We start from the raw sequence: 54,179 nt of genomic DNA on the forward strand, positions 1-54,179 counted from the left end.
CCACCCCGGAGCTGCCGGAGGTCCTGCACCTGATCGAGAGCGGCCACTTCAGCAACGGTGACAAGGAGCTGTTCCGTCCCCTGCTGGAGAACCTCACCGGCCGCGACCCCTTCTTCGTGCTGGCCGACTTTGCTGCCTACCTGAAGGCCCAGCAGGACGTGAGCGACGCCTGGAGCGACCGCCCCCGCTGGAACCGGATGTCGCTGCTGAACACCGCCCGCAGCGGCCTGTTCTCCTCCGATCGCTCGATCCGGGAGTACTGCGAACGGATCTGGCAGGCGGAGGAGTTCCCCGTGACCATCACCTGCGAGATCGATGAAGCTCCGGCCAAGGGCCGCCGCCTGCCGGCGGCGCCGTGAGGGTGGCCTGAGGCGGACCGGGGGGCTTCAGCCGCCCCGGTGATCGGGCAGGTCGGGTGTTTGGTGCAGCAGGCGGTTGAGGCGCAGCCGGTCGGCGTTGAGGGGATCGGGGGCGAGCTCACCGGCCACCTCCCGGAAGGTCTGCTCGACGGGCTCAGGCACCCGCACATCGAAGATGCGCTCCATCAGGGCCTCGATGGAGAAGAGGTGGGCGTTGATGTTCTCCAGGTCGGCCATGGCCTGCTGAATCGCCTCCTGCTCCGCGGGCACCTCGGCACCGGCCTCGGCTGGGGCGGCGTCCGGGGCTGCGGGGGTGGGGGGGGCGTCACCGTCGCCGTGCTGCTTCTGGAGCTCCTCCAGCACCCGGCCGGCAAGGGTGCGGAACGACTGCAGCGCCGCCCAGTTCAGCTCCTGCTGCTGACGCAGGCTGGGATTTTCTCGGATCAGCCGGTCGTGTTCCCGATAGAACCGCTGGCAATCAGGACATTGGCAGGGCTCTTCTGGCACCGCGTCCCTTCTTTCATTCAATGGTCATCATGGCACCGACCGGGAGCAGCGGAGCAAAGAGCGGCGCAGGAGCGCAACCGCTCAGGCGGCCATCGGGTCCTGATCGGGCTGGTCGCCGTCCTCCTGGAGCAGCGGCAGGGGAATCTCGATCGAGCTGACCACCTGGATCACATCGCGCAGGCGCATCGAATCGGCGAACCAGCCCATGGCCTGCTCCACATCGCCGCGACGCTCGGCATCGCCGGCCTGCTCCTCGTGGGCATCGGCCAGGAGGGCCAGCCAGCAGAGGCAGCGGGCCTGCACCACCGAAAGATCAAGGTCATCGGGGTGGCTGTGGGCGATGGATTCGCTCTCCTGCTGCACCAGCAACCGCAGGCGCAGGTCGTGAAGCTGGGTCATCCACTGCTGACGACTGGGGCCACGCTAGCGGGAGCGTTCATTTTGGGAAGCCCACCAGCGGTAGCGCTCGTTACGGGGACAGCGAAGCGTCAGTTGCCGGCGTAGGCGATGCCCGCCTCCACCTCGGCGATGGCCTGATTCACCAGGGTGATCGCCCGATCGCGGTGGCCACCTTTATTAGGAGCCGCCATCTGCAGGGACGACCGGGCGCTGAACAGCGCATTGAGGGCGTTCTGCATGTTGGGCTGCTGGGCGACGGCGACACCCGAGGCGACGACCGCACCGGCAAGGAAGGCGACGGGGGTGGCCAGCCAGGGGGAGAGCAGGGGACGGGGGGCCATGACCTTAAGAGTTTCTCAAGGAAATCTAGGCGGGCCCTGGCCCGCCGTACGGCTTCCTGGCCGGGGAACGGGGCTGGCGGGACTCGAACCCACGACCTACGGTTTAGGAAACCGTCGCTCTATCCGGCTGAGCTACAGCCCCATAAAGCCAATTATGTCGTGTGCCGGGAGCCGGCATGGCAAGCCGTGGCGCCCCGTGCCCATTGCCAGAGCGGAAGGCAGGACCGCCGGCCCAAGCCAACACCCAGCCTCCATCCGGGAACGCCTGGCCCGTTGGCATCGAAGGATCCTCCAAGGCTGTCGGCTATGGCAGCGACACCATCAAAAGTTCCGTCATCGTCTTCCCTACCGGCTTCGCCTGCACTGCCGGCGGCATCAATCGGTTCGACGGATATCCGCACTCCTTGATCCCTGCGGTACAGCCCACCTCGGCTGACTTGATCTCGAGGCTGTTCGTCGACAACCTGCCCAACAACTTCACCCCAGGCTTCAGTGACACCGTCACCCAGCAGTTCGCGGATGAGTCCGTCCCCGACCCTTTGGCCGTCTTGGGCGCTGCCGCCGCCTTCGGTATCTCCCTCAAGTTGTGTTGCCGCCCCAGAAAGGAGGCCGCCCAGCCTTTCTCTGTCATCGGCCTTGTCTGCCTCGGCTTGGGTCTGGTCACGCTGGTGTTCAGTTGCCTACCGGTGCGCCTGATGGAACCGGCCTGGCAGCTGCAGCTCTCCGGCGGATTGACGGCGGCGGGCTTCTCAATCCTCATCGGGACGCTTCTGATCTGCACGGCCGGCGCCTTGCCCACCTCTCCCAAGCCCATTCACGCCAACGTCAAGATGTTGTGTGAAAGCTGCACCTGAGCGGCGTTTCCCTACCTGGTGCTGATACTGGTTCAGCTCGAAGCGGGAATGTAGGTGCTGCAGCAGGAATCGAGCGAGGAGGGCCTGACCCTGGCCGCCTGGAAGACGTTCAAGAGGCAGCTGGAGGCCAGCAGCAACGAGCAGGAGCAGCGCGACTTGCTCGGCAATCTCAACCAGCCCAACAACCTCACCCCCAAGCTCGACCAGCCCTTCCCCGCGTTCATGGAACGCTTCGTTGCCGCGACGGATTCCCGCTTCAATGCCCCCGCCCACGAGACGGACCAGACCAGCTCCGGGCGCCTGCAGAGCTGGATCAGCGAAGGGGCGACCGACAATGTCAAGTCGCTGCTGTTCGCCGCAGGATTCGCGGCCTTCGCCTGGGGGCGTGAGGGTGGGCCCAGACTGCTCGATCGGGCGCTCGTGCTGTTCGGCAACATGCCCCGCCGCCGCGGTCGCCTGCCGTGAGGGCCAGGGGGCAGCTGCCTACAGTGACCCAAGAAAGCAGGCGAGGTGATCGCGATCGGTGCGGTGCGGCCTTCGGGCCGGCGCCGCGGCCGGTTGAGGAAAGTCCGGGCTCCCCAATGGCCAGGCCTGCTGGGTAACGCCCAGTGCGGGTGACCGTGAGGACAGTGCCACAGAAACACACCGCCGATGGCCCGGGCTTGCCCGGCGCACAGGCAAGGGTGCAAAGGTGCGGTAAGAGCGCACCAGCGGCATCGAGAGGTGCCGGCTCGGTAAACCCCGGCTGGGAGCAAGGCCCAGGGACAGCGGTTGGCCATCTTCCCCGTCCCGATTCCCATGCGCCGCTCGAGGCCGCCGGTGACGGCGGTCCCAGACAGATGATCACCCCCCCAACCGGCGGTCCGCCGCCGGCTGGGGAGAACAGAACCCGGCTTACGTCCTGCTTTCCCCTCTTGCCCCGCGATGACTCCCCAGCGCCGCCAGCAACTCCTGGCCTTTCTGGAGAGCCTCGGCTTCGGCGCCGCCGATGGCCTGATCCCGTCGGACCCGGCCGCCGCGGAGGTGGCCCTCGAGACCCTGGATGAGGCCCTCACCCACAGCTCCACCGGCCTGCCCCGCCACCACGACCGGCTGGAGTTCCTCGGCGACGCGGTGCTGCGGCTGGCGGCCGCCGAGTTCCTGCATCGGGAGCACCCGGCCCTGGGTGTGGGCGACACCTCCGCTTTGCGGGCCCAGCTGGTGTCCGACCGCTGGCTGAGCGAGCTGGCCCGCAGCATCGCCCTGGAGCCCGTGCTGCTCATGGGGCCGATGGCCGCTGGCGACCGGGCCGGCCGCTCCACCGTGCTGGCCGAATGCGCCGAGGCCCTGGTGGGCGCCATCTACACGGTGGGGGGCGGTCCCCAGGGTGGACTGGTGGCCGTACAGCGCTGGCTCGCCCCCCACTGGCGGGGCAGCGCCGCCGAGCTGCTGGCCGACCCGGCACGTCACAACTGGAAGTCGGTGCTGCAGGAGTGGAGCCAGGGCCAGGGGAAAGGCCTGCCCCTCTACCACTGCCTGGAGCGCACCCGGGTGCATGGGGACCCGGAACGCTTCGAATGCCGGGTGGAGGTGGCCGATCTCAGCGGGGAGGGCCGGGGACGCTCCCGCCGGGAGGCGGAGCAGCAGGCGGCCCGGGCGGCGCTGGCGGCCCTCGCCCTCAGGCCTGCTCCAGGGTGTTGAGGGGCACGGTCACCAGCTTGTCCCAGTTGCCGCCCTCGAACAGCACGGCGGCCATCGCCCCGCTGATGCGCTGCACGAAGCCCTGGTAGCCGTTGTAGATGGAGCGGGGATCGCGCACCACCACGGTGGAACCGGGCAGGATCGGGCTGCTGGCCATGGCGGATGCCCCTGGGGGGACCATCAAGTGGGGTCATTATCGATGCCCGGGCGCCCCGGTGGAGCCCCTGACGGGTGCCCGCGGGCACCGCACCGGGCCGTGACGCGATGATGCCCGGCGACGGAAGCGATCAGGCCGTGGCCGACACCAGCGACGAGGGGCCAGGGGCCGACCCGGGCGAGCTCATGGCCGTGGGGAAGGTGGTGGCGGCCCAGGGCATGGGCGGCGACGTGCGCCTGCTGCCCCTGAGCGACTTCCCCGAAAGGTTCACCCGGCCCGGTCCCCGCTGGCTGCAGGCCCCCGGGGGCGCCCCCCGGCCGGTGCGGCTGCTGGCCGGCAGGCCCGTGCCGGGCAAAACCCTGTTCGTGCTGCGCCTCGAGGGGATCGGCGATCGCAACGCCGCCGAAGCCCTGGTGGGGCAGCACCTGCTGGTGTCGGCCGCCGACCGGCCCACCCTGGGGCCGGGGGAATTCCACCTCCTCGATCTGGTGGGACTCCAGGTGCGGTTGCTCAAGGATCCCCAGGCGACGATCGGCACCGTGACCGACCTGATCCACGGGGGCAACGACCTGCTGGAGGTGGAGCTCAGCGACGGCGGCCGGCGGCTGCTGATCCCCTTCGTGGAGGCGATCGTGCCGGAGGTGAACCTGGCGGAGGGCTGGATCGGCCTGACGCCGCCGCCCGGACTTCTGGACCTCTGAAACCGTCCGGGGTGCACCCCGAAGCTGACGGCCGGGGCCGGCTCCGGTTGAATAGGCCCGTCTGATGGTCCTGCGGGACAGCTGCCGCCGCGATGGCTACCCCCTCCCTGGTCCCGGTGATTCTCTGCGGCGGCACCGGCACCCGCCTCTGGCCCCTGTCCCGGGCCAGCTATCCGAAGCAGTACTGGCCCCTGGCCGGCAACAGCGAGGACACCCTCCTGCAGCAGACCCACCAGCGCCTCCAGGGGCTGCCGGACCTGGCGCCGCCGTTGCTGATCTGCAACGAGGACCATCGCTTCATCGTGGCCGAGCAGATGCGCCAGATCGGCGTGGAGCCGGCGGCGATCCTGCTGGAGCCGGTGGGGCGCAACACTGCCCCGGCGGTGGCGGTGGCGGCCCTGCAGGCCACCGCCCGGGGTGAGGACCCCCTGCTGCTGATCCTGGCGGCCGATCACGTCATCCGCCGGGCCGCGGACTTCCGCGCCACCGTGGCCGCCGGCATGGCCGCCGCCACCGCCGGCCAGCTGGTCAGCTTCGGCATCATGCCCACCAGCCCGGAGACGGGCTACGGCTACATCGAGGCCGCCGAACCCCTGGCCGCCACACCCGTACCGATCGCCCGCTTCGTGGAGAAGCCCGACCGGGCCACCGCCGAGGCCTTCCTGGCCACCGGCCGCTTCACCTGGAACAGCGGCATGTTCCTGTTCCGCGCCACCGCCATCCTGGCGGAGCTGGATCGCTTCGTGCCCGAGGTGGTGAGCGCCTGCCGCACCGCCCTGGAGCATGACAGCGCCGACCTGGAGTTCCTGCGGCTGGAGCGGGAGGCCTTCGCCAACGGCCCCAGCATCGCCATCGACGTGGCGGTGATGGAGCGGACCGACCGGGGCGTGGTGCTGCCCCTCGATGCCGAGTGGAGCGACGTGGGCAGCTGGGGGGCCCTGTGGGAGACCTCGGAGCAGGACCCGGAAGGGAACGTGCTGCGGGGTCGGGTGATCAGCGAGGGCAGCCGCAACTGCTACCTGCGCAGCGAGCACCGCCTGGTGGTGGGGCTGGGGGTCGAGGATCTGGTGGTGGTGGAGACCGACGACGTGGTGCTCGTGGCCCACCGCGACCGGGCCCAGGAGGTGAAAGGCATCGTCGGCCGGCTGGAGCGGGACGGGGCTCCGGAAAGCCGGGCCCACCGCCGCATCTACCGCCCCTGGGGCCACTACGACGGGGTGGTGGAAGGGGAGCGCTGGCAGGTCAAGAAGATCTCGGTGAAGCCCGGCGCCAGCCTGTCCCTGCAGATGCACCACCACCGGGCCGAGCACTGGGTGGTGGTGCGGGGCACCGCCGTGGTGGAGAAGGACGGAGTGGAGGAGCTGGTGGGCGAGAACCAGAGCACCTACATCCCCCTCGGCGCCCGGCACCGCCTCACCAACCCCGGCAAGATCCCCATGGAGCTGATCGAGGTGCAGAGCGGCCCCTATCTCGGGGAAGACGACATCGTGCGTTTCGACGACCGTTACGGTCGCAGCGACGCCCCTCTGCCCTGCCCTTGAGGACGGTGTCCAGGCACTTCTGGGGGGCGAACGGGCCCCTGGGACCGCTGAGACGCGCCCTGTCGGCCGCCATCACCCGCCACCTGGCCCGCCGTCTGCTGCGGACCATGGAGCGCGCGACCCCATCCCCCTTCGCCACGGCCCCACCGGACGGGTACCGCCGCGGCATCGACCACTACAGCCGCCAGGATCTGATCGCGGCCCTGCAGAACGTCCTGGCCTCGTACCGGAGGGCCTGCGGCCGGTACCCCGATCTCGCGAGGCCCCGCTTCTATTCCGAGAAGGTGAACCACGCCAAGTTCTTCGCCCCCATCAAGGTGCCCGAGAGCGGCAACAAGCTGCTCACGGGCAACTTCCTGCCCCCGGCCCTGGCGGGCCAGGTGGGCGTGCCGGAGGTGGTCTGGCACCACGACCAGCCCGTGCTGCCCGCCAATGATCGTCTGGCGCCGGGTGCGTACTACCTCAAGGCCAGCCACGGCTCGGACATGGTCCAGCAGATCCGCTACCCGCTGGAGGCCGGGCAGCGTGAGGCCCTTGAGGCGACCTGCCGGCAGTGGCTGAACCGCCGCTTCGGCCTCGAGCAGGGGGAGTGGTGGTACAACTGCTTCCCCCGGCGCCTCCTGATCGAGCGATCGATCACGTCCACCACCCCCTCGCTCTCCCTGCTCTGCTACGTGCTCGGGGGTGAGGTGGCTCTGATCACGGTCTTCGCCAAGGCGCTGCAGCGGGGACAACCCAACCGCCGGCTGCTGCTGGACGGCCACTTCGTTCCCCTCGCCGAGCAGGACCCAGAGGAACGGCGGCTGAAGGACTTCCAGCTCAGCGAACCGCTGCAGCAGCGCTGCCTGGAGGTGGCCCGCACCGTGGCCGGCCCGTTCCGCTCGGTCCGCGTCGACCTGATGGTGGGGGACGACGGGCGGATCTACCTGAACGAGATCACCTTCTCTCCCAACGCCGGCGATCCCTTCGTCAGCAGGGACCTGGACCTGCGACTCGGCCAGCTCTGGCCGGAGACCGGCCTGTGGCGCTGAGGGCGCCGGCCTGCGGCGGGCGAGCCCGCGGAGCGGGCAACGCCGCCTTCGGCCGGCGCCCTCAGCGCGGCAGGGGCTCGTGGAGGGGGGGGTGGAACAGGCCTCATCCAAGCTTGCGGCAGAGGGCTCTCGCCCCGCTCCCCAGGGAGGGTGTGGCGCTGCGGTGAACCGGAGGCGGCGTTGCCGGCCCAGGCCGGCTCGCCGACCGAAGGTTTTCCGCAGCGCCACACCCTCACTCGACAGTGACGCTCTTGGCGAGGTTCCTCGGCTGATCGACGTCCAGGCCCCGGTGGGCGGCGATGTGATAGCTGAGCAGCTGCATCGGGATCACCGTCAGCAGGGGGCTGAGCAGCTCGTCCACCTCCGGCAGGGGCAGCAGCACATCGAACAGTTCGGTGTCCGGGCAGGCGGGTGCCACGCCGATCAACTGGGCGTCGCGGGCCTTGGCCTCCTGGGCGTTGGAGAGCACCTTCTCGAAGACGGTGCCCGGCACGGCGATCGACACCACCGGAACGCGGGAGTCGAGCAGGGCGATCGGGCCGTGCTTCATCTCCCCTGCCGGGTAGCCCTCGGCGTGGATGTAGCTGATCTCCTTGAGCTTCAGGGCCCCCTCCATGGCGATCGGGTAGTTGATGCCCCGCCCCAGGAAGATCACGTCCTGGGTGTCGGCGAACAGGTGGGCCAGCTCGGCGCAGCAGCGGTCATGGTCGTCGACCAGCCGCTGCAGCACGGCGGGCAGGGCACGCAGCTGCTCCGCCAGCTCCCGCAGCTGGGCGGGGGTGCGGCCGCCGCCGAGGGGATGGGCCGTGCCGCCACGACGTTCGGCGAAGGCCAGGGCCAGACCGTAGAAGGCCAGCAGCTGGCCGAGGAAGGTCTTGGTGGCGGCCACCCCCACCTCGATGCCGGCGCCGATGTCGAGCAGGTGGGGCACCAGGCGGCCCAGGGAGCTCTCCGGGCGGTTGGTGATGCCCAGCAGCCGGGGGGCGTAGGCCGGATCGGCGATCAGGAAGCGCCGGTCCTGCTCCATCGCCAGGGCGGCGAGGGTGTCGGCCGTCTCGCCGGACTGGGTGACGCCGATGGTGAGCGTGTGGGGCTCCAGCGGCGGCGGGGCATAGCGGAACTCACTGGCGTAGAACACCGACGTGGGCAGCCCCGCCAGCTGCTCCAGCAGATGGGCCCCCACCTGGGCCGCATGGCGGCTGGTGCCGCAGGCGAGGATCTGGATCCGCTCCACCCCCTCGTAGACGGACTCGTCGAGGGGCAGGGCCACCAGGGCCCCCTCCGGCAGATGGCGGGCCACCCACAGGGCCACCGTTTCGGGTTGCTCGTGGATCTCCTTGTGCATGAAGTGGCGGAAGCTGCGCTTGTCCGCCACGTGCTCGGTGCCCACCAGCAGCGTCGGGTTGCGCTGCACCCGGGCTCCCTGCCCGTCGTAGAGCTCGATCCCCAGCGGCGTGAGCAGGGCCACCTCGCCGTCCTCCATGGGCAGGATCGTGCGGGTGAAGCCGGCCAGGGCGGGAGTGTCGCTGGCGCAGAGGAACTCCCCCTCCCCCAGGCCGATCAGCAGCGGCGCCTGGCGCCGGGCCACCACCACGGCCCCGGGCACCGCCGCCCAGACCACCGCCAGGGCATAGGCCCCGTGCAGCAGGGGCAGCACGTGCTGCAGGGCCTCCAGCAGCAGCGCCGGTGAGGCACCGGCCCCCTCGGCCTGCCGCTGCCGCAGCCGGCGGGCGATCAGGTGGGGGATCACCTCGGTGTCGGTGTCGGAGCGGAATTCCACCCCCTCGGCCTGCAGCTCCTCCCGGAGACTGCGGTGGTTCTCGATGATGCCGTTCTGGACCACGGCCAGCTGGCCGCAGCCATCGAGGTGCGGATGGGCGTTGCGCTCCTCCGGCTTGCCGTGGGTGGCCCAGCGGGTGTGGCCGATGCCGCACTGGCCCGGGGCGCCCCGCTCCTCGAAGCGGGCCGTCAGGTTGACCAGCTTGCCCTCGGCCTTGAGGCAGTGCAGGCCGGCCCCGTCAACGGTGGCGATGCCGGCGGAGTCGTAGCCGCGGTACTCCAGCTGGCGCAGGCCCTCCAGCAGCTGGGGGGCCGCCTCCCGCGAGCCGATCAGGGCAACGATGCCGCACATAGAGAGTTAGGCCAAAAAAAAGCCCGGCGCAGGCGCCGGGCATGAGCTTATGGGAGGGATGCGACAGCGCCGGGCTCAGTAGGCCAGGCCCATGGAGCGGCTGGTCTCGTCGCCGAGGTAGACGCGGATGCTCAGGAAGTCGGTGGGGCAGGCGGTTTCGCAGCGCTTGCAGCCGACGCAGTCTTCGGTGCGGGGCGAGGAAGCGATCTGGCCGGCCTTGCAGCCGTCCCAGGGAACCATCTCGAGAACGTCGAGGGGGCAGGCACGGACGCACTGGGTGCAACCGATGCAGGTGTCGTAGATCTTGACGGCGTGGGACATGCCAGGGCCGGGAACGAACGGCGAGGTGCCCAAAGTACCCACACCGTTCCGGCGCAGGGCGACAGCGGCCGCCGGCCGTCACCCTTGTTCATACGCGGAAAGGGCCCGAACGGGGCGACCCGTAGGATGCTGCCTCCCTCACAGCAGCCATGTCCCAGGAAGCGATCTTCGAGAAAGTCCGGTCGATCGTTGCCGAACAGCTCAGCGTGGAGGCTGACGAGGTCAAGCCGGAATCCAATTTCCAGAACGACCTGGGAGCCGATTCCCTCGACACCGTCGAGCTGGTGATGGCCCTGGAGGAAGCCTTCGACATCGAGATCCCCGACGAGTCGGCTGAAGGGATCACCACGGTGGGTGACGCCGTCAAATACATCCAAGAGAAGCAGGCCTGAGGCGTCCATGGTGGAGGGTCTCCGCCGCGTCGTCGTCACCGGCCTGGGCGCGGTCACACCGATCGGCAACAACGTCGCGGATTACTGGGAGGGGCTGATCAGCGGCCGCAATGGGGTGGCGCCGATCACCCTGTTCGATGCCTCCCGCCATGCCTGCCGTTTCGCCGCCGAAGTCAAGGACTTCGACACGGCCGGCTGGCTGGAGCCGAAGGAGTCGAAGCGCTGGGATCGCTTCTGCCAGTTCGGGGTGGTTGCGGCCAAGCAGGCGGTGGCCGATGCCGGCCTGACCATCGACGACGGCAACGCCCAGCGCATCGGGGTCGCCATCGGCTCCGGCGTGGGGGGGCTGCTGATGATGGAAACCCAGGCCCACGTGCTGGCCGACCGCGGTCCCGACCGGGTCAGCCCGTTCTGCGTGCCGATGATGATTCCCAATATGGCCACCGGGCTGGCGGCCATCGCCATCGGCGCCCGGGGGCCCAGCAGCGCCGTGGCCACGGCCTGCGCCGCCGGCTCCAACGCCATCGGCGATGCCTTCCGTCTGATCCAGCTGGGCCTGGCGGACGCCATGGTCTGCGGCGGCGCCGAGTCGGCGATCACCCCCCTGGGGGTTGCCGGCTTCGCCAGCGCCCGGGCCCTGTCGTTCCGCAACGATGATCCGGCCACGGCGAGCCGCCCCTTCGACGCCGAGCGCAACGGCTTCGTGATCGGCGAGGGGGCCGGCGTGCTGGTGCTCGAGAGCCTCGAGCACGCCACGGCCCGGGGAGCCCGGGTGCTGGGAGAGATCGTCGGCTACGGCATGACCTGCGACGCGTACCACTACACCCTCCCGTCTCCCGGCGGCGTGGGGGCGGCGGAGGCTATCCGCCTGGCCCTGGCCGATGCCCGGCTGGAGCCGGAGGCGGTGGATTACGTCAATGCCCACGGCACCAGCACCCAGGCCAACGACAGCAACGAGACCGCCGCCATCAAGTCGGCGCTCGGGGCCCACGCCATGACCATCCCGGTCAGTTCCACCAAGTCGATGACCGGCCACCTGCTGGGCGGCAGCGGCGGCATCGAGGCCATCGCCGCGGTGCTGGCGGTGGCCCACAACCTGGTACCGCCTACGATCAACTACAGCACGCCCGATCCCGCCTGCGATCTGGATGTGGTGCCCAACCAGGCCCGGGAACACAACGTCAACGTCGTGCTTTCCAACTCCTTCGGATTCGGCGGCCACAACGTCTGCCTCGCCTTCCGCCGGATGACCTGACCACCCGGCGCGCCAGAGCGCACCGGGCCACCCATCCCAGGAACACCTCTCCTCCTCCCCGTACTCCCCCGTCAAGCCATGGTCGCCGCCCCCACCACCCAGGTCGATAGCCACGTAGAGACGCTCTGCATCAACAGCATCCGCTTCCTGGCGGTCGACGCGATCAACAAGTCCAACTCGGGGCACCCCGGCCTGCCGATGGGCTGCGCACCGATGGCCTTCTCCCTCTGGGACAAGGTGCTGCGCCACAACCCCAAGAATCCGCAGTGGTTCAACCGCGACCGCTTCGTGCTCTCGGCCGGCCACGGCTGCATGCTGCTGTACGCGCTGCTGCACCTCACCGGCTACGACAGCGTGACCCTGGAGGACATCAAGCAGTTCCGCCAGTGGGGCTCCCGCACCCCCGGCCACCCGGAAACCTTCGAGACCCCCGGCGTTGAGGTGACCACCGGGCCCCTGGGGCAGGGCATCTCCAACGCCGTGGGCCTGGCGATCGCCGAAGCCCACCTGGCGGCCAAGTTCAACAAGCCCGACGCCACCATCGTCGACCACTACACCTACGTGCTGATGGGTGACGGCTGCAACCAGGAGGGCGTCTCCAGCGAGGCTGCCTCCCTGGCCGGCCACCTGGGTCTGGGCAAGCTGATCGCCCTCTACGACGACAACCACATCACCATCGACGGCAACACCGGCGTGTCCTTCACCGAGGACGTGCTAAAGCGCTACGAGGCCTACGGCTGGCATGTGCAGCACGTCGAGGACGGCAACACCGACGTGGCGGCCATCACCCGGGCAATCGAGGCGGCCAAGGCGGTCACCGACCGTCCCAGCCTGATCAAGGTCACCACCACCATCGGCTACGGCTCCCCCAACAAGGCCAACACCGCCGGCGTGCACGGGGCCGCCCTCGGGGCCGAGGAGGCCGAGCTCACCCGCCAGCAGCTGGAGTGGAGCTATGGCGCCTTCGAGGTGCCCGAGCCCGCCTATGTGCACTGGCGCCAGGCCATCCAGCGCGGTGCCGCCGCCGAAGCCTCCTGGAACGAGAGCCTGGCCGCCTACCGCAGCCGCTACCCCGCCGAGGCGGCCGAATTCGAGCGGATGCTGCGCGGTGAGCTGCCCGAGGGCTGGGATGCGTCCCTGCCGGTGTTCACCCCCGAGGACAAGGGCCTGGCCACCCGCCAGCACTCCTACAACGCCCTCAACGCCTTCGGCCCCAGCCTGCCCGAGCTGATCGGCGGCTCCGCCGACCTCACCCACTCCAACCTCACCGACATCAAGGGCGAGGCCAGCTTCCAGAAGGGCCATGAAGCCAGCCGCTACCTCCACTTCGGGGTGCGGGAGCACGCCATGGCGGCGGTGCTCAACGGCATCGCCTACCACAACAGCGGCCTGATCCCCTACGGCGGCACCTTCCTGGTGTTCGCCGGCTACATGATCGGCGCCATGCGCCTATCGGCCCTCTCCCAGCTGGGCGTGATCTACGTGCTCACCCACGATTCGATCGGCCTCGGCGAAGACGGCCCCACCCACCAGCCGGTGGAGACCCTCGCCAACCTGCGCGCCATCCCCAACCTGCTGGTGATTCGCCCTGGCGACGGCAACGAGACGGTGGGGGCCTACAAGGTCGCCGTCACCAACCGCAAGCGCCCCACGGTGCTGGCCCTGAGCCGTCAGGCCATGGTCAACCAGGCCAACTCCGCCGCCGACAAGGTGGCCAAGGGGGGCTACATCCTCAACGACTGCAGCGGCACCCCGGACCTGATCCTGATCGGCACCGGCACCGAGCTCGACCTCTGCGTCAAGGCCGCCGCCCTGCTCACCGCCGAAGGCAAGGCGGTGCGGGTGGTGTCGATGCCCTGTGTGGAGCTGTTCGAGGAGCAGGACGCCGCCTACCGCGAGTCGGTGCTGCCCGCCGCCGTGCGCAAGCGGGTGGTGGTGGAGGCCTCCAGCTCCTTCGGCTGGCACAAGTACACCGGCTTCGACGGCGCCAGCGTCTCGATCGACAGCTTCGGTGCCTCCGCCCCCGGCGGCGTCTGCCTGGAGAAGTTCGGCTTCACCGTCGACAACGTGGTGGCCACCGCCAAGGCCCTGGGCTGAGCCCGGCGGGCGGAGGCCAGTTCGAGGCTGACCCCGATCCGCTGATCTCCCACGGTTGCCGGGCCTGCGGGCCCGGCTTTTTCGTGGCAAAGAACCCGTCGCCGCGGCGCCGCCGCCGACCCCCCTCAGGCGGCCCGGCTGGGCACGTTGTGGCGACTGCGCTCCACCACCAGGGGCAGGCGCAGGGTGCGCTGGTTGATGAAGCCGATGTATTCGCCCAGGATGCCGAGGGCGAACATCATGGCGCCGGCGAAGAACAGCGCCGAGACCGACAGCATGGCCACACCGAACTGGAAGCTGTTCCAGAAGATCAGCTTGCTGACCATCACCACGAACGACAGCAGGATGGAAAGCGCCCCGAGGGACAGGCCGGCTGTGGTGATCAGCCGCATCGGCTTGCGGGAGGAGGTGACGATCCCGAGAACGCCGAAATCCACCAGGAACGACAGCGACGCGGAGCTGCTGCCGCCCTTGCGGTCGGCACTCACATAGGGAATGGTGGACCATTTGAAGCCGATGGCGCACACCAGGCCCTTGATGAAGGGATAGGAGTCGATCGACTGGCGCAGGGCCACGATCACGGAGCGGTCGTAGATGCCGAAACCGGTGGTATCGCGCACCATCGGATAATCGGAAAGCCAGGAGAGAGTGGCGTAGTAGATCTTCTTGCAGAGGAAGAGGATCGGGCTCTCATGGCTGGAGCGGCGCACGGCGAAGATCACCTGGTCGTCGCCTTTCTTCCAGCCGTTGATCAGCTCCGCCACCAGCTCGGGGGGATCCTGCAGATCCGACATCAGAAACACATTGGCGTCGGCATCGGGTGCCAGCAGGGCATTGGCCGAGGAGCGCACGAAGCCGAAGTTCGAGACATTGCGGATCAGGCCAACGCGGGAATCCCTTGCCGCCAGGCCCTCGATCAGCTGCACCGTGGGGTCGGTGGAGCAGTTATCGGCAAAAACGATCGAGAAAACGTCGTCGGGAAACTGCTCAAGAACCTTGGCGAGCCTCACATAGAGCGCTTCGATATTGGAGGACTCGTTGTAACAGGGAATGCAGATGGCGATATGATGCGGCGATCTCGTCATGGGCTAATGTTGTCAAAAAGCATGCTGCAGGCAGTGTATCTTTTGGCTGCCGTTCTTGCGGCATGCCTGGGCCAATTCATCTTGCGGATCCGTCCGCCGGCTGAAGGTGTCCGCACCGGCGCGCTCTACCTGGCGGCCTCGCTTGTTTGCTATGGCGCCTCCTTCGGAATCACCGCCCTGGTGCTGCCCTCCGCCGACCGAAAACTGGCGGTGCTGATGCTGAGCCTGCAGTATCCGCTGCTGTATGTGCTGTTCTCACTCAAGGATGCCGCCGCCCTGCCGCCGGCCAGCGTGATGGCGATCACCCTGGGCTACGCCATCGTCGCCGTCGGCATGTTCGGCCGTTAGGGACTTGCCGGCTTCAGAAACCCTGGGCTTCAGGAAGGCACGCTGCAGAGTCGTGCCATCTGCCGCTCACCCAGCTGGAAACTCCACATCGGTCCGCCATAGATGTGGGTGAGCTTCGGGTGGGGCCATCGGCACTGCTCGCGGAGCTGCTCGGCATAGTCGAGCGTCCGCATCTCTCCGGAGGGGGTCATCACCTCAATGGGCCTCGGGACGACGTTGTTGTGATAGAAGACCAGCGTCAGCACCAGCCAGACCGCCATGGCACGGCAGGCGGTGCTGCGGCGGCTGCGGCGCTCCCGCACCAGCAGCACAAAGGCGATCAGCAGCACCGACAGGAACAGGACGGTGTTCCAGTAGAAGAAGCGCCCGCCGGCATCCTCGATCACCATCTGCTCCGGATCCACCCCGCGGCGGGTGGCCACCAGCAGGCTGGAAAGGGAGAGCACCATGGTGGAGGCGATGGCCAGCAGCAGCAGGGCGGGCTGGCGCATGTGCCCGGTCACCACCCGCAGGGCCAGCAGCACCAGGGCCAGGGCCACCAGCACGGCCAGCAGCTGCAGGGGATCGGGCAGTCCCCGCAGAAGCCACCAGGGCTTGTAGCCCCCCAGCAGCGGGGCGATCAGGTGGACGGTGAACCAGTCGAGCAGCAGGGCGGGCCGCGCCAGCAGGGTCCTGAGGGCCTCGGCCGTCGACAGGGGGTAAGTGGTCTGCAGCTGGGAGAAGTAGAGCTGCAGGGAGGAGAGCAGCACCGGCAGGCTCAGCCACAGGGGCCGCAGCGGCAAGCGGCGGCGCCGCAGGCCATCGAAGATCAGCAGCGGAATCGTGTAGATGGCCATGAACGGGCCGGTGAAGGCCGCCACCAGCCCGTAGAGAAACAGCAGACCCCGCAGGGCCGCGGGCCAGGGGGGCTCCGGTCGGCCGCTGCCCTGCCGGGCCACCGCGCCGTAGGCGATCAGGATGAAGCCGAGCGGGAAAAAGATGTAGGCATTGGGCAGGTTGAGATAGGTCTCGCCGGCATAGGGGTGATAGACGTAGGGGATGTAGGCCACCCGCATCAGCGGGCCGAACACCCCGGCGCCGATGAGGCCCTCGACGCTGATCAGGGGCAGCAGCCACGACACCCAGGCCACCAGCAGAAAGAAGCCGGGATAGGCCAGCGGCGAGAGGTGGTTCACGGCCGTCAGGGCGCTGATCCGCTGCAGGAAATGGCTGTAGCCGGCATACAGCTGCACCAGCGATCCGGCGCCCTGGTCGATGGCCTGCTGCAGGAAGATCGCGCCATCCTCCGCGTAGAGGGTGGGCGCCAGGGAGACCGAGGGACGCCGCAGGTGGTACCCGAGGGCACAGAGGCCGATCAGGGCGGCGGAAACGAGAAAGCCGTGCAGCCGGGGGGGCAGCCGCTGTTCCGCGGACTGGCGGAAGCGCTGGATTGTGGGGAAAACGTTCGCCATGGGTGCGCGCAACGGCTCCGCTCAGGCCGCCATCAGGTGGGTGTCGGTCCAGGCGAGCATGCGGCTGACGCCGTCGCGGCAGGAGATGGCCGGCGACCAGCCCAGGAGGCGCTGGGCCTTGCCGATGTCGGCGATGAAGCAGTCCTGGTCGCTGGCGCGGCGGGGGGTGGGCGTGTACACCAGCGGCGGAATGGCCTGCAGCTCGGCGAGCAGGGCGAACAGCTCCAGCAGGCTGAGGGAGTTGGCGGCGCCGCCGCCGATGTTGAAGATCTCGCCGGTCATCCGCTCCCGGTGCGCGTAGGCGGCCCGGTAGAGGCAGATCAGGTCGTCGGCGTGGAGCACATCGCGCACCTGTTTGCCGGTGCCGGCGATGGTGAAGGGCTCGGGGGCCACACCGGCCTGGTGGGCGCGCTTCTGCTCGATCGCCTTCTGGCAGAACCAGCCCACCCAGCCCTGGTCGAAGGAGGCGAACTGGCGGCCGCCGAAGATCGAGGAGTGGCGGAACACCACCGTTTTCAGGCCGTAGACGCGGGCCCAGTCGCGGACGTACTGATCCGCCGCCCCCTTGGAGCAGCCGTAGGGGGTGGAGAAATCCAGCCCCAGGGACTCATCGAGGCCGTCGGGATGGTCGGGCAGGCGGTAGCGGGTGGGGGTCTCCTCGTAGCGCAGCCCCTCCAGATCGCCGTAGACCTTGTTGGTGCTGCTGTAGGCGATCAGGGCCTCGGGGGAGAGGGCCCGGGCGGCCTCGAGCACGGCGAAGGTGCCGAGCACGTTGGTCTGCAGGTCGCGGGCGGGATCGGTCAGGGAGGTGGTCATCGCCACCTGGCCGCCCACGTGGCAGATGTAATCGAAGGGGGCGTGGCGGCGGAACACGGCCAGCACGGCCTCGGCCTCGGCCAGGTCGGCCTGGATGAAGTGGAAGCGCCCCGGAGCGGCCTGCTGCTCCAGCCAGGCCAGGTTGGCCGCCGAACCACGCCGGAACAGGGCATCCACCACGATCACCTCGGCCCCTTCCTGCAGGTAGGAGGCGGCGAGGTTCGAACCCAGAAAGCCGCAACCGCCGGTGATCAGGACCTTCATCGACATCAGGGCAGAGGGGGCGCGGGGAGCCTCAAACCAGCCAGGTCCGGAACGTATCGCTCGATCTGATCGGGGCGGTCGGGAAGCACACCGGGGCGCAATCTACCGGTCGCCCCCAGGCGCTCCCATTCCGCTTCGGCGAAGGCCAGCAGGCTGGTGGCGGCCCCCGATCCGATGTTGACCACTAGGGGCACGCCGGCGGCCACATCGGGCCGCGCGCAGGCCGCCAGCAGGTGGGCGGCCACCTCGGCGACGGGGATGAAATCGCTGATCTGGCGGCCGGAGGTCATGGGGAAGTCGTCGCCGGAGCGGGCCGCACGGCGCAGGGACGGCCAGACATTGCCCTCGAACTGGCCCTCGCCGAACGCCGAGAAGATGCGGCCGTAGAACAGCTCCAGCCCCCGGGCGATGGCGAAGGCCCGCAGCAGCTGGAAGGCCGCCGCCTTGCTGGCGCCGTAGGGGCTCAGGGGCTCCAGGGGGGCGTCGGGGGGGATGGCCTCGTAGCGGCGGGCGGCGTTGCCGTACTCGTGGCTGCTGCCGGCCACGACGCAGCGGCGCACCCCAGCCTCCGCCGCCCGCTCCAGCAGCCGCAGGCTGCCGGCCACGTTGGCCTGCACCAGTTCGTCCCAGCTGGCGGGCTTGGGGCTCACCCCGGCCGAGGCCAGGTGCAGCACCGCCTCCACGCCCTCCAGCGCCGAGGCCTCCAGGCTGGCCAGATCCCCCTGGCACCATTCAGGCTCGCCGGGCAGGGGGATCACCGGGGCGGAGGCGGGGCTGCGGCGCAGGGCCCGCACCTGGTGGCCCGCCGCCAGGGCCGCCGCCAACACGTGGGAGCCGATGAAGCCGGTGCCGCCGGTGAGGAACAGCCTCATCGGCTGCGGCAGAAGTCGAGGATCACCTGGATCTCCCTGGCCAGCATCGGGGCCGTGAGGCCCGGGTAGGTGCCGAGGAACAGGGTGTCGACCATGATCGCGTCGGCGCCGGCCAGGTCGCCCACCACCCGCAGGGCGTCGGGGCGGTCGGCGCGCAGCTGCACGAAGGCCGGCTGACGCACCAGGTTGCCGCCGAACAGCATGCGGTTGCCGATGCGGTGGGCATCGAGCTCCCGGGCCAGGTCGGTGCGGCGGAAGGGGGCGTCGGGTTTGACGGAGATCTTGAAGCCGAACCAGGAGCAGTCGGTGCGGCAGCCGCTGGCGTCCCAGGAGAAGCCGGCCTGCGGATCCCAGCCGGTGGCGTGGGTGGGCAGGGAGAACTCCAGCACGGGCTCGGTGGCCACCAGGCCTTCGCGCAGGGTCTGCCAGTTGCGCTTGCGGGCCTCGATGAACTCGGGCAGGCGGCGCAGCTGCACCCGGCCGATGGCGGCCTGGGGATCGAGCGGTTTGAGGTTGAAGCCGAGATGGCTGTAGATGTACTTGTGGTCGTAGCCGGCGGGCAGCTCGCCCAGCTGCCAGTCGAAGCGCTTGCCGCAGGTGTCGTCCTTGCCGGAGGGGCACCAGCAGTCGCGGCCCCAGTCGCGGAAGCTCTCGGCCACCACCTTGAGCTTCTGGTCGCGGACGATGTTGACGGCGCCGCCCTCGCCCATGGTGAGGTGGTGGGGCGGGTAGAAGCTCTGGGTGCTGATGTCGCCCCAGGTGCCGGTCCAGCGGATGACACGGTCGGGGCCCTCATCGAGGCCGGGGCTGTTGTCGCTGAAGCCGAGGGATTCGGCCAGCTCCCGGGGCATGGAATAGGAGCACCCCAAGGCGTCGCAGTTGTCCTCCACCAGGTAGAGGTCGTGGGCGCGGCAGAAGCGCAGCACGGCCGCCAGGTCGAAGGGGTTGCCCAGGGCGTGGGCCATCATCACGGCCTTGGTGACGCCGGGGGTGAAGGCGGCTTCCAGCTGGTCGCAGCGGGCGTTGCCGGTGATCGGATCGGCGTCGATGAACACCGGCACGGCGCCCACCTGCAGGATCGGCGCCACGGTGGTGGGGAAGCCGGCGGCCACGGTGATCACCTCATCGCCGGGGCGCAGGCGCCGCTCGGCCGGCAGGCGGTGGGAGGTGAGGGCCGAGATGGCCACCAGATTCGCTGAGGAGCCGGAATTGACCAGCAGGCTGTGGCGCACCCCCAGGAAGGCCGCCAGCTCGCTCTCCATGGCGGCGCCTTCGGTGCCGAGGGTGAGCCAGAAGTCGAGGGTGGTGCCCACGGCCGCTTCCACCTCGTCTTCGGTGAAGACACGGCCGGCATAGGGGATCGTCTGGCCCTCGGCGTGGGGGGTGCGGTCGGGGTCGTCGCCGGGGCGATAGGCGGCGTGGGCCCGACGGGCGTAGTCGCGGGTGAGCCGGAGGATCTCCTGCTTGAGCTGGTCGAGGTCGGCGGTCATGGGGTGGATCGGCCCGGCGGGAGAGGAGCGAGATAGGCGATGAGGTCGTCGAGGCAGCAGGCCAGCGGGTCGTCGCCAGCCTCGATCACGCGGCGATACCACTGAAGCGTGCGGGCGGTGGTGGTCGCGAAGTCCCAGCGGGGCGACCAGCCGAGGCGGTGGTGGGCCTTGTCGACCACAAGATTCAACAGACCGGCCTCGTGGGGGGCGCTGGGATCGGAGGCATCGATCCAGGTGCCGGGCCAGTGGGCCAGGGCCTGCTCCACCAGCTCCCGCACGGGCCGGTTGGCCTCCAGCTGGGGTCCGAAATTGAAGGCTTCGGCCATCGCCAGGCCATCGGATGGTTCGGCGAGGGCCTCGGCCAGGGCCAGGTAGCCGCCGAGGGGTTCGAGCACGTGCTGCCAGGGGCGGGTGGCGCCGGGGTTGCGCAGGGTGATGGGCTCACCGGCGCGCAGGGAGCGGACGGTGTCGGGAATGATGCGGTCGGCGGCCCAGTCGCCCCCGCCGATGACGTTGCCGGCCCGGGCACTGGCCAGGCGCAGGTGGGGCGACTGGTGGGGCAGGCTGCCGCAGTAGCTGGCGCGCCAGGAGCTGATCGCCAGCTCGGCGGCGGCCTTGCTGCTGCTGTAGGGGTCGTGGCCGCCGAGGGGGTCGTTCTCCCGGTAGCCGTAGAGCCATTCGTTGTTGCGGTACACCTTGTCAGTGGTGATCAGGACCGCGGCGCAGGGATGGGCCAGGGGCCGCAGGGCCTCGATCAGGTGGATGGTGCCCAGCACGTTGGTTTCCCAGGTGAGCACCGGCTCGGCGTAGCTGCGCCGCACCAGGGGCTGGGCCGCAAGGTGCAGCACCACCTCGGGCTGGACGGCCGCCACCAGCTCGCGCAGGGCCACCGGATCACGCAAGTCGCCGATGTGGTGATCAAGGCGGGAGGCGAGGCCCAGCTGGTCGAACAGGGAGGGGTCGGTGTCCGGCGCCAGGGCGAAACCGGTGACCTGGGCGCCGAGTTCGCAGAGCCAGAGGGCCAGCCAGCTGCCCTTGAAGCCGGTGTGACCGGTGAGGAGCACCCGTTTGCCCTGCCAGAAGGCGGAATCGGGCCGCTGCCAGGCCCGCCGGGGGGAGGCGCTGGCCATGGTCAGCTCCAGACCTTCCAGGGGGCGCGGCCCTGCTGCCAGAGGTCCTCCAGGCGCTGGCGGTCGCGCAGGGTGTCCATGGGCTGCCAGAACCCGCGGTGCTTGAAGGAGCTGAGCTGGCCCTGGGTGGCCAGGGCCTTGAGGGGCGCTTGCTCCCAGACGCACTGGTCGCCGTCGACCAGGTCGATCACGGCGGGCTCGAGCACGAAGAAGCCGCCGTTGATCCAGGCGTTGTCACCGTCGGGCTTCTCCTCGAAATCAGCCACCGCATCCCCTTCCAGGTGCAGGGCGCCGTAGCGACCGGGGGGCTGGACGGCGGTGAGGGTGGCCTGCAGACCCTCGCGGCGGTGGTGGGCGATCAGGGCGGTGATGTCCACATCGGCGACGCCGTCGCCGTAGGTGAAGCAGAAGGACTCGTCGTCGGGGAGGTAGCTGCGCACCCGGGCCAGCCGGCCGCCGGTGAGGGTGGCGTCGCCGGTGTCGACCAGGGTGACCTTCCAGGGTTCGGCCTTCTGGCGGTGCACTTCCATATGGTTCAGATCCATATGGAAGGTGACATCACTGGTGTGCAGGAAATAGTTGGCGAAGTATTCCTTGATCACATAACCCTTGTAGCCACAACAGATGATGAAATCGTTGATGCCGTGGTGGCTGTAGATCTTGAGGATGTGCCACAGGATCGGCTTGCCGCCGATCTCCACCATCGGCTTGGGCCGCAGGTGGGTCTCCTCGGCGAGTCGGGTACCCAGTCCACCGGCCAGGATGACGGCTTTCATCGCGTCAGGACCTCAGGGGTGAGGTGTTGACCAGGGCCCCAGATCATCCGTACCGACGCACAAGCCAAAGTAACTTAGCAAGCCACGCCAACTGCACCCCATCGCCAGGCCACGCTCCTCAGGGCCCCTCCTGGGTCATGCCGCAAAGCGTGCGACGCCGACGAAGTCGCCTAAGCAACTCGGTGGCAGTGGCAAAGGATCCGAGAAGCCTGTTACCTGGATGCACCAATCAGCCGATCGGAAGCGGCTATCCCGAGGCCGATAGGATTCGATCAAAGGCGCGCAGGAAACAGCTCAAAGGGCATGATCACCAACATCCAGGCCCTGAGGGCTTTCGCTTCTGTTGCTGTGATGCTTTATCACATGAACTATCCGTTCCTACCTGGGCTGCAGACGGACTTTCAGGGTGTGGCGATCTTCTTTGTGATCAGTGGCTTCATCATGACCCACATCACTCATCAGGACAAACGGGAGACAACACCAGCAGCGTTCATGCTTCACCGGCTGATTCGAATTGTTCCGCTCTACTGGTTCTCGGTTCTTGTGTTCCTTTGGTTGTCCAATCTCGGCGCCCTGAATCTGGCTGGCACTCTGCCCAGAATCGGCAAGCTGGCGATGGAAGCTCCTCTAAGCCTGCTGGATTGGTTTGGATCCACATTCCATCTGTTCGCCTGGGCCTCCCCAGCTGATGTGATCCGAACGTTGCTTTTCATTCCATACAGAAACCTCAACGGCCACCTCCAGCCCCTGCTGGGAGTGGGTTGGACGCTCAACATCGAAATGTACTTCTATGCTCTCTTTGCCTTGATGCTGCTGTTCGGCTCAAGGAGAGCACCGACCTTCACTGGCATCGCCATCGTGGTTGTGTGGCTGGTGGGGAAAGGAGCAGGAGAAGCCGGAGCTGACTGGCTGCAGCTTTACTCTTCTGACTACGTCCTCTGTTTCACGGGCGGCATCACCATCTATTACCTCTGGAGACGGTGCCAGCAGGCCGCGGCTAACCAGCAGAATCGCCGGCAATTCATGGTTCTGGCTTCGGTACTGACACTGATTTACGTCGTCAGTAATCTCAATCCTTTCCAATGGACGGCCCATCATTCCCCGGCGTCCTTGATCACGTCCGTTCCGCTGGTCTTCGCCTCCCTGATCGCCCACTCCCTGGGCCTCAGGCTCACAAGCCCATGGGTGCTGCTGCTGGGTGCCGCCTCTTACTCTCTCTACCTCGTGCACACGGTGGTTCTGGAAGTTCTCAGAACCCCGGCACAGGAATTCTTCCCGTTCCTACGGTATGACCGCACCCTTTCCGGTGTGGTGATCGCCGCCATGGCCTGCCTGGTCGTCGCCATAATCATTCACCTCACGGTGGAGATGCCGTCACTGCGATGGCTGAGGGGGAAGGTCTTCCCCAGGCCGGCAACATCATGATCCAGCCTTCTGGCAAGACCGGGCTTAGGGAAAAGGTAGGGCTGCCGCGGGCTCAAGCAGGCAGGCGAACCACGACAGTTTCCTAAGCCCCCAGGCAACGCCACAGGCCACTGGGCAGCATGAAAGCCCTTTCCCCCACAGGCCTGTGGCCGCCCGAAGCAAGAAGCTGACGCTGGCTGAGGTCAGGGGCTTGATCCAGGCGCTCCTGGCAAAGCCGGACCTGGGCGAGGCCGACCTGCTGACCTTCGCGCAGACGATCAACGGGACAGCGTTCAAGGATCCGCCGCCGCCGAAGCCCAAGCCGCCCACCGCCACCGAGATCAAGGGCAAGGTGCTGGCCCACTTCAGGTGCAAAACCGTCACCCAGCTGCGGAAGGACAAGAACTTCCAGCTCTCGATGACGGGCGAAGAGGTGGCGCTGAAGACCAAGGACGACTGGCTGGTGCTCTATCGGCGCTTCATCGGCATTCCGGCCAACGAGCGGAACCTGGAGGACGGACCCACCGTGATCAACGGCATCGATGTGCTGCAGCACTTCCGACCCTGGGTGGTGTTCGGCCTCGACCCGAAGACCGCCACAGCCGATGAGGTGCGCGAAGCGTTCCGGCGCCTGATCCAGGTGCACCACCCCGACCACGGCGGCGATCCGCGCGTGGCGGAACGCCTTCAGGCGATGAAGGACTCCATCCTCCCCCTCATGCCTCCAAGCCATGCGTGATCTACTGACGGCCAAGGAAACGGCCGGGATTCTCCGGAAACGCGTCAATAGCCTCTACAAGATCGTAGAGGCGTTTGACGCCAACGCTGATGACGAATGGGAGTTGGTAGAGGGCGAGCATTTCGAGTACGCCGGCCCCCCTGTGCCTGGAGACAACGGCCGGCGGCCCCGACGTTTCAGTGAGGAGGGCGTGGAGGCTCTGGCCCGCTACATCGAGGCCACAGAGAAAACGGGCGTCCTCGGCTGGTTCCGCAAGCGGTTGTTTAAGGAGACACAGAAGCGAAAGCTACTACTGGTATCGCGACGGATCACCCAGGAGTTCATCGAAGCCGGCGGCACCCTGGAGATCCGGGGCGATCTGGCCTTCGTGAGCCGCAAAACCACCGTGGGCATCCTGCAGACCAACTACAAAGGGCTATACAACTCCTGGGAGCGGCTGCGCACCGCTGGCACCGAAGACGGAGAGGAAGCCCTGGAGATCGGGAAAGACTTCATGCAAAGTGACGAGCGCCAGGTGCTGATCAGTCAGCGGGGCATCGCCCGTGTGGCCCGCGACATGCGCGCCAACAGCCGCATCACCAAAACACGCCAGGCCTGGATTGAAGCGGTGGGGGAGGTGGTGGAAACCTGCTTCAAGTCCGAGATCCGCCACCTTACCGACGGTGTGGACCGAGCGAAGAAGCGAGCCAAAGCGGCAGCGAGCCATCGTTGCGAGATTACAGGGGAATCCTCAAAGGCCTACCGGAAGATCGACCTCGATGGGCACCATCTGTTCGACCGCCACAGCCGACCTGATCTGGCGGACTTGCCAGAGAACATTCTCGTGTTGGTTCCCGAACTACACCGCGAGTTCCATATCTGGAAAAGTGGCCCCTGCACCCCCAAGGATGTGCTGGTGTTCATTGAAACCGTCCGGGCAGATCTGTTCGATCCAGTGAACTCACGCCACATGAAGCGGCTCAGGACGCTGACCCACCGACTGCAGCGGTTCCAAAGCGACCAAGAAGTACAAAAGGTTCGGTATCACCGGCAGTGAGGTTCAGGGCGAGAAGCTTCCCTTCCGATCACTTCGGAGGATGGCTGTTCTTCTGCTTGCCTCGCACATAAACCGCTTTGTTTCTTCGCTCTGTCTCGAACAAGTCAATCGCCTCAAACAAGCCACTGAGCTTGGCATAACCGTAGTTGCGAGGGTCAAATGAGGTCTGATTCGCAATGTGTCCCCCAACTGGAGACAGATTCGACCAGCCATCGTCATCCGCGGCACTGGATACTGCGCTCCGCAACAAATTAATGAGCTTGGTATCTTGCTTCAGCTCCTTCCCAGTCTTCTTGATACCCGCCGAGGGTGCGGAAGTCTCGGCAGAGTCCATTGCCTGATCAATCGTCTCCAGGTACAAGAAGGTCGAGCAGGCATATACAAATGGCAAAGGGGTCTTCTTTTCACCAAAGCCATACACCTTCAACCCGCTGGTCAGGATCCGCATCACCAAGGGAGTGAAGTCGCTGTCGCTCGAAACAATCGCAAAGGCGTCCAGCTTCTGCGTGTACAACAAGTCCATGGCATCGATGATCATGGCTGCATCAGTGGCATTTTTCCCTTTGGTAAGGTCAAATTGCTGAACTGGGCAAATCGCATACTCCTGCAGACACTCCTCCCAAGACCTCAACGTTGGGCTCTTCCAGTTGCCATAGGCCCTGCGTATATTTGCGATGCCATACTTTGCGATTTCAGAGACAATCGCTCCGATCTTGACTGCCGGAGCGTTGTCAGCATCAATCAGCAGCGCGATTTTTGATTCTGTTAGTTGCATCTGTTTGGTTGACTTGAGAGTAACTCAGTGCGTATACTCTATCAATAGCGCCTTTTCCTTGCATCGCATGCACCTAGAACCACATAACGCTGCCCCTAAGTGGCAGGCAAGGAGTTTAGAGCGCAAGCAGGAAATCGGTGGTGGGCTGTCCACTCAAGGGGCTTGTTCTACGGAATAGTTGAATGGTCCAAGAGAAGTAGGTGCACTATAGATGCCTCAAGTATCTAGACAGCTCTGGGAAGGCACTTTCGCTTGCAATGTCATGCTTGCGATCACTTGCGATCAGAATTCTATTCCTGGCCTTACCTGCTCTTCTGAGATAGGGGGCAACCTGAGATTCAGTTCTTGCCATCCAGCGGCGAAGATCATCTGCAGAATAGGGAATCTTTACGCCGCCGTCAGAACTTGCAATGATAACATCGCTATCTCTAGCATCTGCAAATATCCGTGATGTCAGCTGTGTCGGGTTCAGGGTGGCGCCGGATGTCTCATGCAGATGGTCAATGATTTCTTGCCTGTGAATATACTTCCCAGGATTCATCTCAAATCTCCACAGGAGATACCGGATGGCATCTGCCCTGAGGATGCTTTCTGGTTCGTCGGAAAGCATCATCTTTTCGACATAGACTCTTGCATTGCGCAAAGCAATTGATCTGATTACTAAGTCGGTATCGTGTGAGGTCTCTAATTGATCTTGAGTAGCATCTGGTGGAGGCCACTCCTCAATCACTAATTGATTCCGCCCTTGATCTGGGATCAGGCTGTTGTCATCAATGCCATCATAGATTCGCCTAATACTCCCGGCAACAACGTCTGCAATCTGGATGAGCGGAGTTTCGCGGCTGCCATCAAAGCAAAAGCTTTCTAAAAGTGAAGTTTCAGACGAGATATACTTTTCAAAGCTTTCCATGAACTCGGATCGCCCATACTCATCGGCATATACTGAAATCTCAAGAGATGAACTCTTGAGTCTATTGTAAAACATCCGGTGCAAAAACTTGTAGAAAGACGGCTTGAATCGAAGACCCGAATCCCTCCATATTCTTCTCTTGTCAACAACTAGACAGAACGCATTAATCTCCTCCTGAAAGATGTCCATTAAAATCTGCCTTCGCCTGTTAGATGCCAAGCCAATATTGCTGGATTTCAATTCTCCGACGCCAGCATGTCGGGATACAATATCTTTTGAAGACCTGATCCTGGAATGATGATGCTCTTCTTCAGCGACTATCGCGCAGATCACGTAGTAGTCATTTGAGTCCTGGTATTCGTCATTTAAATGAGGGCTCCCAGACTCGTCAACATAAACATACTTCATGGATCAGGCCAGGTACTTTCGCGTAGGCGGTCTCGGCGGTCATGAATAGTGGGGAGTAGACATTGGCCAACATAGACACCTCGAAATCTAACTGGATTAAACCGAAAGGTTCCTGCATTACCTTTCCGTAGAACTTGTTCTTCGACGGTTCCGCGAACCACCCCAAGCCGGCAGCCCCATTCAAGATAAGACAACTGAGCTCATAGCAGACAGACTCAGAAACACTTGGGCAGCAACGACACTCTATCCAGGATCCCCAACTCCAACCGCAGTTAACGAGTCCGTGAACCACTTGTGTCCACGGCTACAGCAATGCGGATTGGTGTCACTCATGTGAGATGCTCCAGGGGCAGTCCCAGCGCCTTCCAGGCCCGCAGAGCGCCGCGCATGCTGGCCAAGCCTGTGAGCCCCTTCTGTTGCAGTTGTTGGGTGTCTGGGCGGAGCGGTTGCCGGGGATGCGCCGTCCGGGGCCTGCTCCTCCGTATCAGAACGCACCTCCAACCACCGACAGAGGGCCTGCCGGGAACGCAGGTTGGCCGGCAGGGCCTCGGAGATCCGGTTGGGGTAGGGAGGTGCAGGTTCTCCATGGTGCCCACGAAGCCGCGCCCATCGGCCTCCCGATCACACGGAGGCAAACGCCTGGATCACTGCCAGCGCGCCAGGGAACATCTCACCCAAGGCCCTCAACTCCATCCTCTCCATGCCCTCAGGCTCCACCCTTCCCCACACACTGGTGCCCAGCAGCGCATATCCAAAGGCGCCACCGGCAGCCACCCGGCCTGCATGAAACGTGCCAGCGGCAATCGCCAGCTGGGGCCGCTGCCCCGCCGCCAGGTCACTGCCCACCCGATGCCGTGAGGCCACGCCATCGGCGGACACCAGCAGCACCTCCAGTGAATCCCCCAGGTAGTGGTGATACACCTGATCCTGGGCGATGCGATGGAGCTGGACGCCTCGCTCCGGGCTGGCCAGGAAATAGAGGGCACCGCCAGGGATCGCTTCAGAAACGAAGCTCTGAGCCACCAGGCCGCAGGTGCGGTGGGGTTCCAGGCCCAGGAGGGTGATCACCTCCTGGGCCGTTGGCTGTGCCACCCCCAACTCAGACCCCCAGTGGTTCCCCCTGGGCCTTCTTCTGCTCGGCCAGCACCTGCTCCAGACCCTCGATGTCGGCGTCGGTGATCTTGGTCTGCATCGGGCAGTGCTTGGGTCCGCACATCGAGCAGAACTCGGCCTGCTTGTAGATGTCGGCCGGCAGGGTTTCGTCGTGGTACTCGCGGGCCCGCTCCGGATCCAGGCTCAGGTCGAACTGCTTGTTCCAGTCGAAGGCGTAGCGGGCCCGGCTCAGCTCGTCGTCGCGGTCGCGGGCGCCGGGGCGGTGGCGGGCGATGTCGGCGGCGTGGGCGGCGATCTTGTAGGCGATCAGGCCCTCGCGCACGTCTTCGGCGTTGGGCAGGCCCAGGTGCTCCTTCGGCGTCACGTAACAGAGCATCGCCGTGCCGTGCCAGCCGGCCAGCGCCGCGCCGATGGCGCTGGTGATGTGGTCGTAGCCGGGGGCGATGTCCGTCACCAGCGGGCCGAGCACGTAGAAGGGCGCCTCGCTGCACTCCTCCATCTGCTTCTTGACGTTGAACTCGATCTGGTCCATCGGCACATGGCCCGGACCCTCCACCATCACCTGCACGTCGTGCTTCCAGGCGCGGCGGGTGAGTTCACCCAGGGTCTTCAGTTCGGCCAGCTGGGCGGCATCGGAGGCATCGTGCTGGCAGCCTGGCCGCAGCGAATCCCCGAGGGAGAAGCTGCAGTCGTAGCGCTTGAAGATCTCGCAGATGTCGTCGAAGCGGGTGAACAGCGGGTTCTGGCGGTGGTGGTACAGCATCCACTGGGCCAGGATGCCGCCGCCGCGGCTGACGATCCCGGTGAGCCGTCCCTTCACCTTGGGCAGGTGCTCGATCAGCAGGCCCGCGTGGATCGTCTGGTAGTCGACGCCCTGCTGGCAGTGCTTCTCGATCACATGCAGGAAGTCGTCCTCATCGAGCTTCTCGATCATCCCGTGCACGCTCTCCAGCGCCTGGTACACGGGCACCGTGCCGATCGGCACCGTGGAGGCATTGATGATCGCCGTGCGCACCTCATCGAGGTTCACGCCGCCGGTGGAGAGATCCATCACCGTGTCGGCGCCGTACTTCACGGCCAGCTTCAGCTTGGCCACCTCCTCATCGAGGTCGGAGGCATTGGGGGAGGCGCCGATGTTGGCGTTCACCTTGCACTTGGAAGCAATGCCGATCGCCATCGGCTCCAGGCCAGGGTGCTCGATGTTGGCGGGGATGATCATGCGGCCCCGGGCCACCTCCTCCATCACCAGCGACTCGGGCAGGTTTTCCCGTTTGGCCACGTAGGCCATCTCCTCGGTGATCACCTCCTGGCGGGCGTAATGCAGCTGGGTGACGTTGGCTTGACCACGACGCTTCTGGATCCAGGCGCTGCGCATGACGGGAAAGGCAGAGGACGGGGCGTCACGCCGGCGGTGGCCGGACAGGGACGTTGGGGCCGAAAGGGTGGGGCCGAATGGACGGTGGGCAGCCTGAGAGCTTCCGCACTTCCCTGCGCCGGCATGACCCGGATCAGGTTCGGAGGGTGTGATCTCAGCCCTGGGCGAAGCGATCGGTGGATCCTGCGCCGGGCACCCCTAGTGACGTTGGAAAGCTAGCAAGGCTGAAGAAGGTCAAGGGGTAGGCCACAAGGATTCCGGGATCTGTACTGGCTGTACAGATCCGCCCGACAGCGCGCCACCCCATCACAAGGCCCCGCGAGCCCCCGGCCCGGGGCAGGGGTCAGCCCTGCAGGCCGTCCAGGGCCACGGCCGTCACCCGGTGGTCGCCGTCGCCCTGCAGCGCCGCCAGGGCCTCGCGGGCCTGGGCCGCCTCCGGCCCCCGGCCCTCGCGCACCAGGCGCCCGAGGATCTCGGCCCCGCCGGCCCGCACCGTGCCGTCGCCATCGGCCACCGCCTCCCGGGCCAGCTCCAGCAGCCAGGCCGGAGGCATGGCCTCCTGCTCGGCCAGGGCCGAGAGGATGCTGCAGCGCACCAGCCACTGGTCGTCGGCCACGAACGCATCCCGCAGCAGGGGCCAGGCCCGCTCCACCCCGTAGCTGGCCAGGGCGTTGGCGGCCTCGGCGCGCACGTTGGCGTCCTCGTCCTGGCGCACGGCCGTCGCCAGGGCCGCCCAGCCGACCTCGCTGCGTTTCACCCCCAGCCCGGCGCAGGCCAGTGAGCGGATCACGAAGGTGGTCTGCTCCAGCCCCAGCAGCAGCAGCGGGATCGCCGCCTCCGGCTCCACCCCCCGCAACCCCGCCAGGGCGGGCATGGCCCGGCTCGGATCGCCCGAGGCGATCGCCTGCCGCGCCGCTTCCAGATCGGGGGTGGAGTCACTCACGGGGATCAGGGCGGAGATCCTTCACCTTGGCGCAGCGCGCCGCAGGCTGGGGGCCCCTGGCGCAGGGCCCGCAGCAGCTCGGCCCGGCGCCGCCGCCGCCGGATCCAGCTGGTGGTGAGCAGGCCGGCGCCGATCACCAGGGCGGGCACCGCCGGCAGCCGGTCGGTCCCCTGGCGGGTGAGCAGCACCAGCAGGGCCAGCAGGATCAGCAGCGGCGAGGAGAGCGCCAGCAGCGCCGCCCGGAAGCGGGAGGGCCGACGGCCGCTCAAACCGGCTGCTCCATCCAGCGCAGCAGGCTGAGGGTGAGCACCTTGATGCCCACCTCCAGGCAGCCCTCATCCGGATCGAAGCTGTTGCTGTGCAGGGGCGTGCAGCCGCCCGGCCCGGCCACCCCCAGGCGGAACATGGTGCCGCGGGTGCCCTCCAGCAGCTGGGCGAAGTCCTCGGCCCCCAGCGACGGCTGCTCCAGCCACTGCACCCGGGAGCGGCCCAGCAGCGCCACGGCCGCATCGGCCACCAGCTGGGTGAGCTCCGGGTCGTTGTGCACCGGCGGCGAGATGCAGCGGTAATGCACCCGGGCCTCACCGCCATGGCCCTTGCAGAGCGCATGCACGGTGTCTTCGATCCAGCCCGGCAGCTGGGCGTGCACCTCGAGATCCAGGCAGCGCACGGTGCCCAGCAGCCGCACGTGGTCGGCGATCACGTTGAAGGCCTTGCCCCCCTCGATCAGCCCGAAGCTGACCACCACCGGATGCAGCGGATCCAGCCGCCGGCTGATCGCCTCCTGCAGCCCGCTCACCACCCGGGCGGCGATCCAGATCGCGTCGGTGCTCTGGTGCGGCCGGGCGCCGTGGCCCCCTTCCCCCAGCACCTCCACCTCCAGTTCCCCCGCCGCGGCCGTGAGGCTGCCGCTGCGCACCCCCACCGTGCCCACCTCCAGGCTCGGAAACACGTGCACCCCGAACAGGGCCTGCACCCCCTCCATCGCCCCGTCGGCCCGCATCCAGGTCGCCCCCTCGGCCGTCTCCTCCGCCGGCTGGAACAGCAGCCGCACCCGGGCCGTGAGCCGATCCGCCATCCCGGCCAGCAACCGCGCCACCCCCAGACCCACGGTGGTGTGGATGTCGTGGCCGCAGGCATGCATCAGGCCCTGGCGGCTGGAGGCATAGGGCAGCTCGGTGCGCTCCTCGATCGGCAGGGCATCCATGTCGGCCCGCAGGGCCACCAGCGGCGCCCCCACCGGCCCCAGCTCAGCCACCACCCCGGTGCGGCCCACCCCTTCCCGCACCTCCCAGCCCCAGCGCCGCAGCTCCCCGGCCACCAGGGCGGCGGTCTGCTGTTCGTGGCCGCTCAGCTCGGGGTGGCGGTGGATGTGGCGGCGGATCTGGATCAGCTCCGGCAGCAGCGACCGCAGGGTGTCCTCCAGCCCCAGGGCGTCCCAGGCCCCATCCCCCCCCTCGGCAGGGCCACCACGGGCGGCGATGGGGGAGACGGACAGCGGGGTCATGGGCGGAGGGGGAGGCCGAGGGGTCGAAGCCGGTTCAGGAGGCCAGGGCCAGGAACTGGGCCAGAGCCTGCACGGGCACGGGCGGCCAGCGCCGTATCTGCAACAGCCATTCTTCCTGCCGGTAGCGGGGATCGAGCCCGGAGGCCGCGGCCCAGTGGCTCTCGGCCTCGCCCCGGGCCCCCCGCCGCCACAGCAGCGCCGTCAGGCCGGCGCGGGCATCGGCGAACAGGGGATAGCGGCGGATCAGGTCGCGCAGCTGCTTCTCCGCCACCGTGGTGTCCCCCAGCTGGAAGGCGGCCAGGGCGGCGCTGGAGCGGGCCATGGCGAAGCCCGGCCGGGCGGCGGCGGCCGCCTCGAAACAGGCGCGGGCCGCCGGCCAGTCGCCCCGGGAGCCCTCCACGTTGCCCAGGTTGTAGAGGGCGGAGGCATCCTCCGGATTCCGCTCCAGGATCCAGGCGTAGTCGGCGGCGGCCTCCGGCCAAAGGCCCAGGGCCTCCTCGGCGGTGCCCCGGTTGAGGTGGGGGTCGGCGCTGGCGGGCTCCAGGGCGATGGCCCGGTCCTGGTCGGCGATCGCCGCCCTGGCATCCCCCAGGGCCAGCTGCACGTTGCCGCGGTTGCTCCAGGCCGAAGCGTCCTCGGGCGCCAGATCCACCACCCGGTCCCACAGCGGCAGGGCCTCGCCGAAATGACCCTCGCGGCTGGCGGCCAGGGCCTGCTCGAACAGGGCCGGCAGCGACGTCGCCCCCACCGCTGCTCCCGCCCCTGCGCCGCCATCGGCCCGCAGGGCCGGCGGCCAGGCCAGCAGCCCCACCAGCAGCACCAGCAGGGGCAGCACCGCCACTGCGCGCCGTCTCATGCCGCCACCGCGGAGGCACCGTCGAGGTGGGCGCGGCCGGCGGGGGTGACGACCCGCCCCCGGGGCGTGCGCTGCAGGAAGCCCAGCTGCAGCAGGTAGGGCTCCACCACCGCTTCAAGGGTGGCGGGATCCTCCCCCAGCCCCGCCGCCAGGGTTTCCAGCCCCACCGGCCCGCCGCCATAGGTCTCCAGCATCAGGCCCAGCAGGCGCCGGTCGCTGGCATCCAGGCCGCGGCCATCCACCCGGTGCAGGGACAGGGCCTCCTCCACCAGCGCCGCATCGATCCGGCCGTGACCCCCCACCGCCGCCACATCCCGCACCCGGCGCAGCAGCCGGTTGGCGATGCGGGGCGTGCCCCGGCAGCGGCGGGCCACCTCCTGGGCGGCGCAGGGCTGCAGGGCCAGCTGCAGCAGGCCGGCGGCCCGCTGCACGATCGCCTCGAGGTCATCGAGGCCGTAGAACTCCAGCCGCTGGATCAGGCCGAAGCGATCCCGCAGCGGCGAACTCAGCGAGCCGGCGCGGGTGGTAGCGCCCACCAGGGTGAACGGGGCCACCTCCAGGCTGCGAGTGCGGGCCGTGGTGCCCTTGCCGACGGTGAGGTCAAGGCGGAAGTCCTCCATGGCCGGATACAGGATCTCCTCGGCCACCCGGTTGAGGCGGTGGATCTCATCGATGAACAGCACCTCGCGGGGCTGCAGGTTCACCAGCAGGCCGACGATGTCGCGCGGGCGCTCCAGGGCCGGGGCGCTGGTGATCCGGCAGCGCACCCCCAGCTCCTCGGCCAGCACCAGGGCCATGGTGGTCTTGCCGAGGCCGGGGGGGCCGTAGAGCAGCACGTGGTCGAGGGCCTCCTGGCGGCGGCGGGTGGCCTCCACGGCGATGCGCAGCACCTGCTTGAGCTCGCTCTGGCCGATGTAGTCATCCAGCCGGCGGGGCCGCAGGCCGTCCTCCCGCACGGGGGGCTCCTCCTCGGGCCGGGCGACGGGATCCACCAGCCGTTCCGGCGCCGCCCCGGTGCGCTGGGCCGGGGGGCCGCCTGCGGCCGTTCCTCCCGAAGAGATGATCGCCATAGCTGGAGGGTACCGGCTGCTGCCTAGGGTCGGGGAGCACCCAGGTGATCAGGAACGCGGCGATGGCGAAGGGGCCCGGCAGGAAGGGCGGTGGCGCCAAGGGCGCCGATCCGGCCAACCGGCTGCTGGCCGACAACCGCCTGGCCCGCCACCAGTACGAGATTCTCGAAACCCTCGAGACCGGCATCGAGCTGCTCGGCACCGAGGTGAAATCGATCCGGGCCGGTCAGGTGAACCTGCGCGACGGCTTCTGCCTGATCCGCAACGGCGAGATGCAGCTCCACAACGTCCACATCTCCCCCCACAGCCACGCCGGCAGGTTCTTCAACCACGAGCCGCTGCGGGTGCGCAAACTGCTGGCCCACCGCCGCGAGATCGACAAGCTGCGCGTCGCCCTCGACCAGAAGGGCCTCACCCTGATCCCCCTCAACCTGCACCTCAAGGGCTCCTGGATCAAGATCACCATCGGCCTGGGCAAGGGCCGCAAGCTGCACGACAAGCGCGCGGACGAGAAGAACAAGCAGATCGCCAAGGAGACCCGGGCCGCCGTCGCCCGGCTCTGAAGCCCGGCTTCAGTTGCTGGGCGGTGCGGGCGGCGCCGGTGGACTGGCGGGGGCCGGGGACGCCGGGGCCGCGGGGGCCGGCGTGGCCCCGGGGGTGGCCGGGGCCGGGGCGGGCGCGCTGTCCTGGGGCTCCTCGGGGGCCGGTGGCGCCTCCGGCGCCGGCGGCGGCGTGGGGGCCGGCGGATCGGCCCGCAGCGACAGGCGGATCAGGGCCGGGGCGACGCCGTCGTTGGTGAGCAGCAGCTGCACCGGCGAGCTCTTCTGGCCATCGAGGGTGACCACCCGCAGCGGCCCCCTCGGCTCCAGCTGCGTTCCCCCGGCCGAGTAAATGCTCATCTGCAGCAGCGGCGAGCCGCTGACGCCGAGGGCAAGGCCGTGGCCGGCGGGCAGGCGGATCGGGAACAGGCGCGCCCCACTGGCCGGCACCTCCGCCGACAGCACCTGGGCGGTGCCGGAGGGGGCCTCGATCGGCTCGATCCTGAGGTTCTCCAGCGTCAGTTCGGCGGCGGCATACCAGATCTGGCGGAAGGGTTCCGGCGGCATCGCCTGGGAAGCCCGGCTCGGCAGCAGGTTCTGGACGCTGGCCGACACCAGCTCCCGCAGCACCGCCGGGCTCAGCCCCTGGCGCACGAAGGAGCCCTGCCGCTGCTCCCAGTCGCTGGCGCTGAAGCTGCCCAGCCGACGCCGCAGGGGCAGGGGCAGCTGCTCCACCCGGGCCAGCCATTCCTCGGCCAGTTCGTTCCACACCCGCCGCAGCGGTGCGTCCTCCAGGGAGTCGGAGGGCAGCCGGCCGTTGCGTTCGGGGTACTGGGCCAGCAGGGCCGCATCCACCAGGCTCAGGAACCAGGCCCGGTCCACCTGCATCGCCCGCAGGCGGTTGAGCAGCTGCTGGCGCTGGTCCACCTCCGACGGGGGCAGGCTGCTGGGGAGCTCGCTCTGCCCGCCGGGGGCCGGGGCGGCCACCTTGCCGCGGCTCAGCCACCACCAGCCCACCGCCGTGCCGACGACCGCCGAGAGCACCAGGGCGATCAGCACCGGCCAGAAGCCCCCCTCGGCCTCCTCCTCCCGCTCCTCATGGCGGCGCCGCACGCTGTCGGTGACGGGAACGGGGGCCGGCGGCGGGGGCGGGGTGGCGGCCGTGCGCGGCGGCAGCTGGGGCTCCGCCCGCTCCACGGCAGGCCGGAGGGGCGCTGCCGCGACGTCCGCCACCCCATCCGCCGCCATGGCCGCGGCGATCGCCGCCTCGGCGGCGGCAGGGGCCGGTGGCTGCGGCGGCGGGGCGGCCGGGGCGGCCTCGGGCACCAGCACCACCGTGCGGTCGGCCCGCGGCACCGGCCCCATGCTGTCGGGCATCACCAGGGACTGGAACGCCACCAGGGCCTGGCCGGCGGAGGCGAAGCGCTCCTCGGGGTGGCGGCTCAGCAGCCGCTGCAGCTGGCGCAGCAGCTCCGGCTCGTTTTCCAGTGCCGCCGGCCAGCGCCACTGCATCGTGGCCGGATCAAGCAGGCGCTCCGGCCCGTCGCCGCTCAGCAGCACCAGGGACACCACCCCCAGGGCGTGCAGATCCATCCAGGGCTGGGCGGGCTCGCCCCGGGCCAGCTCCGGCGGCGCGTAGCCCGGGGTGGCCCCCAGCAGCCGTTCCCCGGCGGGGCCGCCGGCGCTGCCCCGCACCAGGCCGAAATCCAGCGGCACCGGCAGGCCGTCGCTGTCACGGCGCAGCAGGTTGGCGGGGCTGAGGTCCCCGTGCAGCAGATCCTGGCTGTGCAGGGCGGCGAGCACCGGCAGCAGCTGGCGCAGCAGCAGCAGCACCTCCCCCGCGCCGAACACCAGCTGGCGCTCGGCGCGCAGCTCCAGCAGCTGCTGGTAGGTGCGGCCCGCCTGCCACTCCCGCACCAGCCAGAGCTGGTCGTCGGCCTCAATCACGGCGCCGATGCGGGGCACCTGGGGGTGGAGCACCCCCTGCAGCCGCGACCACAGCTCCCGCGCCCGGGCCTGGTCCTGCTCCGGGCCGATGCGGCGCAGGGCCACGGGCGCATCGGCGGCCAGCTGGTCGCTCGCCAGCCACAGGTCCCCCTGGGGCCCGCCCGCCTCCGCCCCGAGACGGCGCTCCAGCCGGTAGCGGCCGCCGATCACCTGGCCCTGGGCTGCGGTCATGGGATCAGGGCCGCCCCGGTGCGCTGGGGCTGCTCGAGGCCGCGGCCCGCCAGCCACTCCCGGTCGTAGAGGCGGGAGCGGTAGCGATCACCGCTGTCACACAGCACGGTGACGATGCGGTGGCCGGGCCCCAGCCGCCGGGCCGTCTCCACCGCCGCCGCCACGTTGATCCCCACCGATCCGCCCATGAACAGGCCCTCCTGCCACAGCAGGCCGTAGATCGTGCGCAGGGCCATGGGGTCATCGATCCGCACCGCGTCGTCGATCGGCGCCCCCTCCAGGTTGGCGGTGACACGGCTGTTGCCGATGCCCTCGGTGATCGAGTTCCCCTCGCTCTTCAGGGTGCCGTCGGTGGCCCAGCTGTAGAGGGCGCTGCCGCAGGGGTCGGCCAGGACGCAGCGGACCCTGGGGTCCTGCTCCTTGAGATAGAGGGCCACCCCGGCATAGGTGCCGCCGGTGCCGGTGGCGGCCACCCAGGCATCCAGCCGGCCCCCGGTCTGCTGCCAGATCTCCGGGCCGGTGCTGCCGTAGTGGGCCCGCCGGTTGGCGAGGTTGTCGAACTGGTTGGCCCAGACGGCGCCGGGCGTCTCCTCGGCGATGCGACCCGAGAGGCGCACGTAGTTGGCCGGGTCGCTGTAGGGAACGGCGGGCACCGTGCGCACCTCGGCGCCCAGGCTGCGCAGCAGGCCGATCTTCTCCGCCGACTGGGTTTCGGGGATGACGATCAGGCAGCGGTAGCCGCGGGCATTGCAGAGGTGGGTGAGGCCGATGCCGGTGTTGCCGGCGGTCCCCTCCACCACCGTGCCCCCCGGCTTGAGCAGGCCGCTGGCCTCCGCCTCCTGGAGGATGCCCAGGGCGGCCCGGTCCTTCACCGACCCGCCGGGGTTCATGAATTCCGCCTTGCCCAGGATCTCGCAGCCGGTCAGGGCGCTGAGGGCATGGAGCCGGATGAGCGGCGTGCCGCCGACCGCCCCGCTGAAGCCCTCGGTGATCCCGGTGCTCATGCCGTCGCTGTGGGCTCCCATGCGGCTGGCCTTCTCCATGGCTGCGTGGCCGGATCGTAGGGAACATCCCTATGGTCGCCCCCAGAGAACGGCAGGACCATGGGCTCCAGGGCACACGCGCCGGCGGACATCACCTGCCTCCTGCAACGGCTCCAGGCGGTCCGCCAGCACAGTGAACGCCTGATCGAGGGCCTGGAACCGGAGGACCTCTGCCTCCAGGGCATGGCCGATGCCAGCCCCGCCAAGTGGCACCTGGGGCACACCACCTGGTTCTTCGAGACCTTCCTGCTGGAGCCCCACCTGCCGGGCCACGCGACCCCCGATCGCCGCTGGGGCCATCTGTTCAACTCCTATTACGAGGCGGTCGGCAGCCGCCACCCCCGCCCCGAACGGGGCCTGCTCACCCGGCCGGCCATCGGCGAGGTGCTCGCCTGGCGCCGGCGGGTCGACGCCGGGCTGGAGACGCTGCTGCTGGAGCTGGATCGGGGCCCCGCCGACGACGCCGCCCCCCTGCTGGAGCTGGTCGAGCTGGGGCTGCAGCACGAGCAGCAGCACCAGGAGCTGCTGCTGATGGATCTGCTCGACGGCTTCAGCCGCAACCCGCTGGAGCCCGCCTACGGCGACGAACCCCCCGGCGCCGGGGCAGCGGACATCACCGGCGGCTGGCGCTCCCACCCCGGCGGCCTGGTGGAGATCGGCCACGCCGGCGGCGGTTTCCACTTCGACAACGAGGCCCCCCGGCACCGGCAGTGGCTGGAACCCTTCAGCCTGGCCGAAACCCTGGTCACCAACGAGGCCTACGCCGCCTTCATCGCCGATGACGGCTACCGGCGGCCGGAGCTGTGGATGAGCGAGGGCTGGGCGCTGGTGCAGCAGCGCGGCTGGCGCGCACCGCGCTACTGGCGCGGGGAGTGGGAATTCACCCTGGCGGGCCGCCGGCCGCGCCTCCCCCAGGCCCCCGTGCGGCACCTCAGCTGGTTCGAGGCCGATGCCTTCGCCCGCTGGAGCGGCGGCCGGCTGCCGAGCGAAGCCGAATGGGAGCTGGTGGTGGCGGAAGCCGCCCGACCGGGCGGCCGCCCCCTGCCCCAGGCCTTCGGCGCCCTGTGGCAGTGGACCGCCAGCCCCTACCGGCCCTACCCGGGGTTCCACCCCGCCGCCGGCGCCGTCGGGGAATACAACGGCAAGTTCATGACCTCCCAGTTCGTGCTCCGCGGCAGCAGCTGCCTCACCCCGGCGGGCCACGCCCGCCCCACCTACCGCAACTTCTTCGGGCCCCACTGCCGCTGGATGGCCGCCGGAGTGCGGCTGGCCCGCGATGGCGCTGACGACGGCACCGGCACTCCATGCTGATCGACCTCCATCCCGAGCCGGCCGACATGGCCCGGCTGGTGGTCGACGGCATGGCCCGCCAGCCGAAGCAGCTGCCGGCCTGGCTGCTGTACGACGCCGAGGGCTCCCGCCTGTTCGAGGCCATCTGCGAGCAGCCGGAGTACGGCCTCACCCGCACCGAGACGGCCCTGCTGGAGGCGAAGGCGCCCGAGCTGGCCGCCGCCCTCGGACCCGGGGTGGTGGTGGAATTCGGTGCCGGCAGCGCCCGCAAGGTGGGCCCCCTGCTCGCCGCCCTGCGGCCCGCCGCCTACGTCGCCCTCGACATCAGCGCCGACCACCTGGCCCCCGCCTGCCGGGCCCTGCAGCAACGCCATCCCGACCTGCCGGTGCTCGGCATCTGCTGCGACTACAGCCGCCTGGAGCAGCTGCCCGACCACCCCGCCCTGGAGGGCCACGGCCGCCTGGGCTTCTACCCGGGCAGCTCGATCGGCAACTTCGATCCCGCCGGCGCCCGGGACCTGCTGCGCCAGTTCCGCCGGCTGCTGGGGCCGGGCAGCCGCCTGCTGATCGGCATCGACCAGCCCAAGGCGGTGGAGCGGCTGGAGGCGGCCTACAACGACGCCGCCGGCTGGTCGGAGGCCTTCGCCCGCAACCTGCTGACCCGGCTGAACCGTGATCTGGACGGCGATTTCCACCCCGACGACTTCGACTACCGGGCCTGGTGGGACGCCGGCCAGTCCCGCATCGCCATGGCCCTGGTGAGCCGCCGGGAGCTCACCGTGCAGCTGGCCGGCCGGCCCTGGCCATTCGCTGCCGGCGAAGCCCTGATCACCGAGTACAGCCACAAGTACGCCCCCGGGGCCTTCCTCGCCCTGGCCGCCGACGCCGGCTGGGTGGGGGCGGGCCGCTGGAGCGATGCCGCCGGCGATTTCGCCCTGCACCTGCTGGTGCAGGCAGACTCGGAACAGCACCGGAGCGAGCCATGAGCAGGGAGGAGCAGCGTCAGTCCATGCGCGGGGTGCGCGAGGGGCTGATCGAGGAACTCGAGGACCTCTACCGCCGGGCCTTCGATCGCATCGGCGAGCAGGATCTGGGGGAGGGGGCCATCGCCCGGCTCACCCAGCTGCTGCTGCGCTCCCGGGAGGCGGCCATCACCCCCCTGCAGGAGGAGATCGAGGCGCCCCTGATCACCCGCGCCCCCGGCGAACCGGTGCCATGAGCAGCAGCTGGCTGGAGGAACTGGAGGCGCGGCTGGATCAGCAGCTGGAGGGCTTCCTGCGCACCAACCCCCAGCAGGAGGAGCTGCTGCGGGAGCAGGCCGCCCGCGACCGGCAGCGGCAGCTGCTGGCCGAACGGGTGCGCCTGCGCCAGCAGGCGGAGGAGCAGCGGCGCGAACTGCTGCGGCTGGCCGAGGAGATCCGCCAGTGGCAGGAGCGCACCGGCCGGGCCCGGGCCGCCGGCGCCGAGGACCTGGCCGGCCGGGCCGAGCAGCATGTGACCGGGCTGATGGACCAGGGCCGCCACCGCTGGCGCGCCCTGGCCGATCTGGGCCAGCGCTTCGCCGGCGTGGAGCAGGAGCTGGCCGAGCTCACCAGCCGTCCCCGCACCGGCGCCGCCTCCACCCCCGACCTGGAGGCCGACTGGGCCCGGTTCGAGGCCCAGCAGGAGCTGCAGGAGCTGAAGCGCCGCAGCCAGCGCTGAACCCCGCCGCCCCATGGGTTTCCTGCTCTCGAAACTGCTGCCGCTCGGCCTCTACCCCCTCGGCCTGGCCCTGCTGCTCCAGATCGCCGGCCTGCTGGGCGGCCAGCGCCGCTTCGGCCCGGTGCTCTCCGGGGTGGGCATCGCCCTGCTCTGGCTGGCGGCCACCCCCCTGCTGAGCCGGCAGCTGGTCTGGAGCCTGGAGGAGCGGGCCGCCCGGCTGACGCCGGCGCCGATCCCGCGGGCCGATGCGGTGCTGGTACTGGGCGGCGGCCTGCGGCCGGCCCTGCCGCCGCGCCAGGGGGTGGAGGTGAACGAGGCCGGCGACCGGCTGCTGCGGGCCGTGGCCCTGATGCGGGAAGGCAAGGCCCCCTGGCTGCTGGTGACCGGCGGCAAGGTCACCTTCATGGCCAACGATCCGGCGGCCGGTGAGGCCCGGCTGGCCAAGGCCCTGGCCACCAGCCTGGGGGTGGCGGCCGATCGGATCGTGACCAGCGAAGAAGGGCGCAACACCGGCGAGGAGGCGGGCGCCCTGGTGCGGGTGGCCCGCCAGCGGGGCTGGACCTCCCTGCTGCTGGTCACCAGTGCCACCCACCTGCCCCGTTCCCTCGCCACCCTGCGCCGTGCCGCTCCGGAGCTGCGGATCATCCCGGTGGCCTGCGACTTCCAGCTGCCCGACCGGCGTTCCTTCGGCACACCCACCCTGGCGGGCACCCTGATGGGCGTGCTGCCCAGCGCCGAAGCCCTGGTGCTCACCACCACGGCCATGCGCGAACATCTCGGCCTGCTGGCCTACCGGCTGCGGGGCTGGATCTGAGCGGGACCGGAGCGGGGCCCCGGGGCGGGCTACTTCTTGGGAGCCGGCGGCACCAGGCTCACGCCCTCGGGCGGCGGGGTGGGGTCGGGATCGGCGATGAGCATGTGCTGGAGAACGATTTCCGGACGTTCACTGTCCCGCCAGCGGATGCGATACGCGGGCATCTTGGTGCCCCGGCTGGTGGTCTGCTCCACGGGCTCCATGACCCAGCCACGGCGGGATCGCCCCTGGGGATTGCGCTTCACCACCGCATCGGCGTGTTGAAAGCGAAAACCGACGCGCTCACCACTCATACCAGAGCCCCGAGGGGGAGAAGGCCAACTGGGGCCATTATCCCACTGCGTCGGTTCAGGCCTTTTCGCGGGCCTCCGGGCGCAGCAGGGGGAAGGCGATCACATCCCGGATCGAGGGGCTGTCGGTGAGCAGCATGGCGAGGCGATCGATGCCGATGCCGAGGCCGCCGGTGGGGGGCATGCCCACCTCCAGGGCGTGGAGGAAATCCTCGTCCACCGTCTGGGCTTCGGGGTCCCCCGCCTGGCGGCGCAGCTGCTGCAGCTCGAGCCTGGCGCGCTGATCGAGGGGGTCGATCAGTTCGCTGAAGGCGTTGGCCGTCTCCCGCCCGACGATGAACAGCTCGAAGCGCTCCACCAGCCCCGGCTTGCTGCGGTGGGCCCGGGCCAGGGGCGAATTCTCCACCGGGTAGTCCATCACGAAGGTGGGCTGCACCAGGGTGGTCTCCACCGCCTGCTCGAAGGCCTCCACCAGCAGCCGGCCGACGCTGTCAGCGGCCTCGGGGGCCGCCAGACCGGCGGCCTCCATCGCCGCCACCGCCTCGGCGCGATCGCCGAAGCCGCTGAAATCCAGGCCGGTGGCCTGCTCCACCAGCTCGTGCATGGTGACCCGCCGCCAGGGCGGGGTCAGGTCGATCTCGGTGCCCTGGTAGGTGATCCGGGTGTCCCCGCAGACCTCCAGGCAGGCCGTCGCCAGCAGCTGCTCGGTGAGATCCATCATCGTGTGGTAGTCGGCGAAGGCCTGGTAGATCTCCACCGAGGTGAACTCGGGGTTGTGGCGGGTGCTCACCCCCTCGTTGCGGAAGATGCGCCCCAGTTCGTAGACCCGCTCGAAGCCGCCCACCACCAGCCGCTTGAGGTGCAGCTCGGTGGCGATGCGCAGGGTCAGGGGCAGGTCGAGGGCGTTGTGGTGGGTGGCGAAGGGGCGGGCGTCGGCGCCGCCGGCCTCCGTCTGCAGGACGGGCGTCTCGATCTCGAGGAAGTCACGCTCGTCCAGCCAACGGCGCATGGCGCTCACCAGCCGGGCCCGGCGCCGGAAGGTTTCGCGGGTGTGGGGCGAGACGATCAGATCCAGGTAGCGCTGGCGGTAGCGCTTCTCCACGTCCGCCAGGCCATGCCACTTGTCGGGCAGGGGCTGGAGCGCCTTGGAGAGCATCACCCAGTCGGTCACCTTCACCGACAGCTCGCCCCGGTCGGTGCGGCGCAGGCTGCCGTGCACGCCGATCCAGTCACCGCCATCCACCAGGGAGGTGATCTGGGCGAAGGCCTCGGGCTCCTCCGGGTGGGCCGCCAGCAGGGCGGCCTTCTCGATGAACAGCTGGATCGGGCCGGATTCGTCGGCGATGGTGAAGAAGGCCAGCTTGCCCATCACCCGCCGGGTCATCACCCGACCGGCCACCGCGACGTCAACAGCCCGCTCTTCGCCGTTGGCCAGGTCGGCGTGGGCCTGCTGCAGCTCGGCGGTGCGGTGGCTGGGGGCGAAGCCGAGGGCATAGGGGGCCCGTCCCAGGGCCTCCAGGGTGCGGGCTTTCTCCAGACGGGTCTCACGCAGATCCGACAAGGCAGGCAGGGGGATGGAGAAGGATCGCAGCCATCCTGCAGGATCAGCCGACGGCGACCAGGCGGGGGACTCAGCCGGCGGCGGCCAGGGTTCCCTCGCCCATGCGCTGGGAGGCGTAGCCCGTGCCGCGCACCGTGAGGATCAGCTCCGGGTTGCGGGGGTCGGGCTCGAGCTTGCCGCGCAGGCGCGCCACGTAGACATCCACCACCCGCAGGTCGGCGGCCCGGCGCGGCGGGTAGCCCCAGAGCTGCTCGAGGATCTCGGCCCGGGGCACCACCCGGCCGGGTTCGCGGAACAGCAGCTCCAGCAGGCTGAATTCGGTGTACGTGAGGGCGATGCGCTGGCCCTCGCGGGTCACCTGGCGGCGGTTGGTGTCGACCACCAGATCCCCCACCCGCAGCACGCCGGATCCCGTGGGCAGCTCCCGCGGCTCGCTGGTGGCGGCCCCACGGCCCATGCGGCGCAGGATCGTGGAGATGCGGGCCTCCAGCTCCTTGGGGCTGAAGGGTTTGGGCAGGTAGTCGTCGGCCCCCAGGTCCAGCCCAGCCACCCGCTCGGCGATGGCATCGAGGGCGGAGAGGAAGATGATCGGCACGCAGGATTCGGCCCGCAGCCGCCGGCAGACGGCGAAGCCGTCCAGCTTCGGCAGCATGACGTCAAGGACGACCAGGTCGGGCTGCTCCTTGTGGAACAGCGCCAGGGCCTCCTCACCGTCCTCGGCGCACAGCACCCGGTAGCCGGCCAGCTGCAGACGCATCAGCAGCACCCGGCGCACGGCCGCTTCGTCGTCGACGACCAGCAGAGTGGCGATCGGCTGGGTGGGCTGCTGGTCGGAGGGAGGGGGAGACGCGGGCTGCTGAACGGCGGGAGCCCCACCGGAAGACTCCTGCAGATCAGCCCCGTCGGTGAAGGGGGAAGCCGGCGACGCAGAGGACGCAGAGGATGCAGAGGATGCGACCGATTGCGTGGGCATCGCTCCTGTCCGACCGGATGAAGAATCGCAACCATAACGCGACGCCGTTTCAGGCCGTGAACACGGGATCGGCTCCGGCAGCAGGCCTCTGGCCGATTGACAACATTTCTTCAGGGTGCCAGTCCCGCCGGCGGCGGCCTCAGGGCCAGCGGGCCTCGGCGTAGCTGTTCCACTGCCGCTCGGCCTCCGCCAGGGCCGCATCGCTGTCGAGCTGCCCCAGCATCGCCCGCTGCAGCTGGGTGTAGAGGATCGCCTGCAGTCGTTTCACCCCCGGGGTCGCCGGCACCAGCACCCGCGCCGCGGCCAGGGTCTCGATCGACAGCAGTCGGGCGCTGTGGACCAGCCGCTCCTGCCCGTCGGCGGGCACCGCCGCCCGCAGCCGCCCCTCCAGGCTGGCCAGGGCACCGCGGGAGGAGGGCAGCACCCGGGCCTCCTCGGCGAAGGCCAGCTGGTTGGCGGCATCGCTGAGGAACAGGGCGAAGCTCAGCGCCTCCGGGGCCATGGCGCTCTGACGCGGCACCACCAGGTTCATCACCGCCACGTTGGCCTCGCCGCTGGCCCCGGTCAGGGGCGGGAAGGGGGCGGAGGTGGCGGCGATGCCGGGGGCGTTGGTCTGCAGGTTGCGCAGGAAATCCGGGCCGCTGGCCACCTGGGCCAGGTCCCCCGCCTGGTAGAGCTCGATCGCCCGCCGGTAGCCCTGGCTCACCACCTCCCGCGGCAGCAGCCCGCGGCGGTAGAGATCGCTCCAGAAGGCGAAGGCCCGGCGACCGGCGGGGCTGTTGAACGCCGCCCGCTGGCGGTCGTCGAGCAGCCGCACCCCCATCTGCACCAGCGCCTCCATCAGCTCGCCGGAGTCGTCGGGGACCACGGTCACGAACAGGGCGTAACGGCCGGTGCGGCGCCGGACGGCCTCGGCATAGGCGGGCACCTCCTCCCAGCGGCGCGGCGGAGCGGCCAGGCCGGCCTTCTGCAGCAGCCGGCGGTTGGCGATCGTCACCCGGGCCGTCAGGTACCAGGGGATGCCGAACTGTTCGCCCCCCTGCTGGCCGGAGGTCCAGATGCCGGCCAGGTAGCGCTCGGCGGCATCGGCGGGCAGCAGGGGCGTGAGGTCCCTCAGGCCCCCCTTGCTGGCCAGGTTGGCGGCGAAGTTGGGGTTGAGGTTGACCAGATCCGGCGCGGTGCGGGCAAACACCGAGGCCAGCAGCTTGCGTTCCACCGACCCCCAGGGCACGTCGGTCCAGCGCACCGTCACGCCGGGATGGGCCCGCTCCCAGGCGGCGATCACCCGCCCCATGTAGGCGTTGAAGCGGGGCGCCAGGTCCAGGGTCCAGACGTTGAGCACCTTGCCCCGGCCGGACGCTGGCGGCCGGGCACAGGCCCCGGCGGCGAGGGCGAGGGCGAACGGGGCGGCCAGCAGCCGCAGGGCCTGACGGCGGGGCAGGCGGGACGGCCGGCTGGAGTGGGGAGACATCCTGGCCATGGCCTAGCGGCGCCAGCCGGAGCCCAGTTGCCGCCAGAGCAGCAGTTGCAGGGAGCAGAGCATTGGTGCGAGCAGGGCCGTGATCAGGGTCTGGGCAAGCAGAACCCGCAGGCCGGATCCCGCCAGATCATCCCAGCGCCAGCCCGGCAGGGCCAGCAGGGCCGGATTCACCCCGTGCTCCCGGGCGCTGCGGCTGGCCAGCGGTCCCGCCTGCTGGAGCACGTCCCGGGTGCCGATCCAGTCGAGGACGCCCCACTGCAGCATCAGGGTGAGGCCCAGCACGGCCGTTCCCAGCAGGGCAAGCAGGCCGAGGCTGAAGCTGCGCTGGATCGGCGCCGCCCGCCGTCCCATCCGCCCCCACCACCAGCCCAGCAGCAGCAGGGCGGGAATCTGGGTGACACCGCCGGGGTGGAGGGCATCCAGCAGCAGGCCCAGGGCCAGGCCGGCGCAGGCCCCCGAGAAGGGCCCGTCGCTGAGCGCCCAGGGCAGCAGCCACAGCACCGCCCAGCAGGGACCGACGCCGTCGAGGGCCAGCCAGCCCGGCGAGGCCAGGGCCAGCAGCGGCACCAGCAGAACCGTGGCGGCGAGCAGGGGCTGCCGGGTGAGCAGGTCCATCAGCGCACCTGCACCTGCACCCAGTCGAGGGCCGAGACCGGCGCGATCAGCTGCACCACCGCCTCCGGCGCCGGATCGGCATTGGCGTCCATGGTCTGGATCACGCCCACCGGCAGGTTGGGGGGCACCAGGGTGCTGGCCGGGGAGGTCACCACCACATCACCGGGGCGGGCCTGGGGATCCTTCTCCAGAAAGCGCAGCAGGGGCCGGGCGGTGCCGATGCCGGTGAGCAGGCCATGGTGCTGGGTGCGCCCCACCCAGACCCCGACCCGGCTGCTGGGGTCGGTGAGCAGGGTGACGGTGGCGGTGCTGGGGGTGACGCTCCCCACCAGACCGACCAGGCCACCGGGGCCGAGCACGGCCTGGCCGGCCCGGATGCCGCTGAGGGCCCCCTGGCCGAGCAGCAGCTGGCGCCACCAGCCGGATCCCTCCCGGGAGATCACCGGCGCCGTCACCCGGTTGGGATTCTTCTGCTGCAGCTCCAGGAGCGAGCGCAGCCGCTGGTTGTCACGCTCCAGCTGGGCCAGCCGGGCGCCGTCTTCCACCCGGCGGGCCGAGCGCAGCCATTCGGCCTGGGCGGTCCCCGGCCAGAAGGGCCGGCTGAGGAAGGCGTAGGCGTCGGTGAGCATGGCCCCCTTGCTGAGACGCACGGCCACGAGCGCCAGCAGCACCAGCAGCCAGGGCAGGAGGCGTCGCAGGGAGGAGCCGTCGACGAAGCGGAGCCAGCGCCATGCCGGCATCGGACTCAGGCCGTCTGACGGGCGAATTCGGGGGTGTCGAGCACGCGCTCAAGCCGGCTGTAGTCCTCCAGGACCATGCCGCAGCCGTTGACCACGCAGAGCAGGGGGTCCTCGGCCACATGGGTGAGGATGCCGGTCTCGTGGCTGATCAGGTCGCAGATGCCCCGCACCAGGGCACCGCCGCCGGCGAGCATGATCCCCCGGTCGACGATGTCGGCCGCCAGTTCGGGAGGGGTGCGCTCCAGGGTGCGCTTGACCGCCTCGACGATCACGTTGAGCGGCTCGGCCATGGCCTCGCGGATGTCGCCGGCCCGGATGTTGATCGTGCGCGGCAGGCCGGAGAGCAGGTGCAGGCCCCGCACGTCCATGGAGGTCTCGTCGTGGCCGTCGTCGGGGAAGGCGGAGCCGATGCGGATCTTGATGTCCTCGGCGGTGCGCTCGCCCACCACCAGGTTGTGGACCTTCTTGAGGTACACGCTGATGGCGTCGCTGAGCTCGTCGCCGGCCACCCGCACCGACTCGCTCAGCACGGTGCCGCCCAGGCTGAGCACGGCCACCTCGGTGGTGCCGCCGCCGATGTCGACGATCATCGTGCCCACCGGATCGGTCACCGGCAGACCGGCGCCGATGGCGGCCGCCACCGGCTCATCGATCAGGTGCACCTGCCGGGCCCCGGCCAGGCCCGCCTGATGCACGGCCCGGCGCTCGACGCCGGTGACGCCGCTGGGGATGCCGATCACCAGCCGCGGAGCGATCACGCCGCGGCCTTCGTTGCCCTTCTGGATGAAGCTCTTGATCATCTGCTCGGCGGCGTCGAAGTCGGCGATGACGCCGTCGCGCAGGGGCCGGATCGCCCGGATGTTGCCGGGGGTGCGGCCGAGCATCAGCTTGGCCTCCTCGCCCACCGCCAGGGGGGTGCCCCGCTCCAGGTCGATGGCCACCACCGACGGCTCCTGCAGCACGATCCCCTTGCCCGAGACGTACATCAGCGTGTTGGCCGTCCCCAGGTCGATGCCGATGTCGCGGGAGAACTGGAAACGGCGGAAAAACACGGGCAAGGCCTCTGGCAGCGGTCAATCATAGGTGGGGCATTCCCGGAGCCCCCCCGGGGAGCCGGCGGGTGTGACAACCGGGACGAAGGGTGGAACGGAAAGGGAGAGGCCCCCGATCGGGGTGCCGCATCATTGATCCATTCGTTCCAGGAGCACGCCATGGGCGTCAATTCCATCACCCTCGTCGGCCGGGCCGGCCGCGACCCGGAGGTCCGCTACTTCGAATCCGGCAGCATGGTCGCCAACCTCACCCTGGCGGTGAACCGCCGCAGCCGCGACGACGAGCCCGACTGGTTCAACCTGGAGATCTGGGGCAAGCAGGCCCAGGTGGCCGCCGACTACGTCCGCAAGGGTGCCCTGATCGGCATCATCGGCTCCTTCAAGCTCGACCGCTGGACGGACAGGGCCAGTGGTGAAGAACGCAGCAAGCCGGTGATCCGCGTCGATCGGCTGGAGCTGCTCGGCAGCAAGCGGGACGCGGAGAGCGGCGGCGGCAGCTTCGGCGGGGGCTTCGGTGGCGGTGAGCCCAGCCAGGAAGAAGTGCCCTTCTGAGCATTTCGACCGAGCTGTCGCCGCGGGGGCTTGTGCCAGTGGCCCAGCCGGGTTATCAAGCGTCCGAAGCCAGAGAAGGCGCCCCCCGGGGCGCCTTTTTTACTGTCCGGGGCGGGGCCGGGACCCTTGCAGGCACTCCGTCAGGACCGATGGCGGCTCTGCTTCCAGATCCGCAGCCCCACCCACACGGCCCCCGCCAGCACCGCCAGCACCAGCAGCACCTTGATCACCCGGGCGGCCGGCTCGATCCAGAGCTCCACGTTCGTGTAGCTCTCCCCCAGCGCCAGCCCCGCCAGGGTCAGCAGCAGGGTCCAGATCAGGCTGCCGGCGGTGGTCCAGATCAGGAAGGGCGTCAGGGGCATCATCTCGATGCCGGCGGGCACCGAGATCAGGGTGCGGATGCCGGGCACCAGCCGTCCCCAGAACACCAGCGCCGTGCCGTGGCGGCTGAACCAGCGGCGGCTGCGGTGCAGCTCCTGGGGGCTGATGCCGATCCAGCGGCCGTGGCGTTCCAGCCAGTGCTCGATGCGCTCCTCGTTCACCAGCCGGCCGATGCCGTACCAGGGAAGGGCACCGAGCACGGTGCCCAGCAGGCCGGCCAGCACCACCGGCACCAGGGAGAGCTTGCCCTGATGCACAAAAAACCCCCCGAGCGGCATGATCAGCTCGGAGGGAATCGGGGGGAACAGGTTCTCCAGGAACATGGCCGCGAAGATCGCGCCATACCCTGCCGCCGGGTTGGCCTCCACCGCCGCGCCGATCATCTCGGGCAGCTTCTGGACCAGTTCGATCGCCATCGGGCCAGCCGGATCAGAGGCGCCAGTCTTCCACGACGGCCCGGACGCTGCCAGCAGCGCCGGGCCGTGGCCGCTCAGTAGCGGTAGTGGTCGAGCTTGTAGGGGCCTTCCACCGGCACGGCGATATAGGCCGCCTGCTCGGGGGTGAGCTCGGTGAGCCTGGCACCGATCCGGTCGAGGTGGAGACGGGCCACCATCTCGTCGAGGTGCTTGGGCAGCACGTAGACCTCCTTGCCGTACTCATCGCCCTTGGTGAAGAGCTCGATCTGGGCCAGCACCTGGTTGGTGAAGGAGTTGCTCATCACGAAGCTGGGGTGACCGGTGCCGCAGCCCAGGTTCACCAGCCGGCCTTCGGCCAGCAGGATGATCCGGTTGCCGCTGGGCAGGATCACGTGATCCACCTGGGGCTTGATGTTCTCCCAGGCGTACTGCTTGAGGGACGCCACATCGATTTCGTTGTCGAAGTGGCCGATGTTGCACACGATCGCCTGATTCTTCATGGCAAGCAGGTGCTCGTGGCGGATCACATGGTAGTTGCCCGTGGCGGTCACGAAGATGTCCACATCCGCCACCACGTCCTCAAGACGCACGACGCGATAGCCCTCCATGGCGGCCTGCAGGGCGCAGATCGGATCGATCTCGGCGATCATCACCGTGGCGCCGAGCCCGCGCAGGGACTGGGCCGAACCCTTGCCCACATCGCCATAGCCGAGCACCAGGGCCACCTTGCCGGCCACCATCACATCGGTGGCGCGCTTGATGCTGTCGACCAGCGACTCGCGGCAGCCGTAGAGGTTGTCGAACTTGCTCTTGGTGACCGAGTCGTTGACGTTGATGGCCGGGAACGGCAGCTCACCGCTCTTCTGCATCTGGTACAGACGGGCCACACCGGTGGTGGTCTCCTCGGTGACGCCCTGGATGTTGGCGTAGATGCGGGAGTAGAAGCCCGGCTGAACCGCCAGCCGCTGGCGGATGGAGTTGAACAGTGCAACTTCCTCCTCGCTGGAGGGGTTGTCGAGCACCGAGAGATCCTTCTCGGCCTTGCTGCCGAGCACCACCAGGCCGGTGGCATCGCCACCGTCGTCGAGGATCATGTTGGGGGTGCCGCCATCGCCCCACTCGAGGATGCGGTGGGTGAAGGCCCAGTACTCATCAAGGGTTTCACCCTTGTAGGCAAACACCGGGATGCCGGCGGCGGCGATGGCGGCGGCGGCGTGGTCCTGGGTGGAGAAGATGTTGCAGGAGGCCCAGCGCACCTCGGCGCCGAGGGCCACCAGGGTCTCGATCAGAACGGCGGTCTGGATCGTCATGTGCAGGCTGCCGGCGATCCGGGCACCCTTCAGGGGCTGCTCGGCACCGAACTTTTCGCGCAGGGCCATCAGGCCGGGCATCTCGGTTTCGGCGATCGCCAGTTCCTTGCGGCCCCAGTCGGCCAGGCCGAGATCGGCGATCACATACGAAGACGTTGCCTGAAGACCAGCGAAGGCAGCCTCAGGGCTGGAAGGTGTTGCCACCATGCATGGGAAGCTCCCCGAAGGGAGGACGAAGAAGTGGAAATATCTGCAGAGACGCCGAGGCTTCGGGCTCGCTGGAGGGCAATCTACATCGATGGAATCCACGGACGCGATCGAGGTGTGCCATCTGGCGGACCCCGCCGCCACTGACGCACTGGGGCGGCGGCTGGCGTCGCAGCTGCTCGCGGCTGGTGCCGCTGACGGCGCCCTGCTGCTGCTGCGGGGGGAGCTCGGGGCCGGCAAGACGTCCCTGGTGCAGGGGCTGGCCGCCGCCCTGGGCATCAGCGAGCCGGTCACCAGCCCCACCTTCGCCCTGGCCCAGCACTACGACACCGATGTCGGCTCCGACGCGGGCACCACGGCCCTGGTGCATCTGGATCTTTATCGGCTGGAGCCGGGCGCCGCGGCCGATGAACTGTTCGCCCAGGAGGAGGAGGACGCCCGCGGCCTTGGCGCCGTGCTGGCGGTGGAGTGGCCCGAGCGGCTCAGCTTCCGGCCGGAAGGAGCCTGGGAGGTGGCGCTGAGCCACCGGGAGGATGGCGAAGGCCGCGTGGCACGGATCACACCGCCAGGCTTCAGGCCGCCAGGCTTCACCCCGCCGCCAGCCGCGCCTCCAGCGCCGCGATGATGCGGGCGTTGGCGGCCGGGAACGGATAGGACGAGAGCTCCTGGGGCGCCACCCAGCGCACCTGCTGGGAGGCCAGCGGCTGCGGCTCCCCCGAGCGCCAGCGGCAGAGATGCACCACGAAGCGCAGCCGCTTGTGGCTGTAGGAGTGCTCGAGGGTGATCAGCTCCTCCCCCACCGTCACCTCGATGGCCAGCTCCTCGCGCAGCTCGCGTTGGATGGTCGCCTCGATCGCCTCGCCCGGCTCCTGCTTGCCCCCCGGGAACTCCCACAGCCCCCCGAGCAGGCCCTCCGGGAGCCGCTGGTCGATCAGCACCCTGCCGGCAGCGTCCGACACCACCCCCACCCCGATCACCTGGAACGGCACGGGCGGGGGGGTGTCCTTCACGGGGAAGCGGCCGGGGTCGCCGGCAGCGTAGGCAGCGCACTGCGCCTGCCACGGGCAGGTGCCGCAGGCGGGCTGGCGGGGGGTGCAGACGCCGGCGCCCAGGTCCATCAGGGCCTGGTTGAAAGCGCGGGGCCGCTGGGGGTCGAGCAGGGTTTCGCTGAGCCGCCAGAACCCGGCCAGCTCCCGCTTCGGCGGAACCGGGTGGGCCACCAGCCGGGCCAGCACCCGCTGGACGTTGCCGTCGAGGATCGCGAAGGGCCGATCGAAGGCGGAGGAGAGGATGCTGCCGGCGGTGCTGCGGCCGATGCCCGGCAGGGCCATCCAGCCCTCGAGCGTGCGCGGCCAGGGGTCGCCGCTGCCCGCGGTGGAGGGGTCGGCCGCGGCGATGAGCTGCCGGGCCCCCGCGTGCAGCCGGCGGGCCCGGGCGTAGTAGCCCAGGCCCTGCCAGAGCATCAGCACGTCGTGCTCGCTGGCGGCCGCGAGGGCGCCGAGGTCGGGAAACGCCGCCATCCAGCGGTGCCAGTAGGGCAGCACCACCGCCAGCTGGGTCTGCTGCAGCATCACCTCGGCCACCCAGATCCCGTAGGCGGCCAGGGGCTCCCCCGGCCCCGGCCGGGAGCCGTCGGGGTGAAGCTTCCAGGGGATCTGGTGGCGTCCGTCCCGCTCCCACCAGGCCAACAGTTCACCCCGCAGGGGCTTGATCGGGCCCGGATCCGCCGGGGGCCGCGGCCTAGAGGAACCCACCCGGTCGGGGTCGGCTGCTGGAGAGGGACACATTGCCCTGGACGCCGCCCTGCCCTCCCCCCTGGGCGGAGGCAGGCGGCGGCGCGGGGCGCTGGGGCGGCTGGGGCACGGCCACCACGTTGAAGGCGATCGACCAGCGTTCCCCCTCCCCCCGGAAGGGGGGCACCGAGTGGGGCTGCCAGGCCGGGAACACATAGAAATCGCCGGGCACCGGCAGCACGTAGTGGGCCATGCCGGTGCGGAAGCTCTGGATGTGCCATTCCTCCGGGCCGTGGAAACAGAGCTGGCCGTCGAAGCTGTCGGCCCGGATCTGGGGCGGCACCTGCAGGAACAGCACGCCGGAGAAGCTGCCGCCGTGGGTATGGGTGGGGTTGTAGTCGCCGGCGCGCTGGGCGTTGAGCCAGAGGTCGATCATCTGCAGGCCGTAGCGACCCGGCGTCCAGGGGCCCCGCCCCTGGGGCGGCTGCTGGTCGATCACGTGGCGGATCCAGCGCTCGCAGGCTGGCAGGATCACCGAGCGACAGAGTTCGGCGGCGGCGGGGTGGTCGGGGCCGAGCTCCCGCTGCTGGGTGAGCTGGCCGGCCAGTTTCACCGAGGCGTCGGGACTGCGCTCGGGCGCGGCCAGCACCGCCCTAGCCATGGCCTGCAGGTCGGCCAGCTGGGTCGGACCCAGATGGCCCTGGAGCAGGTAGCGGGGGAAGAGACTGATCACCTCCATCGTCGGGTCCTCCGAGGCTGCTGGGGGCATGCCGGCCATGGGAGGGGGAGGTGCGGGCGGTTCCAAGCCTCGCAAACGGTGCGCCTGGAGGGCCTCAGATGGCCACGTAAGCCTCGACGGCGTCGCTGAGGCGGCGCAGACCCGCCAGCCCGTCGCGCTCCAGATTCCGAACCCGGTCGCGGCTGATGCCCAGGATGCGACCAATGCCGGTGAGGCTCATCGGCTCCTCGCCGTCGATGCCGTAGCGCATCTTCAGCACCCGCCCCTGCAGTTCCGGCAGCTGCTCCAGCAGCGCCCGCAGGTCCCCCTTGAGGCATTCGCCGTCCACCAGATCGGCGGGCAGCAGGTCGTCGCCGGCCAGCAGATCCAGCAGTTCGGTGTCCTCGCCGTCGCCCACCTTCGTCTCCAGGCTCACCGGCTGGCGGGCGCGG

58 protein-coding genes, 1 tRNA gene, 1 other RNA gene and 1 riboswitch (1 of these 61 running past the window's edge) are annotated in these 54,179 nt (G+C 69.2%); of the genes, 23 read left to right on the forward strand and 37 right to left on the reverse strand.

Going from position 1 to position 54,179, the window contains the following annotated elements; genetic code table 11:
* A partial coding sequence (locus KBZ08_RS04545) for a glycogen/starch/alpha-glucan phosphorylase (protein WP_254971726.1) occupies positions 1-359 on the forward strand: 359 nt, incomplete at its 5' end.
* A 27-nt stretch (positions 360-386) separates the two neighbouring features.
* On the opposite strand, the gene KBZ08_RS04550 is transcribed toward KBZ08_RS04545, so the two are convergent.
* From KBZ08_RS04550 to KBZ08_RS04565, 4 genes are all read right to left on the reverse strand, one after another.
* Complete coding sequence (locus tag KBZ08_RS04550) at positions 387-866, reverse strand: hypothetical protein (RefSeq protein ID WP_106222937.1); 480 nt, start codon at positions 864-866, stop codon at positions 387-389.
* Between the two features lie 81 nt (positions 867-947).
* Entirely contained in the window at positions 948-1,265 is a 318-nt protein-coding gene (locus KBZ08_RS04555; protein ID WP_015109731.1) for a hypothetical protein, read from the reverse strand.
* An 89-nt stretch (positions 1,266-1,354) separates the two neighbouring features.
* On the reverse strand, positions 1,355-1,606 hold the full coding sequence (locus KBZ08_RS04560; protein ID WP_254971730.1) for a hypothetical protein: 252 nt from the start codon (positions 1,604-1,606) through the stop codon (positions 1,355-1,357).
* 68 nt (positions 1,607-1,674) lie between these two features.
* A tRNA-Arg gene (locus tag KBZ08_RS04565) sits at positions 1,675-1,748 on the reverse strand.
* A 61-nt stretch (positions 1,749-1,809) separates the two neighbouring features.
* Here KBZ08_RS04565 and KBZ08_RS04570 point away from each other — a divergent pair.
* The 4 genes from KBZ08_RS04570 to rnc all read left to right on the forward strand — a co-directional run bounded on the left by KBZ08_RS04570 (position 1,810) and on the right by rnc (position 4,140).
* Complete coding sequence (locus KBZ08_RS04570; protein ID WP_254971732.1) at positions 1,810-2,460, forward strand: hypothetical protein; 651 nt, start codon at positions 1,810-1,812, stop codon at positions 2,458-2,460.
* Between the two features lie 54 nt (positions 2,461-2,514).
* Complete coding sequence (locus KBZ08_RS04575) at positions 2,515-2,925, forward strand: hypothetical protein (RefSeq protein WP_254971734.1); 411 nt, start codon at positions 2,515-2,517, stop codon at positions 2,923-2,925.
* A 32-nt stretch (positions 2,926-2,957) separates the two neighbouring features.
* Positions 2,958-3,373: RNase P RNA component class A (gene rnpB / locus KBZ08_RS04580), an RNA gene on the forward strand.
* An 11-nt stretch (positions 3,374-3,384) separates the two neighbouring features.
* A complete protein-coding gene (rnc, locus tag KBZ08_RS04585) occupies positions 3,385-4,140 on the forward strand; it encodes a ribonuclease III (RefSeq protein ID WP_254971735.1) in 756 nt (251 codons plus the stop codon).
* Here the strand turns inward: rnc and KBZ08_RS04590 are convergent.
* Complete coding sequence (locus KBZ08_RS04590; RefSeq protein ID WP_254971737.1) at positions 4,118-4,297, reverse strand: NAD(P)H dehydrogenase subunit NdhS; 180 nt, start codon at positions 4,295-4,297, stop codon at positions 4,118-4,120. The genes rnc and KBZ08_RS04590 overlap by 23 nt on opposite strands.
* Before the next feature lie 185 nt (positions 4,298-4,482).
* Between KBZ08_RS04590 and rimM the strand changes: the two genes are divergently transcribed.
* From rimM to KBZ08_RS04605, 3 genes are all read left to right on the forward strand, one after another.
* Positions 4,483-4,998: a ribosome maturation factor RimM gene (gene rimM, locus KBZ08_RS04595; protein WP_254972340.1), complete on the forward strand. Its 516-nt coding sequence runs from the start codon at positions 4,483-4,485 to the stop codon at positions 4,996-4,998.
* 92 nt (positions 4,999-5,090) lie between these two features.
* Positions 5,091-6,539 carry a mannose-1-phosphate guanylyltransferase/mannose-6-phosphate isomerase gene (locus KBZ08_RS04600; protein ID WP_254971739.1) on the forward strand — a complete coding sequence of 483 codons (1,449 nt, stop codon included), beginning with the start codon at positions 5,091-5,093 and terminating at the stop codon, positions 6,537-6,539.
* Positions 6,536-7,570 (forward strand): ATP-grasp fold amidoligase family protein, encoded by a 1,035-nt coding sequence (locus tag KBZ08_RS04605; RefSeq protein WP_261359179.1) that lies wholly within the window; start codon positions 6,536-6,538, stop codon positions 7,568-7,570. The genes KBZ08_RS04600 and KBZ08_RS04605 overlap by 4 nt, the downstream gene beginning before the upstream one ends.
* Before the next feature lie 232 nt (positions 7,571-7,802).
* Here the strand turns inward: KBZ08_RS04605 and glmS are convergent, their stop codons facing one another.
* Both glmS and psaC read right to left on the reverse strand, forming a co-directional pair.
* Positions 7,803-9,701, reverse strand: a complete 1,899-nt coding sequence (gene glmS / locus KBZ08_RS04610) for a glutamine--fructose-6-phosphate transaminase (isomerizing) (RefSeq protein WP_254971740.1) — start codon at positions 9,699-9,701, stop codon at positions 7,803-7,805.
* A 75-nt stretch (positions 9,702-9,776) separates the two neighbouring features.
* Positions 9,777-10,022 carry a photosystem I iron-sulfur center protein PsaC gene (gene psaC, locus KBZ08_RS04615; protein ID WP_007099573.1) on the reverse strand — a complete coding sequence of 82 codons (246 nt, stop codon included), beginning with the start codon at positions 10,020-10,022 and terminating at the stop codon, positions 9,777-9,779.
* A gap of 149 nt (positions 10,023-10,171) precedes the next feature.
* Here psaC and acpP point away from each other — a divergent pair, with 149 nt between their 5' ends.
* The 3 genes from acpP to tkt all read left to right on the forward strand — a co-directional run bounded on the left by acpP (position 10,172) and on the right by tkt (position 13,766).
* Positions 10,172-10,414 carry an acyl carrier protein gene (gene acpP / locus KBZ08_RS04620; RefSeq protein ID WP_035833476.1) on the forward strand — a complete coding sequence of 81 codons (243 nt, stop codon included), beginning with the start codon at positions 10,172-10,174 and terminating at the stop codon, positions 10,412-10,414.
* A gap of 7 nt (positions 10,415-10,421) precedes the next feature.
* Complete coding sequence (gene fabF, locus KBZ08_RS04625; protein WP_159817581.1) at positions 10,422-11,669, forward strand: beta-ketoacyl-ACP synthase II; 1,248 nt, start codon at positions 10,422-10,424, stop codon at positions 11,667-11,669.
* A 78-nt stretch (positions 11,670-11,747) separates the two neighbouring features.
* Entirely contained in the window at positions 11,748-13,766 is a 2,019-nt protein-coding gene (tkt, locus tag KBZ08_RS04630) for a transketolase (protein WP_254971742.1), read from the forward strand.
* A 125-nt stretch (positions 13,767-13,891) separates the two neighbouring features.
* Here tkt and KBZ08_RS04635 read toward each other — a convergent pair whose 3' ends face one another.
* Complete coding sequence (locus tag KBZ08_RS04635) at positions 13,892-14,851, reverse strand: glycosyltransferase family 2 protein (RefSeq protein WP_254971744.1); 960 nt, start codon at positions 14,849-14,851, stop codon at positions 13,892-13,894.
* 21 nt (positions 14,852-14,872) lie between these two features.
* On the opposite strand from KBZ08_RS04635, the gene KBZ08_RS04640 reads away from it, so the two are divergent.
* Positions 14,873-15,199, forward strand: a complete 327-nt coding sequence (locus KBZ08_RS04640) for a hypothetical protein (RefSeq protein ID WP_146134667.1) — start codon at positions 14,873-14,875, stop codon at positions 15,197-15,199.
* A 29-nt stretch (positions 15,200-15,228) separates the two neighbouring features.
* Here KBZ08_RS04640 and KBZ08_RS04645 read toward each other — a convergent pair whose 3' ends face one another.
* Genes KBZ08_RS04645 through rfbF form a run of 6 tightly spaced genes read right to left on the reverse strand, consistent with a single transcriptional unit; the run spans position 15,229 to position 21,998 of the window.
* A complete protein-coding gene (locus tag KBZ08_RS04645; protein ID WP_254971748.1) occupies positions 15,229-16,650 on the reverse strand; it encodes a hypothetical protein in 1,422 nt (473 codons plus the stop codon).
* A gap of 21 nt (positions 16,651-16,671) precedes the next feature.
* Positions 16,672-17,736: an SDR family NAD(P)-dependent oxidoreductase gene (locus KBZ08_RS04650; protein WP_254971750.1), complete on the reverse strand. Its 1,065-nt coding sequence runs from the start codon at positions 17,734-17,736 to the stop codon at positions 16,672-16,674.
* On the reverse strand, positions 17,736-18,602 hold the full coding sequence (locus KBZ08_RS04655; protein WP_254971752.1) for an NAD(P)-dependent oxidoreductase: 867 nt from the start codon (positions 18,600-18,602) through the stop codon (positions 17,736-17,738). The genes KBZ08_RS04650 and KBZ08_RS04655 overlap by 1 nt, the downstream gene beginning before the upstream one ends.
* Positions 18,599-20,092 (reverse strand): lipopolysaccharide biosynthesis protein RfbH, encoded by a 1,494-nt coding sequence (rfbH, locus tag KBZ08_RS04660; protein WP_254971754.1) that lies wholly within the window; start codon positions 20,090-20,092, stop codon positions 18,599-18,601. Before rfbH ends, KBZ08_RS04655 begins: the two co-directional genes overlap by 4 nt.
* Positions 20,089-21,222, reverse strand: coding sequence for a CDP-glucose 4,6-dehydratase (gene rfbG / locus KBZ08_RS04665; protein ID WP_254971756.1), 1,134 nt, complete (start codon positions 21,220-21,222; stop codon positions 20,089-20,091). Before rfbG ends, rfbH begins: the two co-directional genes overlap by 4 nt.
* A 2-nt stretch (positions 21,223-21,224) precedes the next feature.
* Positions 21,225-21,998, reverse strand: coding sequence for a glucose-1-phosphate cytidylyltransferase (rfbF, locus tag KBZ08_RS04670; protein WP_254971759.1), 774 nt, complete (start codon positions 21,996-21,998; stop codon positions 21,225-21,227).
* A gap of 303 nt (positions 21,999-22,301) precedes the next feature.
* Between rfbF and KBZ08_RS04675 the strand changes: the two genes are divergently transcribed.
* From KBZ08_RS04675 to KBZ08_RS04685, 3 genes are all read left to right on the forward strand, one after another.
* Positions 22,302-23,423: an acyltransferase gene (locus KBZ08_RS04675; RefSeq protein WP_254971761.1), complete on the forward strand. Its 1,122-nt coding sequence runs from the start codon at positions 22,302-22,304 to the stop codon at positions 23,421-23,423.
* A 145-nt stretch (positions 23,424-23,568) separates the two neighbouring features.
* Positions 23,569-24,141, forward strand: a complete 573-nt coding sequence (locus KBZ08_RS04680) for a J domain-containing protein (protein WP_254971763.1) — start codon at positions 23,569-23,571, stop codon at positions 24,139-24,141.
* Positions 24,134-25,177 (forward strand): hypothetical protein, encoded by a 1,044-nt coding sequence (locus KBZ08_RS04685; RefSeq protein ID WP_254971765.1) that lies wholly within the window; start codon positions 24,134-24,136, stop codon positions 25,175-25,177. Before KBZ08_RS04680 ends, KBZ08_RS04685 begins: the two co-directional genes overlap by 8 nt.
* 28 nt (positions 25,178-25,205) lie before the next feature.
* On the opposite strand, the gene KBZ08_RS04690 is transcribed toward KBZ08_RS04685, so the two are convergent.
* The 9 genes from KBZ08_RS04690 to ruvB form a co-directional block, all read right to left on the reverse strand.
* Positions 25,206-25,952, reverse strand: a complete 747-nt coding sequence (locus tag KBZ08_RS04690; RefSeq protein WP_254971766.1) for an NYN domain-containing protein — start codon at positions 25,950-25,952, stop codon at positions 25,206-25,208.
* A 205-nt stretch (positions 25,953-26,157) separates the two neighbouring features.
* Positions 26,158-27,270: a DUF3800 domain-containing protein gene (locus KBZ08_RS04695; RefSeq protein WP_254971767.1), complete on the reverse strand. Its 1,113-nt coding sequence runs from the start codon at positions 27,268-27,270 to the stop codon at positions 26,158-26,160.
* A 621-nt stretch (positions 27,271-27,891) separates the two neighbouring features.
* Complete coding sequence (locus tag KBZ08_RS04700) at positions 27,892-28,362, reverse strand: cupin domain-containing protein (protein ID WP_254971770.1); 471 nt, start codon at positions 28,360-28,362, stop codon at positions 27,892-27,894.
* Positions 28,363-28,369: 7 nt separating this feature from the next.
* On the reverse strand, positions 28,370-29,758 hold the full coding sequence (gene thiC, locus KBZ08_RS04705) for a phosphomethylpyrimidine synthase ThiC (RefSeq protein ID WP_254971772.1): 1,389 nt from the start codon (positions 29,756-29,758) through the stop codon (positions 28,370-28,372).
* A 93-nt stretch (positions 29,759-29,851) separates the two neighbouring features.
* A riboswitch (TPP riboswitch) is annotated at positions 29,852-29,968 on the reverse strand.
* A gap of 133 nt (positions 29,969-30,101) precedes the next feature.
* The gene (locus tag KBZ08_RS04710; RefSeq protein ID WP_254971773.1) at positions 30,102-30,701 is read right to left on the reverse strand and encodes a HEAT repeat domain-containing protein; all 600 of its coding nucleotides are present in this window, start codon (positions 30,699-30,701) and stop codon (positions 30,102-30,104) included.
* Positions 30,702-30,706: 5 nt separating this feature from the next.
* Complete coding sequence (locus tag KBZ08_RS04715; RefSeq protein ID WP_106222911.1) at positions 30,707-30,970, reverse strand: DUF3188 domain-containing protein; 264 nt, start codon at positions 30,968-30,970, stop codon at positions 30,707-30,709.
* A complete protein-coding gene (locus KBZ08_RS04720; protein WP_254971776.1) occupies positions 30,967-32,208 on the reverse strand; it encodes an amidohydrolase in 1,242 nt (413 codons plus the stop codon). The genes KBZ08_RS04715 and KBZ08_RS04720 overlap by 4 nt, the downstream gene beginning before the upstream one ends.
* Before the next feature lie 34 nt (positions 32,209-32,242).
* Positions 32,243-33,064 (reverse strand): tetratricopeptide repeat protein, encoded by an 822-nt coding sequence (locus KBZ08_RS04725; RefSeq protein WP_181280222.1) that lies wholly within the window; start codon positions 33,062-33,064, stop codon positions 32,243-32,245.
* A complete protein-coding gene (gene ruvB, locus KBZ08_RS04730; RefSeq protein ID WP_106222909.1) occupies positions 33,061-34,134 on the reverse strand; it encodes a Holliday junction branch migration DNA helicase RuvB in 1,074 nt (357 codons plus the stop codon). Before ruvB ends, KBZ08_RS04725 begins: the two co-directional genes overlap by 4 nt.
* Positions 34,135-34,196: 62 nt before the next feature.
* Between ruvB and smpB the strand changes: the two genes are divergently transcribed.
* Positions 34,197-34,697, forward strand: coding sequence for an SsrA-binding protein SmpB (gene smpB / locus KBZ08_RS04735; RefSeq protein ID WP_106222908.1), 501 nt, complete (start codon positions 34,197-34,199; stop codon positions 34,695-34,697).
* Positions 34,698-34,706: 9 nt separating this feature from the next.
* Here the strand turns inward: smpB and KBZ08_RS04740 are convergent, their stop codons facing one another.
* Both KBZ08_RS04740 and KBZ08_RS04745 read right to left on the reverse strand, forming a co-directional pair.
* Entirely contained in the window at positions 34,707-36,851 is a 2,145-nt protein-coding gene (locus tag KBZ08_RS04740) for a protein kinase domain-containing protein (RefSeq protein ID WP_254971781.1), read from the reverse strand.
* A complete protein-coding gene (locus tag KBZ08_RS04745) occupies positions 36,848-37,894 on the reverse strand; it encodes a cysteine synthase A (protein WP_370515434.1) in 1,047 nt (348 codons plus the stop codon). Before KBZ08_RS04745 ends, KBZ08_RS04740 begins: the two co-directional genes overlap by 4 nt.
* A gap of 60 nt (positions 37,895-37,954) precedes the next feature.
* Between KBZ08_RS04745 and egtB the strand changes: the two genes are divergently transcribed.
* The 5 genes from egtB to KBZ08_RS04770 are packed head-to-tail and all read left to right on the forward strand — an operon-like array spanning position 37,955 to position 41,699.
* Positions 37,955-39,205, forward strand: coding sequence for an ergothioneine biosynthesis protein EgtB (gene egtB / locus KBZ08_RS04750; RefSeq protein ID WP_254971783.1), 1,251 nt, complete (start codon positions 37,955-37,957; stop codon positions 39,203-39,205).
* Positions 39,199-40,170: an L-histidine N(alpha)-methyltransferase gene (gene egtD / locus KBZ08_RS04755; protein ID WP_106222905.1), complete on the forward strand. Its 972-nt coding sequence runs from the start codon at positions 39,199-39,201 to the stop codon at positions 40,168-40,170. The genes egtB and egtD overlap by 7 nt, the downstream gene beginning before the upstream one ends.
* Entirely contained in the window at positions 40,167-40,403 is a 237-nt protein-coding gene (locus KBZ08_RS04760) for a hercynine metabolism small protein (protein WP_094584291.1), read from the forward strand. The genes egtD and KBZ08_RS04760 overlap by 4 nt, the downstream gene beginning before the upstream one ends.
* A complete protein-coding gene (locus KBZ08_RS04765) occupies positions 40,400-40,885 on the forward strand; it encodes a hercynine metabolism protein (protein ID WP_254971784.1) in 486 nt (161 codons plus the stop codon). Before KBZ08_RS04760 ends, KBZ08_RS04765 begins: the two co-directional genes overlap by 4 nt.
* 13 nt (positions 40,886-40,898) lie before the next feature.
* Positions 40,899-41,699: a YdcF family protein gene (locus KBZ08_RS04770; protein ID WP_106222904.1), complete on the forward strand. Its 801-nt coding sequence runs from the start codon at positions 40,899-40,901 to the stop codon at positions 41,697-41,699.
* Positions 41,700-41,728: 29 nt separating this feature from the next.
* On the opposite strand, the gene KBZ08_RS04775 is transcribed toward KBZ08_RS04770, so the two are convergent.
* From KBZ08_RS04775 to KBZ08_RS04805, 7 genes are all read right to left on the reverse strand, one after another.
* Positions 41,729-41,992, reverse strand: coding sequence for a hypothetical protein (locus KBZ08_RS04775; protein WP_035832975.1), 264 nt, complete (start codon positions 41,990-41,992; stop codon positions 41,729-41,731).
* A 55-nt stretch (positions 41,993-42,047) separates the two neighbouring features.
* Positions 42,048-43,550: a lysine--tRNA ligase gene (gene lysS / locus KBZ08_RS04780; RefSeq protein ID WP_106222903.1), complete on the reverse strand. Its 1,503-nt coding sequence runs from the start codon at positions 43,548-43,550 to the stop codon at positions 42,048-42,050.
* A gap of 70 nt (positions 43,551-43,620) precedes the next feature.
* Positions 43,621-44,523 (reverse strand): response regulator transcription factor RpaB, encoded by a 903-nt coding sequence (gene rpaB, locus KBZ08_RS04785; RefSeq protein WP_254971786.1) that lies wholly within the window; start codon positions 44,521-44,523, stop codon positions 43,621-43,623.
* A gap of 139 nt (positions 44,524-44,662) precedes the next feature.
* Complete coding sequence (locus KBZ08_RS04790) at positions 44,663-46,003, reverse strand: sugar ABC transporter substrate-binding protein (protein ID WP_254971788.1); 1,341 nt, start codon at positions 46,001-46,003, stop codon at positions 44,663-44,665.
* 3 nt (positions 46,004-46,006) lie between these two features.
* Positions 46,007-46,618 (reverse strand): rod shape-determining protein MreD, encoded by a 612-nt coding sequence (locus tag KBZ08_RS04795; RefSeq protein WP_106222900.1) that lies wholly within the window; start codon positions 46,616-46,618, stop codon positions 46,007-46,009.
* The gene (gene mreC, locus KBZ08_RS04800; protein WP_015109777.1) at positions 46,618-47,358 is read right to left on the reverse strand and encodes a rod shape-determining protein MreC; all 741 of its coding nucleotides are present in this window, start codon (positions 47,356-47,358) and stop codon (positions 46,618-46,620) included. Before mreC ends, KBZ08_RS04795 begins: the two co-directional genes overlap by 1 nt.
* A gap of 5 nt (positions 47,359-47,363) precedes the next feature.
* Positions 47,364-48,410 carry a rod shape-determining protein gene (locus KBZ08_RS04805; RefSeq protein WP_043327022.1) on the reverse strand — a complete coding sequence of 349 codons (1,047 nt, stop codon included), beginning with the start codon at positions 48,408-48,410 and terminating at the stop codon, positions 47,364-47,366.
* Between the two features lie 159 nt (positions 48,411-48,569).
* Here KBZ08_RS04805 and KBZ08_RS04810 point away from each other — a divergent pair, with 159 nt between their 5' ends.
* Positions 48,570-48,962, forward strand: a complete 393-nt coding sequence (locus KBZ08_RS04810; RefSeq protein WP_254971791.1) for a single-stranded DNA-binding protein — start codon at positions 48,570-48,572, stop codon at positions 48,960-48,962.
* Between the two features lie 140 nt (positions 48,963-49,102).
* Here KBZ08_RS04810 and KBZ08_RS04815 read toward each other — a convergent pair whose 3' ends face one another.
* A complete protein-coding gene (locus tag KBZ08_RS04815; protein ID WP_254971793.1) occupies positions 49,103-49,759 on the reverse strand; it encodes a DedA family protein in 657 nt (218 codons plus the stop codon).
* Positions 49,760-49,833: 74 nt separating this feature from the next.
* Positions 49,834-51,276, reverse strand: coding sequence for an adenosylhomocysteinase (gene ahcY / locus KBZ08_RS04820; RefSeq protein WP_254971795.1), 1,443 nt, complete (start codon positions 51,274-51,276; stop codon positions 49,834-49,836).
* 91 nt (positions 51,277-51,367) lie between these two features.
* Here ahcY and tsaE point away from each other — a divergent pair, with 91 nt between their 5' ends.
* Positions 51,368-51,901 (forward strand): tRNA (adenosine(37)-N6)-threonylcarbamoyltransferase complex ATPase subunit type 1 TsaE, encoded by a 534-nt coding sequence (gene tsaE, locus KBZ08_RS04825; protein ID WP_254971797.1) that lies wholly within the window; start codon positions 51,368-51,370, stop codon positions 51,899-51,901.
* Here tsaE and mutT read toward each other — a convergent pair.
* From mutT to KBZ08_RS04840, 3 genes are all read right to left on the reverse strand, one after another.
* Entirely contained in the window at positions 51,864-53,030 is a 1,167-nt protein-coding gene (mutT, locus tag KBZ08_RS04830) for an 8-oxo-dGTP diphosphatase MutT (protein WP_396122369.1), read from the reverse strand. The genes tsaE and mutT overlap by 38 nt on opposite strands.
* The gene (locus tag KBZ08_RS04835; RefSeq protein WP_106222938.1) at positions 53,017-53,778 is read right to left on the reverse strand and encodes a putative 2OG-Fe(II) oxygenase; all 762 of its coding nucleotides are present in this window, start codon (positions 53,776-53,778) and stop codon (positions 53,017-53,019) included. The genes mutT and KBZ08_RS04835 overlap by 14 nt, the downstream gene beginning before the upstream one ends.
* Positions 53,779-53,842: 64 nt before the next feature.
* On the reverse strand, positions 53,843-54,179 hold the final stretch of the coding sequence (locus tag KBZ08_RS04840) for an RpoD/SigA family RNA polymerase sigma factor (RefSeq protein WP_254972343.1). Its footprint extends 617 nt past the window's final position; only the last 337 of its 954 coding nucleotides appear in the window; its start codon lies beyond the right edge, outside the window; its stop codon occupies positions 53,843-53,845.

This window comes from Cyanobium sp. Candia 9D4 (assembly GCF_024346155.1).
Lineage (GTDB): Bacteria > Cyanobacteriota > Cyanobacteriia > PCC-6307 > Cyanobiaceae > Cyanobium > Cyanobium minutissimum.

Coding starts and splice junctions, on each gene's coding strand:
- KBZ08_RS04745 (WP_370515434.1), bottom strand. CDS start 37,894: ATGGAGAAGGCCAGCCGCATGGGAGCCCACAGCGACGGCATGAGCACC.
- KBZ08_RS04765 (WP_254971784.1), top strand. CDS start 40,400: ATGAGCAGCAGCTGGCTGGAGGAACTGGAGGCGCGGCTGGATCAGCAG.
- fabF (WP_159817581.1), top strand. CDS start 10,422: ATGGTGGAGGGTCTCCGCCGCGTCGTCGTCACCGGCCTGGGCGCGGTC.
- KBZ08_RS04720 (WP_254971776.1), bottom strand. CDS start 32,208: ATGACCCCGCTGTCCGTCTCCCCCATCGCCGCCCGTGGTGGCCCTGCC.
- tkt (WP_254971742.1), top strand. CDS start 11,748: ATGGTCGCCGCCCCCACCACCCAGGTCGATAGCCACGTAGAGACGCTC.
- KBZ08_RS04655 (WP_254971752.1), bottom strand. CDS start 18,602: ATGAGGCTGTTCCTCACCGGCGGCACCGGCTTCATCGGCTCCCACGTG.
- KBZ08_RS04560 (WP_254971730.1), bottom strand. CDS start 1,606: ATGGCCCCCCGTCCCCTGCTCTCCCCCTGGCTGGCCACCCCCGTCGCC.
- KBZ08_RS04725 (WP_181280222.1), bottom strand. CDS start 33,064: ATGAGACGGCGCGCAGTGGCGGTGCTGCCCCTGCTGGTGCTGCTGGTG.
- rfbG (WP_254971756.1), bottom strand. CDS start 21,222: ATGGCCAGCGCCTCCCCCCGGCGGGCCTGGCAGCGGCCCGATTCCGCC.
- KBZ08_RS04590 (WP_254971737.1), bottom strand. CDS start 4,297: ATGGCCAGCAGCCCGATCCTGCCCGGTTCCACCGTGGTGGTGCGCGAT.
- KBZ08_RS04650 (WP_254971750.1), bottom strand. CDS start 17,736: ATGTCGATGAAGGTCCTGATCACCGGCGGTTGCGGCTTTCTGGGTTCG.
- thiC (WP_254971772.1), bottom strand. CDS start 29,758: ATGCGCAGCGCCTGGATCCAGAAGCGTCGTGGTCAAGCCAACGTCACC.
- ruvB (WP_106222909.1), bottom strand. CDS start 34,134: ATGGCGATCATCTCTTCGGGAGGAACGGCCGCAGGCGGCCCCCCGGCC.
- KBZ08_RS04795 (WP_106222900.1), bottom strand. CDS start 46,618: ATGGACCTGCTCACCCGGCAGCCCCTGCTCGCCGCCACGGTTCTGCTG.
- KBZ08_RS04695 (WP_254971767.1), bottom strand. CDS start 27,270: ATGAAGTATGTTTATGTTGACGAGTCTGGGAGCCCTCATTTAAATGAC.
- KBZ08_RS04740 (WP_254971781.1), bottom strand. CDS start 36,851: ATGACCGCAGCCCAGGGCCAGGTGATCGGCGGCCGCTACCGGCTGGAG.
- KBZ08_RS04645 (WP_254971748.1), bottom strand. CDS start 16,650: ATGGCGAACGTTTTCCCCACAATCCAGCGCTTCCGCCAGTCCGCGGAA.
- ahcY (WP_254971795.1), bottom strand. CDS start 51,276: ATGGTGGCAACACCTTCCAGCCCTGAGGCTGCCTTCGCTGGTCTTCAG.
- rimM (WP_254972340.1), top strand. CDS start 4,483: ATGGCCGTGGGGAAGGTGGTGGCGGCCCAGGGCATGGGCGGCGACGTG.
- glmS (WP_254971740.1), bottom strand. CDS start 9,701: ATGTGCGGCATCGTTGCCCTGATCGGCTCGCGGGAGGCGGCCCCCCAG.
- KBZ08_RS04685 (WP_254971765.1), top strand. CDS start 24,134: ATGCGTGATCTACTGACGGCCAAGGAAACGGCCGGGATTCTCCGGAAA.
- KBZ08_RS04600 (WP_254971739.1), top strand. CDS start 5,091: ATGGCTACCCCCTCCCTGGTCCCGGTGATTCTCTGCGGCGGCACCGGC.
- mreC (WP_015109777.1), bottom strand. CDS start 47,358: ATGCCGGCATGGCGCTGGCTCCGCTTCGTCGACGGCTCCTCCCTGCGA.
- KBZ08_RS04835 (WP_106222938.1), bottom strand. CDS start 53,778: ATGCCCCCAGCAGCCTCGGAGGACCCGACGATGGAGGTGATCAGTCTC.
- tsaE (WP_254971797.1), top strand. CDS start 51,368: ATGGAATCCACGGACGCGATCGAGGTGTGCCATCTGGCGGACCCCGCC.
- rfbH (WP_254971754.1), bottom strand. CDS start 20,092: ATGACCGCCGACCTCGACCAGCTCAAGCAGGAGATCCTCCGGCTCACC.
- KBZ08_RS04690 (WP_254971766.1), bottom strand. CDS start 25,952: ATGCAACTAACAGAATCAAAAATCGCGCTGCTGATTGATGCTGACAAC.
- KBZ08_RS04775 (WP_035832975.1), bottom strand. CDS start 41,992: ATGAGTGGTGAGCGCGTCGGTTTTCGCTTTCAACACGCCGATGCGGTG.
- egtB (WP_254971783.1), top strand. CDS start 37,955: ATGGGCTCCAGGGCACACGCGCCGGCGGACATCACCTGCCTCCTGCAA.
- KBZ08_RS04790 (WP_254971788.1), bottom strand. CDS start 46,003: ATGGCCAGGATGTCTCCCCACTCCAGCCGGCCGTCCCGCCTGCCCCGC.
- KBZ08_RS04770 (WP_106222904.1), top strand. CDS start 40,899: ATGGGTTTCCTGCTCTCGAAACTGCTGCCGCTCGGCCTCTACCCCCTC.
- acpP (WP_035833476.1), top strand. CDS start 10,172: ATGTCCCAGGAAGCGATCTTCGAGAAAGTCCGGTCGATCGTTGCCGAA.
- rnc (WP_254971735.1), top strand. CDS start 3,385: ATGACTCCCCAGCGCCGCCAGCAACTCCTGGCCTTTCTGGAGAGCCTC.
- KBZ08_RS04815 (WP_254971793.1), bottom strand. CDS start 49,759: ATGGCGATCGAACTGGTCCAGAAGCTGCCCGAGATGATCGGCGCGGCG.
- KBZ08_RS04810 (WP_254971791.1), top strand. CDS start 48,570: ATGGGCGTCAATTCCATCACCCTCGTCGGCCGGGCCGGCCGCGACCCG.
- KBZ08_RS04760 (WP_094584291.1), top strand. CDS start 40,167: ATGAGCAGGGAGGAGCAGCGTCAGTCCATGCGCGGGGTGCGCGAGGGG.
- psaC (WP_007099573.1), bottom strand. CDS start 10,022: ATGTCCCACGCCGTCAAGATCTACGACACCTGCATCGGTTGCACCCAG.
- KBZ08_RS04640 (WP_146134667.1), top strand. CDS start 14,873: ATGCTGCAGGCAGTGTATCTTTTGGCTGCCGTTCTTGCGGCATGCCTG.
- rpaB (WP_254971786.1), bottom strand. CDS start 44,523: ATGCCCACGCAATCGGTCGCATCCTCTGCATCCTCTGCGTCCTCTGCG.
- KBZ08_RS04555 (WP_015109731.1), bottom strand. CDS start 1,265: ATGACCCAGCTTCACGACCTGCGCCTGCGGTTGCTGGTGCAGCAGGAG.
- KBZ08_RS04635 (WP_254971744.1), bottom strand. CDS start 14,851: ATGACGAGATCGCCGCATCATATCGCCATCTGCATTCCCTGTTACAAC.
- KBZ08_RS04675 (WP_254971761.1), top strand. CDS start 22,302: ATGATCACCAACATCCAGGCCCTGAGGGCTTTCGCTTCTGTTGCTGTG.
- rfbF (WP_254971759.1), bottom strand. CDS start 21,998: ATGAAAGCCGTCATCCTGGCCGGTGGACTGGGTACCCGACTCGCCGAG.
- egtD (WP_106222905.1), top strand. CDS start 39,199: ATGCTGATCGACCTCCATCCCGAGCCGGCCGACATGGCCCGGCTGGTG.
- smpB (WP_106222908.1), top strand. CDS start 34,197: ATGGCGAAGGGGCCCGGCAGGAAGGGCGGTGGCGCCAAGGGCGCCGAT.